General features: G+C 71.5%; 48 protein-coding genes (1 of these 48 cut by a window edge). 15 read left to right on the plus strand and 33 right to left on the minus strand.

Annotation, left to right across the window (positions count from 1 at the left end; translation table 11 throughout):
- Positions 1-173 precede the first annotated feature (173 nt).
- Both glpK and AB0F52_RS46880 read left to right on the plus strand, forming a co-directional pair.
- A complete protein-coding gene (gene glpK, locus AB0F52_RS46875) occupies positions 174-2,123 on the plus strand; it encodes a glycerol kinase GlpK (protein ID WP_360185534.1) in 1,950 nt (649 codons plus the stop codon).
- A gap of 96 nt (positions 2,124-2,219) precedes the next feature.
- The gene (locus AB0F52_RS46880; protein ID WP_360185537.1) at positions 2,220-3,443 is read left to right on the plus strand and encodes a cytochrome P450; all 1,224 of its coding nucleotides are present in this window, start codon (positions 2,220-2,222) and stop codon (positions 3,441-3,443) included.
- A gap of 202 nt (positions 3,444-3,645) precedes the next feature.
- On the opposite strand, the gene AB0F52_RS46885 is transcribed toward AB0F52_RS46880, so the two are convergent.
- Together AB0F52_RS46885 and AB0F52_RS46890 are read right to left on the minus strand one after the other, a co-directional pair.
- The gene (locus tag AB0F52_RS46885) at positions 3,646-4,056 is read right to left on the minus strand and encodes a VOC family protein (RefSeq protein ID WP_360185540.1); all 411 of its coding nucleotides are present in this window, start codon (positions 4,054-4,056) and stop codon (positions 3,646-3,648) included.
- A gap of 247 nt (positions 4,057-4,303) precedes the next feature.
- Complete coding sequence (locus AB0F52_RS46890; RefSeq protein ID WP_360185543.1) at positions 4,304-5,137, minus strand: substrate-binding domain-containing protein; 834 nt, start codon at positions 5,135-5,137, stop codon at positions 4,304-4,306.
- Between the two features lie 243 nt (positions 5,138-5,380).
- Here AB0F52_RS46890 and AB0F52_RS46895 point away from each other — a divergent pair, with 243 nt between their 5' ends.
- Positions 5,381-6,826 (plus strand): DUF1996 domain-containing protein, encoded by a 1,446-nt coding sequence (locus AB0F52_RS46895; protein WP_360185546.1) that lies wholly within the window; start codon positions 5,381-5,383, stop codon positions 6,824-6,826.
- A gap of 4 nt (positions 6,827-6,830) precedes the next feature.
- Here the strand turns inward: AB0F52_RS46895 and AB0F52_RS46900 are convergent, their stop codons facing one another.
- The 16 genes from AB0F52_RS46900 to AB0F52_RS46975 all read right to left on the minus strand — a co-directional run bounded on the left by AB0F52_RS46900 (position 6,831) and on the right by AB0F52_RS46975 (position 29,109).
- Positions 6,831-8,876, minus strand: coding sequence for a glycoside hydrolase family 2 TIM barrel-domain containing protein (locus AB0F52_RS46900; RefSeq protein ID WP_360185549.1), 2,046 nt, complete (start codon positions 8,874-8,876; stop codon positions 6,831-6,833).
- Positions 8,877-9,017: 141 nt separating this feature from the next.
- Complete coding sequence (gene mmsB / locus AB0F52_RS46905) at positions 9,018-10,238, minus strand: multiple monosaccharide ABC transporter permease (protein WP_360185552.1); 1,221 nt, start codon at positions 10,236-10,238, stop codon at positions 9,018-9,020.
- Positions 10,235-11,755: a multiple monosaccharide ABC transporter ATP-binding protein gene (gene mmsA / locus AB0F52_RS46910; protein WP_103339094.1), complete on the minus strand. Its 1,521-nt coding sequence runs from the start codon at positions 11,753-11,755 to the stop codon at positions 10,235-10,237. The genes mmsB and mmsA overlap by 4 nt, the downstream gene beginning before the upstream one ends.
- Positions 11,752-12,855: a multiple monosaccharide ABC transporter substrate-binding protein gene (chvE, locus tag AB0F52_RS46915; protein WP_360185555.1), complete on the minus strand. Its 1,104-nt coding sequence runs from the start codon at positions 12,853-12,855 to the stop codon at positions 11,752-11,754. The genes mmsA and chvE overlap by 4 nt, the downstream gene beginning before the upstream one ends.
- Positions 12,856-12,887: 32 nt before the next feature.
- A complete protein-coding gene (araA, locus tag AB0F52_RS46920; protein WP_360185557.1) occupies positions 12,888-14,387 on the minus strand; it encodes an L-arabinose isomerase in 1,500 nt (499 codons plus the stop codon).
- A 17-nt stretch (positions 14,388-14,404) separates the two neighbouring features.
- Positions 14,405-15,082: an L-ribulose-5-phosphate 4-epimerase gene (locus AB0F52_RS46925; RefSeq protein ID WP_360185560.1), complete on the minus strand. Its 678-nt coding sequence runs from the start codon at positions 15,080-15,082 to the stop codon at positions 14,405-14,407.
- Positions 15,082-16,731: a ribulokinase gene (araB, locus tag AB0F52_RS46930; protein ID WP_360185562.1), complete on the minus strand. Its 1,650-nt coding sequence runs from the start codon at positions 16,729-16,731 to the stop codon at positions 15,082-15,084. Before araB ends, AB0F52_RS46925 begins: the two co-directional genes overlap by 1 nt.
- A gap of 70 nt (positions 16,732-16,801) precedes the next feature.
- Entirely contained in the window at positions 16,802-20,626 is a 3,825-nt protein-coding gene (locus AB0F52_RS46935; RefSeq protein ID WP_360185565.1) for a LamG-like jellyroll fold domain-containing protein, read from the minus strand.
- Between the two features lie 55 nt (positions 20,627-20,681).
- Positions 20,682-21,665 (minus strand): galactofuranose ABC transporter, permease protein YjfF, encoded by a 984-nt coding sequence (gene yjfF / locus AB0F52_RS46940; RefSeq protein ID WP_360185568.1) that lies wholly within the window; start codon positions 21,663-21,665, stop codon positions 20,682-20,684.
- Complete coding sequence (locus AB0F52_RS46945; protein WP_360185571.1) at positions 21,662-22,708, minus strand: ABC transporter permease; 1,047 nt, start codon at positions 22,706-22,708, stop codon at positions 21,662-21,664. The genes yjfF and AB0F52_RS46945 overlap by 4 nt, the downstream gene beginning before the upstream one ends.
- On the minus strand, positions 22,705-24,207 hold the full coding sequence (locus tag AB0F52_RS46950) for a sugar ABC transporter ATP-binding protein (RefSeq protein WP_360185686.1): 1,503 nt from the start codon (positions 24,205-24,207) through the stop codon (positions 22,705-22,707). Before AB0F52_RS46950 ends, AB0F52_RS46945 begins: the two co-directional genes overlap by 4 nt.
- 104 nt (positions 24,208-24,311) lie before the next feature.
- Positions 24,312-25,292: an ABC transporter substrate-binding protein gene (locus tag AB0F52_RS46955; protein WP_360185574.1), complete on the minus strand. Its 981-nt coding sequence runs from the start codon at positions 25,290-25,292 to the stop codon at positions 24,312-24,314.
- A 120-nt stretch (positions 25,293-25,412) separates the two neighbouring features.
- On the minus strand, positions 25,413-26,456 hold the full coding sequence (locus AB0F52_RS46960) for a LacI family DNA-binding transcriptional regulator (RefSeq protein WP_285991459.1): 1,044 nt from the start codon (positions 26,454-26,456) through the stop codon (positions 25,413-25,415).
- A gap of 289 nt (positions 26,457-26,745) precedes the next feature.
- The gene (locus AB0F52_RS46965; RefSeq protein ID WP_360185578.1) at positions 26,746-27,717 is read right to left on the minus strand and encodes an endonuclease/exonuclease/phosphatase family protein; all 972 of its coding nucleotides are present in this window, start codon (positions 27,715-27,717) and stop codon (positions 26,746-26,748) included.
- Entirely contained in the window at positions 27,714-28,637 is a 924-nt protein-coding gene (locus tag AB0F52_RS46970; protein WP_360185581.1) for a serine hydrolase, read from the minus strand. Before AB0F52_RS46970 ends, AB0F52_RS46965 begins: the two co-directional genes overlap by 4 nt.
- Positions 28,638-28,854: 217 nt before the next feature.
- Positions 28,855-29,109 carry a hypothetical protein gene (locus AB0F52_RS46975; protein ID WP_360185584.1) on the minus strand — a complete coding sequence of 85 codons (255 nt, stop codon included), beginning with the start codon at positions 29,107-29,109 and terminating at the stop codon, positions 28,855-28,857.
- A gap of 220 nt (positions 29,110-29,329) precedes the next feature.
- Here AB0F52_RS46975 and AB0F52_RS46980 point away from each other — a divergent pair, with 220 nt between their 5' ends.
- The gene (locus AB0F52_RS46980; protein ID WP_360185587.1) at positions 29,330-30,802 is read left to right on the plus strand and encodes a cellulose binding domain-containing protein; all 1,473 of its coding nucleotides are present in this window, start codon (positions 29,330-29,332) and stop codon (positions 30,800-30,802) included.
- A gap of 31 nt (positions 30,803-30,833) precedes the next feature.
- Here AB0F52_RS46980 and AB0F52_RS46985 read toward each other — a convergent pair whose 3' ends face one another.
- The gene (locus AB0F52_RS46985; RefSeq protein WP_360185590.1) at positions 30,834-31,628 is read right to left on the minus strand and encodes an SDR family oxidoreductase; all 795 of its coding nucleotides are present in this window, start codon (positions 31,626-31,628) and stop codon (positions 30,834-30,836) included.
- 217 nt (positions 31,629-31,845) lie between these two features.
- On the opposite strand from AB0F52_RS46985, the gene AB0F52_RS46990 reads away from it, so the two are divergent.
- Together AB0F52_RS46990 and AB0F52_RS46995 are read left to right on the plus strand one after the other, a co-directional pair.
- Positions 31,846-32,463, plus strand: coding sequence for a LysE family transporter (locus AB0F52_RS46990; RefSeq protein WP_360185593.1), 618 nt, complete (start codon positions 31,846-31,848; stop codon positions 32,461-32,463).
- 110 nt (positions 32,464-32,573) lie between these two features.
- On the plus strand, positions 32,574-33,278 hold the full coding sequence (locus AB0F52_RS46995; protein ID WP_360185596.1) for a DUF6008 family protein: 705 nt from the start codon (positions 32,574-32,576) through the stop codon (positions 33,276-33,278).
- On the opposite strand, the gene AB0F52_RS47000 is transcribed toward AB0F52_RS46995, so the two are convergent.
- The 3 genes from AB0F52_RS47000 to AB0F52_RS47010 all read right to left on the minus strand — a co-directional run bounded on the left by AB0F52_RS47000 (position 33,259) and on the right by AB0F52_RS47010 (position 39,587).
- Positions 33,259-37,362, minus strand: a complete 4,104-nt coding sequence (locus AB0F52_RS47000; protein WP_360185599.1) for a beta-galactosidase — start codon at positions 37,360-37,362, stop codon at positions 33,259-33,261. The genes AB0F52_RS46995 and AB0F52_RS47000 overlap by 20 nt on opposite strands.
- 222 nt (positions 37,363-37,584) lie before the next feature.
- Entirely contained in the window at positions 37,585-38,628 is a 1,044-nt protein-coding gene (locus AB0F52_RS47005) for a LacI family DNA-binding transcriptional regulator (RefSeq protein ID WP_103339076.1), read from the minus strand.
- A gap of 83 nt (positions 38,629-38,711) precedes the next feature.
- Entirely contained in the window at positions 38,712-39,587 is an 876-nt protein-coding gene (locus AB0F52_RS47010; RefSeq protein WP_360185601.1) for a hypothetical protein, read from the minus strand.
- 105 nt (positions 39,588-39,692) lie between these two features.
- Between AB0F52_RS47010 and AB0F52_RS47015 the strand changes: the two genes are divergently transcribed.
- Both AB0F52_RS47015 and AB0F52_RS47020 read left to right on the plus strand, forming a co-directional pair.
- Positions 39,693-40,262 (plus strand): RNA polymerase sigma factor, encoded by a 570-nt coding sequence (locus tag AB0F52_RS47015; RefSeq protein WP_360185604.1) that lies wholly within the window; start codon positions 39,693-39,695, stop codon positions 40,260-40,262.
- On the plus strand, positions 40,259-41,383 hold the full coding sequence (locus AB0F52_RS47020) for a CU044_5270 family protein (protein ID WP_360185606.1): 1,125 nt from the start codon (positions 40,259-40,261) through the stop codon (positions 41,381-41,383). Before AB0F52_RS47015 ends, AB0F52_RS47020 begins: the two co-directional genes overlap by 4 nt.
- A 101-nt stretch (positions 41,384-41,484) precedes the next feature.
- Here AB0F52_RS47020 and AB0F52_RS47025 read toward each other — a convergent pair whose 3' ends face one another.
- The gene (locus AB0F52_RS47025; protein ID WP_360185608.1) at positions 41,485-42,135 is read right to left on the minus strand and encodes a helix-turn-helix domain-containing protein; all 651 of its coding nucleotides are present in this window, start codon (positions 42,133-42,135) and stop codon (positions 41,485-41,487) included.
- A gap of 121 nt (positions 42,136-42,256) precedes the next feature.
- On the opposite strand from AB0F52_RS47025, the gene folE reads away from it, so the two are divergent.
- Both folE and AB0F52_RS47035 read left to right on the plus strand, forming a co-directional pair.
- Positions 42,257-42,844 (plus strand): GTP cyclohydrolase I FolE, encoded by a 588-nt coding sequence (folE, locus tag AB0F52_RS47030; RefSeq protein ID WP_360185689.1) that lies wholly within the window; start codon positions 42,257-42,259, stop codon positions 42,842-42,844.
- Positions 42,844-44,049, plus strand: a complete 1,206-nt coding sequence (locus tag AB0F52_RS47035) for an FAD-dependent oxidoreductase (protein WP_360185611.1) — start codon at positions 42,844-42,846, stop codon at positions 44,047-44,049. The genes folE and AB0F52_RS47035 overlap by 1 nt, the downstream gene beginning before the upstream one ends.
- A gap of 7 nt (positions 44,050-44,056) precedes the next feature.
- Here AB0F52_RS47035 and AB0F52_RS47040 read toward each other — a convergent pair whose 3' ends face one another.
- The 5 genes from AB0F52_RS47040 to AB0F52_RS47060 all read right to left on the minus strand — a co-directional run bounded on the left by AB0F52_RS47040 (position 44,057) and on the right by AB0F52_RS47060 (position 47,830).
- Complete coding sequence (locus AB0F52_RS47040) at positions 44,057-44,305, minus strand: hypothetical protein (protein WP_360185614.1); 249 nt, start codon at positions 44,303-44,305, stop codon at positions 44,057-44,059.
- A 235-nt stretch (positions 44,306-44,540) separates the two neighbouring features.
- Positions 44,541-44,987, minus strand: coding sequence for a hypothetical protein (locus AB0F52_RS47045; protein WP_360185617.1), 447 nt, complete (start codon positions 44,985-44,987; stop codon positions 44,541-44,543).
- A 110-nt stretch (positions 44,988-45,097) separates the two neighbouring features.
- Complete coding sequence (locus tag AB0F52_RS47050) at positions 45,098-45,757, minus strand: response regulator transcription factor (protein WP_360185620.1); 660 nt, start codon at positions 45,755-45,757, stop codon at positions 45,098-45,100.
- Positions 45,754-47,256: a GAF domain-containing protein gene (locus AB0F52_RS47055; protein ID WP_360185691.1), complete on the minus strand. Its 1,503-nt coding sequence runs from the start codon at positions 47,254-47,256 to the stop codon at positions 45,754-45,756. The genes AB0F52_RS47050 and AB0F52_RS47055 overlap by 4 nt, the downstream gene beginning before the upstream one ends.
- A 166-nt stretch (positions 47,257-47,422) precedes the next feature.
- Positions 47,423-47,830: a pyridoxamine 5'-phosphate oxidase family protein gene (locus AB0F52_RS47060; protein ID WP_360185623.1), complete on the minus strand. Its 408-nt coding sequence runs from the start codon at positions 47,828-47,830 to the stop codon at positions 47,423-47,425.
- A gap of 241 nt (positions 47,831-48,071) precedes the next feature.
- Here AB0F52_RS47060 and AB0F52_RS47065 point away from each other — a divergent pair, with 241 nt between their 5' ends.
- From AB0F52_RS47065 to AB0F52_RS47085, 5 genes are all read left to right on the plus strand, one after another.
- The gene (locus AB0F52_RS47065; protein WP_360185626.1) at positions 48,072-48,689 is read left to right on the plus strand and encodes a sigma-70 family RNA polymerase sigma factor; all 618 of its coding nucleotides are present in this window, start codon (positions 48,072-48,074) and stop codon (positions 48,687-48,689) included.
- Between the two features lie 21 nt (positions 48,690-48,710).
- Positions 48,711-49,229: an AAA family ATPase gene (locus AB0F52_RS47070; protein ID WP_360185628.1), complete on the plus strand. Its 519-nt coding sequence runs from the start codon at positions 48,711-48,713 to the stop codon at positions 49,227-49,229.
- A gap of 458 nt (positions 49,230-49,687) precedes the next feature.
- Entirely contained in the window at positions 49,688-51,118 is a 1,431-nt protein-coding gene (locus AB0F52_RS47075; protein ID WP_360185632.1) for a DUF1996 domain-containing protein, read from the plus strand.
- Between the two features lie 63 nt (positions 51,119-51,181).
- Complete coding sequence (locus AB0F52_RS47080) at positions 51,182-51,532, plus strand: MmcQ/YjbR family DNA-binding protein (RefSeq protein WP_360185635.1); 351 nt, start codon at positions 51,182-51,184, stop codon at positions 51,530-51,532.
- Positions 51,533-51,701: 169 nt separating this feature from the next.
- Complete coding sequence (locus AB0F52_RS47085; protein WP_360185638.1) at positions 51,702-52,751, plus strand: DUF2235 domain-containing protein; 1,050 nt, start codon at positions 51,702-51,704, stop codon at positions 52,749-52,751.
- 82 nt (positions 52,752-52,833) lie between these two features.
- On the opposite strand, the gene AB0F52_RS47090 is transcribed toward AB0F52_RS47085, so the two are convergent.
- The 5 genes from AB0F52_RS47090 to AB0F52_RS47110 all read right to left on the minus strand — a co-directional run.
- Entirely contained in the window at positions 52,834-53,592 is a 759-nt protein-coding gene (locus AB0F52_RS47090) for a hypothetical protein (protein WP_360185641.1), read from the minus strand.
- 111 nt (positions 53,593-53,703) lie between these two features.
- On the minus strand, positions 53,704-55,167 hold the full coding sequence (locus AB0F52_RS47095; protein WP_360185644.1) for a glycoside hydrolase family 3 N-terminal domain-containing protein: 1,464 nt from the start codon (positions 55,165-55,167) through the stop codon (positions 53,704-53,706).
- 5 nt (positions 55,168-55,172) lie between these two features.
- Positions 55,173-56,003 (minus strand): carbohydrate ABC transporter permease, encoded by an 831-nt coding sequence (locus AB0F52_RS47100; RefSeq protein ID WP_360185647.1) that lies wholly within the window; start codon positions 56,001-56,003, stop codon positions 55,173-55,175.
- On the minus strand, positions 56,000-56,986 hold the full coding sequence (locus tag AB0F52_RS47105; RefSeq protein WP_360185649.1) for a sugar ABC transporter permease: 987 nt from the start codon (positions 56,984-56,986) through the stop codon (positions 56,000-56,002). Before AB0F52_RS47105 ends, AB0F52_RS47100 begins: the two co-directional genes overlap by 4 nt.
- Positions 56,983-57,061, minus strand: partial view of a sugar ABC transporter substrate-binding protein gene (locus AB0F52_RS47110; RefSeq protein ID WP_360185652.1) — the 3' portion only. Its footprint extends 1,223 nt past the window's final position; 79 of the gene's 1,302 nt are visible here — the last part of the coding sequence; its start codon lies off the right edge, out of view; its stop codon occupies positions 56,983-56,985. The genes AB0F52_RS47105 and AB0F52_RS47110 overlap by 4 nt, the downstream gene beginning before the upstream one ends.

Consider the following 57,061-nt stretch of genomic DNA (forward strand, 5'->3'; position numbering starts at 1 on the left):
CGCCGCACAACTTCCCTCGCCGGCGCCGGGACCCGCCGTCGTCCCCCACCTCCCGCCACCCACGCCCCGCCCGGCCACCACCGGCCCGGTTTCCGCCCGCGCCGCCCAGCCCGGCTCCCCCGCGCACCGCCGCGGCCGGTACCGGGCGTCCCCGATCCGATGGAGGTGAGCACGTGGTCCAGCGGTACGTGATGTCCATCGACCAGGGCACCACCTCCACCCGGTGCATCCTGTTCGACGCCCGCGGCCGGCTCGTCTCGGTCGTCCAGCGCGAACACCAGCAGCACTTCCCCCGGCCCGGCTGGGTCGAGCACGACGCCACCGAGATCTGGCGGAACCTCTCCCGGATCGTCCCCCAGGCGCTCGCGGACGCCGGGGCGACCGCCGGGCAGGTCGTCGGGCTCGGCATCGCCAACCAGCGCGAGACCACCGTTCTCTGGGACCGGCGCACCGGCAACCCCGTCGGGCGGGCGATCGTCTGGCAGGACACCCGCACCGACGCCATGCTCGAACAGCTCGCCCGCGAACCGGGCGCCGACCGCGTGCGGCAGCTGTGCGGCCTGCCCCTGGCCACGTACTTCTCCGCGCCGCGGATCCGCTGGCTGCTCGAACGCACCCCGGGGCTGCGCGAGCGCGCCGAACGCGGGGACGTCCTCTTCGGCACCATCGAGAGCTGGCTGATCTGGAACCTCACCGGCGGCGCCGAGGGCGGCGTGCACGTCACCGACGTCACCAACGCCTCGCGCACCATGCTGATGAACCTGCGCACGCTCAACTGGGACGACGAGCTCCTCGAGTTCTTCGACGTCCCGCGCGCGATGCTGCCGGAGATCCGGTCCTCGACCGAGGTCTACGGCACCACTTCGCGGGTCGTCCCCGGCATCCGGATCGCCGCCGCGCTCGGCGACCAGCAGGCGGCGCTGTTCGGCCAGACCTGCTTCGCGCCCGGCGAGGCCAAGTGCACCTACGGCACCGGCAGCTTCCTGCTGCTCAACACCGGCCCGACGCCGGTGCTGTCCACCCACGGCATGCTCACCACCGTCGGGTTCAAGATCGGCGACGAGCCCGCGGTGTACGCCCTCGAGGGGTCGATCGCCGTCACCGGGTCGCTGGTGCAGTGGTTCCGGGACGGCCTGGAGCTGATCGGCAGCGCGCCCGAGATCGAGACGCTGGCCAGGACGGTCGAGGACAACGGCGGCTGCTACATCGTGCCCGCGTTCTCCGGCCTGTTCGCGCCGCACTGGCACAGCGAGGCGCGCGGGGTGATCGCCGGGCTGACGTCGTACATCACGAAGGGCCACCTGGCGCGGGCGGTGCTGGAGGCGACCGGCTGGCAGACCCGCGAAGTCGTCGACGCCATGAACGCCGACTCCGGGCTCGCGCTTTCGACGTTGAAGGTCGACGGCGGGATGACCGCGGACAACCTGCTGATGCAGTGCATCGCCGACGTCCTCGACGTGCCGGTGGTGCGTCCGATGGTGGCGGAAACGGTCTCACTCGGCGCGGCTTACGCGGCGGGGCTGTCCGTCGGGTACTGGCCGGACCTGGAAGGGTTGCGGCGCAACTGGCACCGGGCCGGCCAGTGGCTGCCGGCGATGGACCCGGCCCGCCGCGACTCCGAATACGCGCACTGGCGCCAGGCGGTGGAGCTGACGTTCGGCTGGATGCGCCCGGCCCCGGCCGCGGCGGCGCCCGGTTCGGACCTGGTCGAGGTGCTGCTGGCCGACCACCGCCGGTTCGAGCAGCTGCTGCGCGACCTGCGCAACTCCGAAGCCGACCGGCCCGCGCTGGTGGCGGAGCTGGCGGCGTTGCTGGTCGCCCACACGACGGCGACCGAGCGGATCGTCCGCCCGGCCGCGCCGGGCGAACCCTTCGCCGACGACCTGCTCGCCGTCCTGGAGGGCGACGACTTCGAAAAAGCGTTGCTGCGCCTGGAGAACGCCGTGGATGCGCACGTCCGCGGCGAGGAACGCGGGCTGCTGAACGAGCTGCGCCGGAGTATGTCCACTTCGGACCGGACGGGGCTGGGCCGGGCGTTCGTCGCCGAACGCCGCCGCCAGCTCGACCTGGACTGCGGTGCGGCGGAGCACATCCGCGGCCTCGGCGACCGGCTGAAGCTCTGACACTGCCATCCGGGTGAAGCCGGGCCCGAACCCTCCTCCGGCACGGGCGCCCGGGAGAAGACTGCGGGCACCGATTCGCCACTGGAGGGAGCACTCGTGTCCGCAGCCGCCGACCAGGCCTTGCTGTCCCTGTCCACCCCGGCCGGGCTCGCCGATCCGTACCCGGTCTACGCGCGGCTCCGCGCGGAGACACCGGTCTTCCGCAGCGAAGTCTTCGGCGGCTGGGTGCTCAGCCAGTTCGCGGACTGCCAGCAGGTGCTCGCCGACGGCGAGAGCTTCCGGGTCCTCGACGCCCAGTGGCGCGACCGGCACCGGCCGGGCTGGCGCGACAATCCCGCGATGACGTTGCTGGCCGCGCTCCTGCCGTGGAAGAACCCGCCGGAACACACGCGCGAGCGCCGCCTGCTCGTCCGCGACTTCACCGTCCGGCGCGTCCAGGAGCTGGAGCCCGCCGTCCGCCGGGCCACCGACCGGCTGCTGGACGGCTTCGCCGACGCCACGGCGGACGGAACGGCGGCGGAGTTCGTCGGCACGGTCCTCTACCCGCTCGGGATGGCCGTGATCGGTGACCTGGTCGGCGTCCCCGAAGCCGACCACGACCGGCTTCGCCGCCTCACCGACCTGATCGGCAGGCAGGTCAACCCCGCGATGCCGGCCGAGCTCCGCGCCGAGGTCGACGCGGCCGCCGTCGAATTCCGGGCCTACTTCACGGAGCTGATCGCCCTGCGGCGGAAGGAACCGCGTGCCGACCTGACGTCCGCGCTGCTGGCCCGGCCCACCGCCGAGGCGGAGCTGATGTCGGAGGAGGAGGTGCTCAACTCCCTCCTCGTGTTGTTCGGCGGCGGCTACGAGACCACCGCCGGCGCGCTGGGCAACGGCATCCACGCGCTGCTGACCCACCCGGAGCAGTTCGCCCTGCTCGCCGGCGATCCGGGGCTGGCGGCCGGCGCGGCCGAGGAGATGCTGCGGTGGGACGGCGCCGCCCAGATGAGCCAGCGCGCGGCCACCCGCCCGGCGGTGCTCGACGGCCGGGAGATCCCGGCCGACGACATGGTCGTGCTCCTCACCGGCGCGGCGAACCGGGATCCCGCGCGCTTCGCGGACCCGGACCGCTTCGACATCACTCGCGACGGCGGCCGCGGCCTGTTCTTCGGGCACGGCCTGCACCTGTGCCTCGGCGCGGCCTTGGCGCGCCTCGAGATGACCGTGCTGCTCGAACAGCTGGGAAAGCGGTTTCCGGCGCTGCGGATCCAAGGCGAGGTGCAGCGCCGCCCCAACCCGGCGCTCCGCGGGCTGGCCGCCCTGCCGCTGACCCGGTGACCCCGGGCCGGCGACGAGTGGGAGTTCATCGAGCCGTCTGCCGATCGGCGAGTACGGCCCGTACCTCGAGCATCTCCGCCGGCAGTTCGAGGGCGTGATCCGGCGGTTCAAGACCGGCGCGGACAGGCGGCCGACAGCCACAGTTCACCCCAATGCTGAAGCAGATCCGGGTCCGTGGGCCCGTCGGCCGCCGTGTCGTGCGCTACGGACGGACGTAAGGCCGGGTCATGACCTCCATGTTGTGACCGTCCGGGTCGTCGAAGTAGGCGCCGCGACCGCCGAACAGATCGTTCACCCGGCCGGGGTCGGTGTGGCGAGGGTCCGCGTAGTAGGTGACCCCGACCGCCTCCAGACGGGCGATCACGGCGTCGAACTGCTCGTCGGGCACGAGGAAGGCGTAGTGCTGCGCCTGGATCGGCTCGTCCCTCTTCTCGTAGTAGTCGAGCGTCACGCCGTTGCCGAGGTCGACCGGCAGGAACGGCCCGAACGGTGCGCCGACTTCCAGGCCCAGGATCGCGGCGATGAACTCGGCGGACAGGGAGCGGTCGCTCGCGTAGACAGCCGTGTGGTTCAGCTGGACGCCGGCAGGTGGGTATGGCTGGTGGTAGGACATCAGTGGGGTGTCTCCGGTCTCGGGATCCGTTCGAAAGACGCCGTACGTGGGCGCCGGAAGCTGAAGACGCGGAGAAGGCGGCGGGCCTCTGGCCCGCCTCGGGTTCACGCCGAGGCCGGGAAACTCACTCGTGCATGGCTCAAGGCCGACCCGGCAGTCACGCGACCGACCTTAGTGATCACCGCAGCCGAGGGCAACATCGTTCCCCGGCCGCAGATCGAACGGCTGTCTCTGGTGATCACGCGCGCTAAACGCCCTTGAGGCAGCGGCTGCTCTCCCGCACCACCAGCTCGGCCTCGACCGTTCCCCACGCCGGCACCGCCACGCCGTCGATGCGCGCCGCCAGGGTGGCCAGCGTGTGGCGGCCCGCCGCCAGGTAGTCCTGGCGGACCGTCGTCAACGGCGGGGCGAAGTACGCCGCCTCGGGGACGTCGTCGAAGCCGACCACGTGGGCGTCGCGCGGCACTCGCATGCCCGCCTCCGCGAACGCCGCCACCAGTCCCAGTGCCATGTGGTCGTTCGCCGAAAACACCGCGCCCACCCCGGATTCGACCGCCAGGGACTGGCCGGCGCGGAAACCCGAGCGGGCGGACCAGTCGCCGCGGACCACCGGGGGGACCTCCGCTCCGTGGCGTTCGAGCGTCTCGCGCCAGCCGCGTTCGCGGGCGCGGGCCACCGGTCCTTCCTCCGGGCCGCCGAGGTGCCAGACCGTCGGGTGGCCGAGTTGCAGGAGGTGCTCGGTGGCCTGGCGCGCCCCCGCGTACTGGTCGGTGGACGCCGCGGGCACCAGCGGGATGCCGGCGACCGGTGCCAGCTCGGCGAGGAGGTGCCCGTCGAGCACCACGATCCCGGCCACCCCCTGCAGCTGCAGGCCGGCCACCGCGGCCAGCACCGCCGCGCCGCTGTTGACCGAGACGCTGAAGACGCTCAGCACGGAGCCCTGCTCGCGGGCGGCCGCGCGCAGGCCGTGCAACACCGGGCCCGACGCCGACGCCCCGGTCGCGATCACCCCGAGCGTGCCCCGCCGCTGGAGGGCCCGCGCGCGGAGCGGGCCGTCGGGACTTTCGTCGTCCACGGGCATGCGTAGATGTTAGCGATCACACCGGTAGACGTGAACTTCGTTCACCTTCCATAAATAACGAAACGATAACGGCGGAATCGCGGCTTGAACCGACCCCGGTCCGCGGCCGTTCCCCCCAATGCCGGAACCAGTGACACCGGGCGGGTCCCCCGCGACCCGGTGCTCACTCCCCGGGTTCCGCGCGTCTCCAGCCCGGACACGCAGGCTCCCTTCAGCGTGCCCGGAAAACCGAACGAGGTGAACATGGCCCGGAATACTTCCCGCACCCCCGCCACGGGCAGACATCGCATCACCCGCCGCACGAAGATCGCGACCGGTGGCCTGGCGCTCGCGCTGGCCGTCGGCGGCATCGTCGTCGCGACCACCGCCGGCCGCACCGGCGAGGCCAGCGCCGACGAGGCCGACCCGTCGTTCTTCCTCGACATCGCGAAGGTCCCATCGGGGGTCAACGTGAACAAGGCGCTGCAGCAGAAGGGCGCCCGCGGCACGTTCACCGTGGACTGTGGCCGCAACGAGAACCAGCACTTCAACCCCGACAACTTCATCGCCCAGCCCGGCATCAAGAACGGTGCCCAGCACCTGCACGACTACGTCGGCAACCTCTCCACCAACGCCGACTCGAACAACAAGAGCCTGGTGAAGGCGGGCACCACCTGCAAGAACGGTGACAAGTCGGCCTACTTCTGGCCCGTCGTCCGCATCGACACCGGCGACGCCGAGAAGAACCCGCCCGCCACGCAGCCCGACCGGGCCGGCAGCGCCAAGGACAAGGCGAGCGCCCAGGTCGACTGCCCCGACGTCGCGAGCAAGCTGCCCGACGTCCCGGACCAGGCGATGGACGAGGTCAACCGCAACCTCGACCTGCTCGACACGCAGATCGACGAGGCCAACAAGCGCATCGCGAACGGCGATCTCAAGACACCGCAGGACATCCAGAACGCCGTGGTCGGGCCGCTCAAGGACAAGCGCGCGGCCACCATCGACCGGATCGCCATCGCGATCGGCCGCCGGGCCGCGAAGCCGACCAACCTGGGCGGGCTCGCGCAGTGCGCACTCAAGCAGAACGGCAAGGGCGGGATCGACAACGGCGGCCAGAACAGCAACGGCCAGCCGGCGGAACTGCCCGGCGTCAACGACAAGAACGAGGTCGGCGACAACGACGGCGAGATCCAGCGCGTCCAGTCGGCGACGATCACGTTCACCAGCGGTGGCGCGAGCAAGGTCGTCGCGATGCCGCAGTTCCTCCGCATCCTCTACGGCGACGCCAAGCAGAGCACCAACGGCCCGGCCAACGCCCGGCCGAGCTGGACCTGCACCGGCTTCGAGGACCGGCTCACCGACCACTACCCGATCTGCCCGCAGAACAGCAAGGTCGAGCGCATCCACGCCTTCCCGAACTGCTGGGACGGCAAGAACATCGACAGCGCCAACCACCGCACGCACATCGTGTTCGCCGACCAGCAGGGCAAGTGCCCCAAGGGTTTCCAGAACGTGCCGCAGCTGGTGATCAAGCTGGTCTACAACATCCCGCACGACATCCAGGTCAAGGGCCAGTACAAAGTGGACGCCTTCGCGCAGGAGAAGCACAACCCCCGCTCGGACCACGACGACTTCGCCAACGTCATGGGCCAGCGCCTGATGAACCAGGTCGTCAACTGCATCAACACCGGCAAACGCTGCAACCAGTGACAGGTCAGGACGGCCGGGTCCAGGTGACGGTGTCCGTCAGCACCCGGCCGTCCTGCACGCTGGTGGCCCGGACGACGTTGGGGCCCGGCTGCAGGGCGACGCCCGGCCAGACGGCGATGTGGTCGTCCGGCACCCGGGTGCCGAGCGGGACGCCGTTGACCGACAGGCTCACCGGCGCGGTGCCGGCGTAGACCTTGACGTCGGTCGCCGCGGTCGTCCGGACGGTGTCCCGGGCCGAAGTGATGTGCAAGACGGGCCGGTCCGACCAGTTGGCCTGGTACCAGAAGTAGGCGTCCTTCCGGGTCACCCGGTCGTCGGTGACCAGCCCCTTGTCGTTGATCCCGGGGCGATCACCCTCGTTGCGGCCGTCCGAGGCGAAGTCGAACATCACCCAGACGAAGCTCCCCCAGAGGTAGGGCCGGGCCTCGATCGCCCGCCACGACGCCTCGGCGACCTCCGCCTGGTACTCCTCGGGGTGCCAGTGCCCGCCGGGCGCCGGCGGGACGGGGTGCTGCTCGTGCTGCCGGACGCTCGCACCGGCCCCGTACTCGGAGACCGAGATCCGGCGCCCCGGATCGGCCCGGTGCAGGTCGTCCGCCCACTTCCCCAGGTTGTCCGCGCCCGGCAGGTACCAGCCGTAGTAGCGGTTGTAGCCGGTGAGGTCCGCGTGCCCGGCGAGGGCGTCGGTGTCGGACAGGCAGCAGTGCGCGTACGTCGTGAGCCGGTCCGGGTCGTCGGCGCGGAAGACGTCCTGGACCGCGGCGAGCACGGCGTTGGCGGCCGGGCTGGAGACGTATTGCTCGTTGCCCAAGCCCCACATCGCCACCGACGGGTGGTTCGCGTTCTGCCGGACCAGCTCGTGCGCCTGGGCCGAAGCGTTGGCCGTGAACGCCGGGGAATCGGTGACGAAGCCGACCAGCGGCACCTCCGTCCAGACGACCAGGCCCAGCCGGTCGGCGAGCTCGTACTCGCGGGGCGAGTGCTGGTAGTGGGCCATCCGGACGGCGTTCGCGCCCAGCTCGGCGATCAGCCGGTAGTCGGCGTCGATGTCGGCGTCCGACACCGCGGCGCCGCGGTCCGGGCGGCTGGGCAGCTGGGTGTTCACCCCGTGCAGCGGGTACGGGACGCCGTTGAGGAAGAAGCCGCCGTCCGGATCGGCGGCGAACGTGCGCAGTCCCAGCGGGACGGTCACCGCGTCCCCGCCCGCCTCCGCGGTGACCGAGTACAGGTAGGGGTCCCGCACGCCGTTCCACCGGTGCGGCCGGATGACGCGCAGGGCAGTGGTCACCGGGACCGTCCGGCCGGGCTCCACGGTCACCGCACCCGCCGAGACCGCCACCACGCGGCGCGCGGCGTCCCGGACCAGGGTCCGGACGGGAATCCGCCGGGGCACCGCGGTGTCGTTGGTGACCCGGGTGGTCACCGAGAGGTCGGCCGCCGCCGCGGTGAGCGCTTTCTGCCGCACGGTGACACCCGGCCCGCCGTAGTCGAGCGCGTCGACGTGCACCGGATCGGTGACGACGAGCCGGACGTCGCGGTAGAGGCCGCCGAACAGGGTGAAGTCGCCGTCGAGCGGGGCCACGTCCGCGGTCTTGCGGTTGTCGACCGCCACCGCCACGGGGACGGTTTCCCCGGGGCGGGCGAGCCCGGTGATGTCGAACCGGAAGCCGGAGTAGCCGCCTTCGTGGCGGCCGGCGCGGCGGCCGCCGACGTAGACGTCGGTGACCAGGTTCGCGCCGTCGAACTGCAGGAACACCCGCCGGTCCCCGGCCGGGACGGCCACCCGGGTCCGGTACCACCCGACGTCGCGGCGGTAGTTGCCGCCGCCGTCGGAGCCGTCGGCCGCGTTCCAGGTGTGGGGCAGGGAAACCGGGGTCCAGGACGAGTCGTCGAATTCGGGAGCCGCGGCGCCCGGGACGTCGCCGAGGTGGAACCGCCAGCCGGTGGCCAGCACGGTGTCGGTGCGGGCGCGGCCGGGTGCCGCCACCGCGGCCGGAACGCAGAAGCCGCACAGCAGCAGGGTGATCAGGGCGAAGACGAGCCGACGCATGCCCGGGACTGTCACAGCCCGCCCGGCCGCGGGTCAATGCGGTTCGAGGACTTCGAAAACGCCTTCCGACGAAGGTATTCACCCACACGAAGAGGGGGCCTCTCCCGCACCCGGGAAAGGCCCCCTCGAACGACACCCGGCTCAGGAAGCCGCGCGCCGCTTCGTCCAGATGTCGTAGGCCACCGCGGCCAGCAGCACGACACCCTTGACCAGCATCACCCGCTCGCTCGGGGCGCCGATCAGGGACATGCCGTTGTTGATCACCGCCATGATCAGGCCACCGGTGATCGCGCCGACCACCTTGCCGACGCCGCCCTGGACGGCCGCGCCGCCGATGAACGCCGCCGCGATCGCGTCGAGCTCGAAGTTGACGCCCGCCGTCGGGCCCGCCTGGTTGAGCCGGCCGGCGAAGATGATGCCGGCCAGCGCGGCCAGCACGCCCATGTTGACGAAGATCCAGAACGTCACCTGCTTGACCTTGACGCCCGAGAGCGTCGCGGCCTGCAGGTTGCCGCCCACGGCGTAGATGTGCCGGCCGAACACCGACTTCCCGGCCACCAGCGAGTAGCCGAGCACCAGCACCGCCAGCAGGATGAGCACCCACGGCAGGTTCTTGAACCGCGCCAGCTGCACGACCAGCGCAAGCACCAGCACCGCGATCCCGGCGATCTTGAGCACGAAGACTCCGAACGGGTCGACGTCCTGGCCGTAGCCCATCCGCCCGGCCCGCTTCCGCCACTGCGTGAACACGATCCCGGCCACCGCGGCGACGCCGGCGAGCACCGACACCAGGTCGGCGCCGCCGAGCGGACCGAGGGCGATGTTGCCCAGGTAGCCCGAGGTGAAGCCGTTCGACAGCGTGCGGATCGCGTCCGGGAACGGCCCGATGCCCTGGTTGCCCAGCACTGTCAGGGTCAGCGCCCGGAACGCCAGCATGCCGGCGAGGGTCACGATGAACGCCGGGATGCCGAAGTAGGCGACCCAGTAGCCCTGCCACGCGCCGATCGCCGCGCCGACGACGAGGGTGATCAGCACGGCCAGGAACCACGGCACGTGCGAGTTCACCATCAGCACCGCCGACACCGCGCCGGTCATCGCGACGACCGACCCGGCGGACAGGTCGATGTGCCCGGAGATGATCACCAGGATCATCCCGATCGCGAGGATCAGCACGTAGCTGTTCTGCACGATGATGTTGGAGATGTTCTGCGGCTCCAGCAGCGCGCCACCGGTGAGCACCTCGAACAGCACCACGATCAGCGCGAACGCGACGTAGATGCCGCTCTGGCGCGGGTTGATCGAGATCCTCCGCTTGGAGCGCTCAACCGGGGGCACGGCGGGCCGCGCTTCGGTCGTGGTCATTCCCGTTCCTTAGTCATGTACTGCATCAGCAGTTCCTGAGTGGCTTCTTCGCGCCGGGCCTCGCCGGTGATCCGGCCCGCCGAGAGCGCGTAGATCCGGTCGCAGAGCCCGAGCAGCTCCGGCAGCTCGGAGGAGATGACCAGGACGGCCTTCCCCTGGGCGGCCAGCTCGTTGATGATCGTGTAGATCTCGAACTTCGCGCCCACGTCGATGCCGCGGGTCGGCTCGTCCAGGATCAGCACGTCCGGATCGGTGAAGATCCACTTCGCCAGCACGACCTTCTGCTGGTTGCCGCCGGAGAGCTTCCCGGTCACGCTCTGCACGCTCGGCGCCTTGATCCGCAGGTCCCGGCGGTATCGGTTGGCGGTGTCGTGCTCGGCGTGCTCGTTGACCCAGCCGCGCTTGGCCAGCTTGCCCAGCCCGGCCGCGGACACGTTGCGCTGGATGTCCTCGATCAGGTTGAGCCCGTACCGCTTCCGGTCCTCGGTGGCGTAGGCGATGCCGTGCCGGACGGCCTCCTGCACCGACCGGACCTCGATCTCCTGGCCGTGCTTGAGGATCCGGCCGGAGATGTCCTTGCCCCACGACCGGCCGAACACGCTCATCGCGAGTTCGGTGCGGCCGGCGCCCATCAGCCCGGCGAGGCCGACGATCTCCCCGCGCCGCAGCGAAAGCGACGCGTGGTCGACGACGACCCGCCCGGCCTGGGTGGGGCTGTGCACGGTCCAGTCCTCGATCCGCAGCACCTCTTCGCCGATCTCCGGCTCCCGCGGCGGGAACCGGTGCTCGAGGTCGCGGCCGACCATGCCGGTGATGATGCGCTCTTCCGTCAGCCCCGCCGCGTCGAGCGTTTCGATCGTCTTGCCGTCACGCAGGATCGTGACGGTGTCGGCGATCGCCGTCACCTCGCCGAGCTTGTGCGAAATGATCACGCACGTGACGCCCTCGTCCCGCAGCCCGCGCAGCAGCTCGAGCAGGTGGGCCGAGTCGTCGTCGTTGAGCGCCGCGGTGGGCTCGTCGAGGATCAGCAGCTTGACCTCTTTGGACAGTGCCTTGGCGATCTCGACGAGCTGCTGCTTGCCGACACCGAGTTCCTGCACCGCCCGCGTGGCGTTTTCGGCGAGGCCGACGCGCTTGAGCAGCGCGCCGGCCTCGTGGTTGGTGCGGTTCCAGTCGATCCAGCCGCGCTTCTGCTGTTCGTTGCCGAGGAAGATGTTCTCCGCGATCGACAACTGGCCGCACAGCGCGAGTTCCTGGTGGATGATCACGATCCCGCGCCGTTCGCTGTCGCGCACCGACCCGAACTCGCACCGCTGCCCGTCGAAGGTGATCTCGCCGTCGTACGTCCCGTGGGGGTAGACGCCCGAGAGCACCTTCATCAGGGTGGACTTCCCGGCGCCGTTCTCCCCGCAGATCGCGTGGATTTCCCCGCGGCGCACGGAAAGAGTGACGTCCGACAGCGCCTTGACCCCGGGGAAGGTCTTGGTGATCCCGCGCATGCCGAGCAGTTCGGTCATTTCAGCTGACCTGCCGTGTAGTAGCCCGACTCGACGAGTTCCTTCTCGTAGTTGGCCTTGTCCACGGTGACCGGCTGCAGCAGGTAGGACGGGACGACCTTCTTGCCGTTGTCGTAGTCCTTGGTGTTGTTGACCTCGGGCTTGCCGCCCTTGAGCACCGCGTCGGCCATCTTGACGGTGGTGTCGGCGAGCTTGCGGGTGTCCTTGAAGATCGTCGAGTACTGCTCACCGGCGATGATGGACTTGACCGAGGCGACCTCGGCGTCCTGCCCGGTCACGATCGGGTACGCCTGGCCGCCGGTGCCGTAGCCGTTGCTCTTCAGCGCCGACAGGATGCCGATCGACAGGCCGTCGTACGGCGAGAGCACGCCCTGGACCTTCGCGCCACCGGTGTAGGTCTTGGTGAGCAGGTCCTCCATGCGCCGCTGCGCGGTGGCCGGGTCCCAGCGCAGGATGGCCGCGCGGGCGAAGTCGGTCTGGCCGCTCTTGACGACGAGCTTGCCGCTGTCCATCAGGGGCTTGAGGACGGACATCGCGCCGTTGAAGAAGAAGGTCGCGTTGTTGTCGTCCGGCGAACCGGCGAACAGCTCGATGTTGAACGGGCCCGCACCGTCACCCAGGCCCTTGACCAGCGAGTTCGCCTGCTCGACGCCGACCTTGAAGTTGTCGAAGGTGGCGTAGTAGTCGACGTTCGGTGAATTGCGGATCAGCCGGTCGTAGGCGATGACCGGGATCTTCTTGTCGGCCGCTTCCTGCAGCTGCGTGGTGATGGCGGTGCCGTCGATCGAGGCGATGACCAGGAGCTTGGCGCCCTTGGTGATCTGGTTCTCGATCTGGTTCACCTGGGTGGGGATGTCGTTCTCGGCGTACTGCAGGTCGACCTTGTAGCCGAGCTTCTCCAGCGCCGACTTGATGTTGTCGCCGTCGTGGATCCAGCGCTCCGACGACTTCGTCGGCATGGTGACGCCGACCAGGCTGCCCTCGGCGCTGGCGCCGGGCGCGGCCGTCTGGTCCGCGGTCTTCTGGCTCGAACCGCACGCCGACAGCGTGAGCGTGAGCCCCGCGACAGCGATCGCCGCGATTCCTCTGGTGAACTTCATCGTTCTTTCTTCCTTTCTCAGAAGCTTGTGCCTCAGAAACCCTGGGCGAGCCGGTGGTAGGCCTGGTTCCACCGGATGCGGTCGGCGAAGTCGTGCGGGGTCGTGTCCTTGTCGATGACCAGGAGCTCGACGCCGAGCAGGTTCGCGAAGTCGCGCAGGGTCTCGGTGCCCACGGCCTGGGTGAGCACGGTGTGGTGCGGGCCGCCCGCGGTGATCCACGACTCCGCCGACGTCGCCAGCGACGGCGCCGGCTCCCAGACCGCCCGGGCGACCGGCAGGTTGGGCAGCGGCTCGTCCGGCGCGACGACGTCGATCTCGTTGGCCACCAGCCGGAACCGGTCGCCGAGGTCGACCAGGCCGAGCACGACACCGGGGCCGGGCGCGGCGTCGAACACCAGCCGGACCGGGTCCTCGCGGCCACCGATGCCCAGCGCGTGGATCTCGCAGGACGGCTTGGCGGAAGCGATGGTCGGGCAGACCTCCAGCATGTGGGCGCCGAGGATCTTCGGCTTGCCGGGCCCGAAGTGGTAGGTGTAGTCCTCCATGAACGACGTGCCGAGGGTCTTGCCCACACCCATCGCCTTGACCGCGGCCAGCAGCGCCGAAGTCTTCCAGTCGCCCTCCCCGCCGAAGCCGTAGCCGTCGGCCATCAGGCGCTGCACCGCGAGGCCGGGCAGCTGCCGCAGCCCGCCGAGGTCCTCGAAGTTCGTGGTGAACGCGCCGAACCCGCCGTCGGTGAGGAACTTCCGCATCCCGGCTTCGATCCGGGCCGCGTAGCGCAGCGACTCGTGCCGCGCTCCCCCGGCGGCCAGGTCCGGAACCACGTCGTAGTCCGCGGCGTAGGCGGCCACCAGCTCGTCCACGTTCGACACCGCGTCCACGAGCTCGACCAGGTCGTTCACGCCGTAGGTGTTGACCGAGACGCCGAACCGCAGTTCGGCCTCGACCTTGTCGCCTTCGGTGACGGCGACGTCGCGCATGTTGTCGCCGAACCGGGCCAGCCGCAGGTTACGCAGGTGGTCGGCGCCGATCGCGGCCCGCGCCCACGCGTCGATCCGCGCGACGACGGCCGGGTCGGACACGTGCCCGGCGACGGTCTTGCGCGGCACGCCGAGGCGGGTCTGGATGAACCCGAACTCCCGGTCGCCGTGCGCGGCCTGGTTGAGGTTCATGAAGTCCATGTCGATGGTGGACCACGGGAGCGCCTCGTTGAGCTGCGTGTGCAGGTGCAGCAGCGGCTTGCGCAGCGCGTCGAGCCCGGTGATCCACATCTTCGCGGGCGAGAAGGTGTGCATCCAGGCGATCACGCCGACGCAGGCGGCGTCGGCGTTGGCCTCCTGCAGCACGCGGCGGATCGAGGAGGCCTCGGTCAGCACCGGCTTGCCGACGATCTCGGCCGGGAGCGCGCCGGAGGAGGCGAGCAGCTGCTGGATGCGCAGCGACTGGCCGGCGACCTGCTCGAGGGTCTCCTCGCCGTAGAGGGCCTGGCTGCCGGTGAGGAACCAGAGCTGGGGTTTCGATGCCGAAGTCATCGTTCTCCTTGGGAAGATCAGTGCTGGCCGTAGACGTTCTGGTACCGGGCGTAGAGCCGGTCGACGTCCTCGGGCGGGAGGGGTTCGGGCGTGCCGAGCTCGAAGGCCTTGTGGACGGTGCGGGCCACCTCTTCGACGAGCACCGCGGCCTTGACCGCGGCGCGGGCGGTGCGGCCGACGGTGAACGGGCCGTGGTTGCGCATCAGCACCGCGCGCGAGCGGCTCGAGCGAAGCGTTTCGACGATGCCGCGGCCGATGGAGTCGTCGCCGATCAGGGCGAACGGCCCGACCGGGATCTCCCCGCCGAACTCGTCGGCGATCATCGTCAGCACGCACGGGATCGGCTCGCCGCGGGCCGCCCACGCCGTGGCGTAGGTCGAGTGGGTGTGCACGACGCCGCCGATCTCCGGCATGTGCCGGTAGACGTAGGCGTGCGCGGCGGTGTCCGACGAGGGCGCGAGCTCGCCTTCGACGAGCTCGCCGTGCAGGTCGGTGACGACCATGGTGTCGGCGGACAGGTCGTCGTAGGACACCCCCGAGGGCTTGATGACCAGCAGGTCCCGCCCCGGGACGCGCGCCGAGACGTTGCCCGCGGTCCAGACGACCAGCTCGTTGCGGGTCAGCTCGCCGTGCAGCTTCGCGACCGTCTCCCGGAGTTCGGTGACGGTGTCGAGCACTTCACCGGTCAGCGACATCAGGACTGTCCTTTCGCGACGGCCTTCGAAACGGCCCGGCGGCGGGCGGCCAGGCGGTGCATGACATCGTTGCCGCCCCGGCCGAAGTAGTCGTGCAGCTGCGTGTATTCGGCGTACAGCTCGTCGTAGGCGACGACGTGCGCGGGCACCGGCCGGTACACCGCGCGCTCGACCGAGCCCATCGCGGCGGCGGCCTCGCGGATGTCCGCGTGGGCGCCGGCGGCGACGGCCGCGTGGATGGCCGACCCGAGCGCGGGTCCCTGGGCCGAGCCGATGACCGACAGCGGGAGGTTGGTGACGTCGGCGTAGATCTGCATCAGCAGCGCGTTCTTCGTCAGCCCGCCCGCGATGATCAGCTCGGTGACCGGGACGCCGGCGGCGTTGAACGTCTCGATGATCTTCCGGGTGCCGAAGGCGGTGGCCTCCAGCAGGGCGCGGTAGGTGTCCTGGGGACGAGTGGCGAGGGTCTGCCCGACGACCACGCCGGAGAGCTCGTGGTCGACCAGCACCGACCGGTTGCCGCTGTGCCAGTCCAGCGCGATCAGGCCGTGTTCGCCGATCTCCTGCTGGGCGGCGAGGCGGGTCAGGTGCTCGTGCCCTTCGTAGGACGCCGGGACGCCGTGCTCGACGAACCAGCCGAAGATGTCGCCGACGCCGCTCTGGCCGGCCTCGTATCCCCAGAGCCCGGCCACGATGCCGCCTTCGACGACCCCGCACATGCCGGGGACCTCGCGCAGCTCGGCGCCGTTCATCACGTGGCAGGTCGAGGTGCCCATGATCGCCACCATCTGCCCGGGCTCGACGGCCTGGGCGGCGGGCGCGGTGACGTGCGCGTCGACGTTGCCGACGGCGACCGCGATGCCCTCGGGCAGCCCGGTCCAGGCCGCGGCTTCCGCGGTCAGCGACCCGGCGCGGGAGCCCAGCTGGCCCAGCGGGTGCTCCAGCTTGTCGGCCACGAAGGACTCGAAGCCGGGGGCGAGCTCGTGGAGGAAGTCGCGGCTGGGGTACTGGCCGTCCTGCAGGATGCCCTTGTAGCCGGCCGTGCAGGCGTTGCGGACGTAGGTGCCGGCGAGCTGCCAGACGATCCAGTCGGCCGCCTCCACCCAGTGCCGCATCGCGGCGTAGACCTCGGGCGCCTCTTCGAACAGCTCCAGGGCCTTGGCGAACTCCCACTCCGAGGAGATCAGCCCGCCGTAGCGCGGGAGCCACTTCTCGCCGCGGGCGCGGGCCAGGTCGTTGATCCGCACGGCCTGCGGCTGCGCCGAGTGGTGCTTCCAGAGCTTCACGTACGCGTGCGGGTTGCCTTCGAACTCGGGCAGTTCGCACAGCGGCGTCCCGTCCGCGGTCGTCGGCACCATCGTGCACGCGGTGAAGTCGGTGGCGATGCCGACGACGTCGGCCGCGTCGACGCCGGCGTCCCGCAGCGCCGCCGGGACGGCGTTGCGCAGCACCCCGACGTAGTCCGCCGGCACCTGCAGCGCCCATTCCGGCGGCAACGCGCGGCCCGTGGCGGGCAGCGTCTCGTCGAGCACCCCGTGCGGGTACTCGAAGACGCCGGAGCCGAGTTCGGCCCCGTCAGCCACGCGCACGACCACCGCGCGGCCCGACAGCGTGCCGAAGTCGACGCCGACGGTGAGTGGTTCTCCCACGGTGTCTTCCCTCCTGGTTGGTGACCGGGACGCGGCGCGGGCGGCGGTGAACGCGCCGCGTCCCGGGGTCTTAGCGGCCGGTGAGGACCAGCGTCGTCACGGAGTTGGCCGGCAACGTCAGCTTCGACGTCGCGGCCAGGCCGGTGATCTCCCTGGTCTGCGGCACGATGGCGGTCGGCGCGGCGAGGCTGTTGCGCCCCGCCGGGTCGCCGGTGAGCGTGGTGAGCGTGCCGGTGCCGTCGACGGCGGTGACGCCGGTGAGCGCCAGCCGTGCGGTCTGCACCTGCCCGGTCGGGTTCACGAGTTTGACCGTGAAGGTCTTCCTTCCGCTCTTCGTGGTCACGTTGACCACCTGCCGCAGGGGGCTGCCCTGGTTGAGGCGGCTGGTGACGATCTGCTTGCCGAGGGTGCTGGAGAACATCTGCTGCACCCAGTACGACGGCGAACCGTAGCTGCTCCCGGCGTCGAGCCCGATCAGGTTGACCGGCCAGTTGGCCTGGTTCTCGTGCACCAGCACCGGCGCGTACATCGAGCCGATGACGACGTCGCTGTTGCGTTCCAGCCCGGTGAGGAAGGCGGCCTCGCCGATGGCGGCGGCCAGGGTGCCGGTGGGCCGGCCGTCCTGGGCGCCGTACTCGCCGACGAGGATGTCCGGGCCGCTGCGGTCGGCGGTGTCGTAGCGGGTCGAGTTGTCGGTGAACCACTGCGGCGACTGGTAGTAGTGGTCGTCCGCGGCGTCCGGGCGCACCCCGGTCGACGTGCTCGACGCGGCCCCGCCCTGCAGGCCGCCGGTGGTGGCGATGACGGTCAGCTGCGGGTACTTCGCCTTGATGGCGTTGTTGAGGTCGGTGAAGCGCCAGGCGTAGCTGCCGGAGGTGTCGAACCAGTCCTCGTTGCCGACCTCGACGTAGTGCAGGTCGAACGGCGCCGCGTGCCCGTCGGCGATCCGCTTGGCGCCCCACGTCGTCGAGCTGTCGCCGATGGCGTACTCGATCTCGTCGAGGGCTTCCTGGACGTACTGCGGGTAGTCGGCCTGGCTGACGTGCTGGCCGTTGAGGGTGTAGCCGGCGAACAGCGCGAGCAGCGGCTGGGCGCCGATGTCCTCGGCGAGCTTGAGGTAGTCGAGGATGCCGAAGCCGTCGGTGGACCAGTAGCCCCACGCGGTGTTCTGGTGGCCGGGCCGCTGCTCGAGCGGGCCGATGGTGTTCTTCCACGCGAACCGGGTGTCGAGCGTGTTGCCCTCGAGGTAGTTGCCGCCGGGGACGCGGAACAGGCCGAGCTTCATCGCCGCGAGCTTCTGCCCGAGGTCGGCGCGGACGCCGTTCGGCCGGTTCTTGAAGGTCGGCGGGAACACCGACACCTGCTGGAACCAGGCGTCCCCGCCCAGCACCTTCTTGCCCTTGTTGACCAGGGACACGACGATCCGGTTGTCGGTGGACGCGGTGATCGTCGACGGCGTCGTGAAGCTGAAGGTCTGCTGCGCCCAGGCGGTGCCGACCGGCTGGAGGTCCTTGCTCGCCAGCACCGTGCCGTCCGGCTTCTCCAGGCTGACCCGGACACCGCCGGTCCACGTCCCCTTGGCGAAGAGGCTGCCGGTGTACTTCGTGGACGGCTTCGCGGCGACACCGTAGAAGCCGACGTTCGCGGCGGCCACCCGGCCCGCGGCCGGGACCGCGTCGGCGTGCAGCTTGAGCGAGCGGTCGAGCGCGGTGTTCAGCGGGTTCGCGGTGTCGGCCGAGTAGGCACCGGCCGCGCCCGCCGAGGTGACCAGCGACCAGTACGGCACCGGCGTGTCGCCCGCACCGCTGCCGGGCTGGTAGCCCTCCTTGAAGGTGCGGTTGCGGACGAGCTCGGCGTAGAGCCCGCCCTCGACCGAGTGGCTGATGTCTTCGAGGATCGAGCCGTAGGTGGTCGGGCGGGTGTTGGCGCGGACGACGTTGGCGTCGACGGCCAGCTGGTTCGCCCCGGCCAGGGTGCCGATCTGCGCCGCGGTGAGCGGGAAGCGGCGCAGTTCGACCTCGTCGACGGCGCCGGTGAAGCCGGAGCCGACGGTGAACGGCGCCGCCGCGGTGCCCGAAGCCGGGCAGGCGGAGACGTCGAGGGTCGTGCCGGTGGGCGTACCGCACGTGCTGGTGACCGCGGCCGCGTCGCCGTCGGCGTAGACGGTGAGCCGCTGGGCGGCGCGGTCGAGGACGAGGGCCGCGTGGTGCCAGTTCCCGTCGGCGAGCCCGCCGCCGTTCGTGGTCACCTGGATCGTGCCGACGCGGGCGGTGAGCTTGCCGCCGGTGACGCCGAGCGCGTAACCGTCGCCGTGGTCGACCAGGGTGCCCGCCGCGGTGGTGCGGAACCAGGCGGCCAGCGACAGCGAGCCGGTGCCGGTGTCGAACGCCGGCGAGGTACCCATGTCCACAGTGGACTTGCCGTCGAGCTGGACGGCCTTGCCGGCCGCCCCGGCGGTCCAGGTGGCGCCCTTGAGCGTGCCGTCGGCGGCGTTCGCCGAGGCGTCGCGGGCGACCGTGCCGGTGCCCTCGTCGAAGTGCCACGAGCCGCTCGCGGCCAGCGCGGCGACGGCGGACGCGGTCAGCGGCGTCGGGTACGCGCGCACGTCGTCGACACCGCCGGCGAACCAGTCGACCGGGTTCCCGGCCCACTTGCCGCGGCCGATCTCCAGGTGCCCGGACGCGGTCCACGGCGTCGTGAACGGGACGCTCTGCTGGAGGGTTCCGTTGACGTAGAGGGAAAGCGTGCCGGCCGCCCGGTTGTAGACACCCACGAGGTGCTGCCACTGGTCGGCCTGCGCGGGCAGCGTGGACACCGCCGAGGACGCGGCGGAGTCACCGTCGGCCGCGCGGCGGGCGAAGGCGAACCGGCCGTCCGCGGCGCGCTGGAGGTAGAAGCCGCTGATCGTCGAGCCGTCGACGCTCACGGCGGTCCGGAAGCCGGCGGCCGCGGTGGGCTTGACCCACGCCGACACCGAGAAGCTCTGCGCGGTGTCCACGACCGGGGCCGGGACGTCGACCGCGGCGTCGGTGCCGTTCAAGGCCACGCCGTGCGGGCCGACGACGCCGTCACCCCAGGCCGCGCCGCCGGTGAGGGTGGCGGTGCGCGCGTCGAGGGAGTCGTCCGCCGTGGTCGTGCCGGTGCCCTCGTCGAGGCCCCAGTGCCCGGCGATGGCCAGGCGGGCCGCGGCGGCCGCGGTCAGGGTGCCGGAGTAGGCGCGGACGTCGTCGATCGTGCCGTCGACGAAGTCCACCGGGTTGCCGCCGTACTTGCCGCGGCCGATGACCAGGTGCCCGGTGCCCGCCCAGGCCGTGGGCGCGGCGACGGTGGCCTGGCGAGTGCCGTCCACGTACAGCGACAGCGTCGACGCGCTCGCGTCGAACACGCCGGTCAGCTGGTACCACTGGCCCGCGACGGGGTCGAAGTTCCCCGAGGCGACGACGCCGTCGGCCGGGGCGTCCCCGGCCAGGCGGGTGAAGGCGAACCGGCGGGAGTCGTCGCGGAACTGCAGGAAGAAGTTGCTCACCTGCGAGCCGTCGACGCTGACGAACGTCTGGAAGCCGGACGTCTTGTCGAGCTTCACCCAGCTGCTCACCGAGAAGCTCTTGGTCGTGTCGAGCACCGGCGCCCCGGCGTCGGCGAAACCATTCGCGCCATCGGTCGTCAGGGCGCCGCCGCGGACGCCCGGGCCCCAGCCCGCTCCCCCGGTCAGCGTCGCCGGGTGGCTGCCCGCCGTGTCGGCCGCGGTCGTGCCGCTGCCGTCGTCGAACGCCCAGTGCCCGGCCAGTGCCGGGTCGGCGTCCGCCGAGGCGGCCGGAGCCACCGCCACCGGAACGCCGGCGCACAGCGCCAAGGCGGCGAGCACGGCCATGGGCCGCCGCAGTCTGCGGAGCATGACTCTCCCTTGAGTGTGAGCGCTCACATGGTCCACCCGGCCGGCGGACCGGCTGTCAGCGGGTCCGTCTGGTGACGAGGCGTTGCAGGACGATGAAGACGAACAGCAGGGCCCCGGTGATGATCGAGGTCCACCACGAGTTGAGGGTGCCGTCGAAGGTGATCAGCGTCTGGATGATGCCGAGCACCATGATCCCCAGCACGGTCCCGAGCACGTACCCGGAACCACCGGTGAGGATGGTGCCGCCGATGACGACCGCGGCGATCGCCGTCAGCTCCAGGCCGACACCGTTGAGCGGGTCGCCCGAAGACTTGTAGAGCACCAGCAGCAGCCCGCCGAGCGCCGAGCAGACCCCGCTGATCGTGTACACCGCGATCTTGGTGCGGCCGGTCTTGAGCCCCATCAGCATCGCGGACTGCGCGTTGCCGCCGATCGAGTAGACCGTCCGCCCGAACCGGGTGAAGGCCAGGACGTAGGCCGCGGCGGCGACGACCAGCAGGGAGACCACCACGCTGATCGAGATGTGCAGCTCGCCGCCGAGCGGGATCTGCGTCTGGGCCAGGGTGGCGATCGTCGCGTTGTCGATCGAGTAGGCCTCGGTGGTGATCGTGTAGCAGAGGCCACGGGCGAAGAACATCCCGATCAGCGTCGCGATGAACGGCTGGATCTCGAAGAAGTGGATCAGCGCGCCCATCCCGGCGCCCAGCACCGCGCCGACCACCAGCACCACGGCGATCGCCGCGTACGCCGACCAGCCGTGCTTCTGCATCAGGTCGCCGGAGATCACCGTGGACAGCGCGACCACCGACCCGACGGACAGGTCGATGCCGCCGGTGAGGATCACGAACGTCATGCCGACGGCGACCACGAGCAGGAAGGCATTGTTGATGAACAGGTCGAGGATGACCTGGCCGGAGCCGAACGCCTCGTAGCTCGACGCGCCGAAGATGTACGCCCCGATGAGCAGCGCCATCGTCGCGAGGATCGGCAGGTGCCGCTGCTGCGGCCGGTAGCCCTTGACGCGGGCGAGCGTGGTCATGCCGTGACCTCCACCTTCTCGGGAGCGGGCGTGGCGGCCGGCTGCCCCGGCCGGTGTGTCCGGCGGCGCCGGAGCTTCCGGCGGAAGGCCGGCGACTGCAGGAGGCACACCGCCAGCACGACCAGGGCCTTGAACAGCATGATCGCCTCGGGCGGGATGCCGAGGGCGTAGACGGTGGTGGTGAGCGTCTGGATGAGCAGCGCGCCGATCACCGAGCCGCCGAGGGAGAACCGGCCGCCGGTCAGCTGGGTCCCGCCGACGACGACGGCGAGGATCGCGTCGAGCTCGATGAACAGGCCGGCGTGGTTGCCGTCGGCGCTGTGCACGTTCGCGCTGATCATCAGCCCGGCGATGCCCGCGCACAGCGCGCAGAAGACGTAGACGAGCCAGGTCAGCCGCGCCGAGCGGAGACCGGCCAGGCGGCTGGCTTCGGGGTTGCCGCCGACGGCCTCGACCAGCAGGCCGAGCGCCGACCGGCGGACGAGCACCGACGCCAGCAGGAACACCGCCAGCGCGATGAGGATGGCGCCGGGCAGCGTGAACAGGAACCCGCTGCCGATCCACTCGAAGGAGTGGGAGTTGACGGTGATGATCTGCCCGTCGGTGATCAGCTGCGCGATGCCCCGGCCGGCGACCATGAGGATCAGCGTGGCGATGATCGGCTGGATGCCCAGTGCCGCGACGAGCCAGCCGTTCCACACCCCGAGCACCAGGGACAGGCCCAGCGCCAGGCCGAACGCGATCAGCGTGGTGCCGACGCCGTCCGGGTTGCCGCTGACCCAGAGGCAGGCGAGCGCGCCGCTGATCGCCACGACCGAGCCGACCGAGAGGTCGATGCCGCGGGTGGCGATCACCAGCGTCATGCCGATCGCGATGAGGATCAGCGGGGCGCCGTTCTTGAGGATGTCGACGAGGTTGCCGTAGAGGTGCCCGTCGCGCAGCTCGATCTTGAAGAACGACGGGCTCGCGATCAGGTCGCCCACCAGCAGCACCAGCAGGGCCACCACGGGCCAGAAGAGCCGGTGTTTCGTCAAGGTTTTCACGCCTGCACCCCCTCGGCCATCGTGGCCATGATGTCGTCCGCGGTGAGCGCCTGGTTGTCCCGGACCGCCACGACCTTCCGGTCGCGCAGCACGACGACCCGGTGGCTCAGCCGCAGGACCTCTTCCAGTTCGGCGGAGATGTACACGACGGCCATCCCCTCGCCCGAGAGCTGGGTGACCAGTCTCTGGATCTCCGTTTTGGCGCCGATGTCGATGCCGCGTGTGGGCTCGTCGAGGATCAGCAGCCGCGGCTCGGTGATGAGCCAGCGGGCCAGCAGCACCTTCTGCTGGTTGCCGCCGGAGAGGTTGCCCACCAGCGCTTCGGGGTTGGTGGGCCGGATGTCGAGCGCCTTGATGTACTTCTCGGCGATTTCGTCCTGGCGGCGGCGGGACAGCGGCCGCGCCCAGCCGCGGGAGGCCTGCAGTGCGAGCACGATGTTCTCGCGCACGGTGAGCTCTTCGACGAGCCCTTCGGCCTTGCGGTTCTCCGAGAGGAAGGCGATCTTGTGGTCCAGCCCGGCGCGCGGGGTGCGCAGCGAGGTGGAGGTGCCGTCGACCGTCACCGATCCGCTGTCGGAGTGGTCGGCGCCGAAGAGCAGCCGGGCCAGTTCGGTGCGGCCGGAGCCCAGGAGGCCGGCCAGGCCGACGACCTCGCCGGCGTGGATGGCGAGGCTGAACGGCGCGACACCGCCCTTGCGGCCGAGGTCTTCGGCGGCCAGCAGCACCGGCGCGCCGGCGACCTCGGCCCGGCTGGGGCCGGAGTCCTCCAGGTCCTCGAGGACCTGGAGCTCCTTGCCGATCATCTTGGTGACCAGCTCGACCGGCGTGATGTCCGCGGTGGGGAACTCGCCGATCAGCTTTCCGTTGCGCAGCACGGTCATCCGGTCGGCGATGGCGAAGACCTGGTCGATGAAGTGGGACACGAACAGGATCGCCATGCCGCTTTCGCGCAGGGACCGGACGACCTTCAGCAGCTGCTCGACCTCGCCGGCGTCCAAACTGGACGTCGGCTCGTCGAGGACGAGCACCCGCGCGTCGACGTCGAGCGCGCGGGCGATCGCGACCAGCTGCTGCACCGCGATGGAACAGGTGGACAACTCGGCCGAGACGTCCACGTGGACGTCGAGCCGGGCCAGGAGTTCCTCGGCCCGCCGCCGCATCGGGCCCCACTGGATGCGGCCGAAGCGGCGGGGTTCCCGGCCGAGGCAGACGTTCTCCGCCACGGACAGGTTCGGGCAGAGGTTGACTTCCTGGTAGACCGTGCTGATGCCGGCCTGCTGGGCCTCGCCGGGCCCGCTGAAGGCGACGGCGTCGCCGTTGAGTTCGATCGAGCCCGCGTCCACCCCGTACACCCCGGTCAGCACCTTGATGAGGGTGGACTTGCCGGCGCCGTTCTCGCCCATCAGGGCGTGGACTTCGCCGGGGTACATCCGGAAGTCGACCCCGTCGAGGGCGAGGACGCCGGGGAACTCCTTGCGGATACCGCTCATCCGCACCATGGGTTGCGGTTCAGGCATTTGGTCTGCTCCGGGGTGGACGCGGGGGTCGTGAGCGGTGAGGCGGGTCAGCACCCGCCTCACCACTCACGACCCGCAAGCGGTTGTCAGTACTGGCGCTGCGGCAGCGCGGTCTTGGCCGCCGCCTGGTCGAACTCGGTTTCCTTGGTCTCGATGCGGGCGGGCACCTGCTCGCCGGCGGCGACCTTCTTCACCAGGTCCATCAGCTGCGGGCCGAGCAGCGGGTTGCATTCGACGATGTGGTTGATCTTGCCGTCGGCCAGCGCCTGCATGCCGTCCTTGACGGCGTCCACGGAGACGATCTTGATGTCCTTGCCCGGGACCTTGCCCGCGGCTTCGATGGCCTCGATGGCGCCGAGGGCCATGTCGTCGTTGTGGGCGTAGAGGACGTCGATCTTGGGCTGGGACTTCAGGAAGGCCTCCATGACCTCCTTGCCCTTGGCGCGGGTGAACTCACCGGTCTGCGAGGCGACGATCTTGTACTTCGGGTCCGCCGCGATGACGTCCCCGAAGCCCTTCTTGCGGTCGTTCGCCGGCGCCGAGCCGGTGGTGCCCTGCAGCTCGACGATGTTCACGTCGCCGGTGGCGCTGCCGTACTCCTTGGTCAGCCACTCCCCCGCCTTCTTGCCCTCGGCGACGAAGTCGGAGCCGAGGAAGGTCTTGTAGAGGGACTTGTCCGGCGAGTCGATCGCCCGGTCGGTGAGGATGACCGGGATGTTGGCCGTCTTGGCCTCCTTGAGGACGGTGTCCCAGCCGGACTCGACGACCGGCGAGAAGGCGATGACCTTGACCTTCTGCTGGATGTACGAGCGGATCGCGGAGATCTGGTTCTCCTGCTTCTGCTGCGCGTCGGAGAACTTGAGTTCGATCCCGGCGGTCTTCGCCGATTCCTGGATCGACTTCGTGTTCGCCGTCCGCCAGCCGCTCTCGGCGCCCACCTGGGCGAACCCGAGCGTGGTCGCCCCGCCCGAGTTGCCGGACGAACCGCCACTCCCGCAGGCGGTGAGCAGCACGAGTCCGGCCGCCGCGGCCGCCGCGGCGGCCCATCGCTTATTCAGCACGTTCACTCCTCGATCGACGATGATCAGTGGGAAAACCTTTGTGGGGACTATTCGGGGGTGAAAACTGGTGTTGCGTGTTAGCGCTAACAATCCCTCGGGAACCACCGGTCCCCGCCGGCCGCCGCGCTAGCGCGGTCCGGTGCTCTCGCGCACGATCAACTCGGGGACGACCAGGGCGCGCGCGTGCCGGTCGCCTCCGTCCATCCGCCCGGCCAGCAGGCCGAACGTACGCCGTCCGACTTCGATGAAGTCCTGGCGCACCGTCGTCAGCGGCGGCGTGAAGTACGCCGCCTCGGGGACATCGTCGAAGCCCGCCACGCGCACGTCCCGCGGCACCGAGATGCCCGCTTCGGCGAACGCGCGCAGCAGGCCCAGTGCCATCTGGTCGTTGCCGGCGAAGACGGCGTCCAGATCCTTTTCCTTGGCGAGGGATCGCCCCGCCTCGTAGCCGGACCGCGAGCTCCAGTCGCCGCGGATCACCTGCGGGGCCCCGACGCCGTGGCGTTCCAGGGTTTCCCGCCAGCCGAGCTCGCGGTCGCGGGCCTCCAGCCAGTCCTCCGGCCCGGCGATGTGCCACACCGTGCGATGACCCAGCGCCAGGAGGTGTTCGGTGGCGCGGCGGGCGCCGTCGCGCTGGTCGACCGAGATGACCGGCACCGGTGCCGTCTCCCCGCCGCCGACCGCGACGACCGGGAAGTCCGCGGGTGCCGCTTCCAGTGCCCGGCCCGCACTGACGTGCGGGGCGATCACGATGACGCCCTCGACCGCCTGGCGGCGCAGGTTCTCCACCGCGTCGGCGATCGACGACCGGCCAGGACGGCTGACACTGGAGATCGTGATCGCGTACCCGGCTTCCCGGGCGGCGTTCTCGATGCCGTACAGCGTGCTGGCCGGACCGTACAAATTGGATTCGAGCGCGACCACGCCGAGCGTGCCGGTCCGCCCGGTGACCAGCGCGCGGGCGGCGGAATTGGGCCGGTAGCCCAGTTCCTCGATCGCCGCGAGCACCCGGGCCCGGGTTTCGGGGCGCACCGGACCGGTTCCGTTGATCACCCGGGACACGGTCATGTGGGACACGCCCGCCACCCCCGCGACGTCGGTCAGGCTCGGCTGGCGCGTCCCGGCGTTGGTCGCCTTCACGGGGCCGCCGGAGCGGGGTCGTTCGGCCACCGGCGTCCCCTTCCGTCCGCTCCGACATGGTCTGCGTCACTGTTCCGGTGACGACGAGGAGTTAGTGTTAGCGATAACACCCACGGGGTCAAGACCGGGCCGCGTAACGGTCTAGTCACATGCCCTTCACATGGCCCCGACGACGAATTCGACGGCGCGACCTGCGCGGAGCGTCGTTTGAAATTCACCGCCCGTCAGCACCGCCCGGTGTTCAAGCCCATGTTCGCCGGTCTCGCCGACCGTTTACCACACGCCTCCAGCGGGCGATTCGAGGGCTCCGGGCCGCGAGTCAGAAGACCACGGTGGCGGCGACGGGCAGGTGATCGCTGCCGGTGGCGGGCAACGTCCAAGCCGCCACCGGCCGCACGCCGTCGACGAAGATCTGGTCGATCCGGGCCAGGGGCAGCCCCGCCGGCCAGCTGAAGCCGAAACCGTCCCCGGCCTCGTCCTGCGCCGAGTGCATCCGCCCGGTGATCGGCGCGAGCGCGCGGTCGTCGGCGGTGCCGTTGAAATCGCCGACGAGCACGGTCCGCGGCGCGGATTCCGCGGCGACGGCGTCGGCGAGCAGGCCCATCGCGGCGTCGCGGCCGTTCGCGGTGAACCCCGCGTCGAGGCGCACGCGCACCGAAGGCAGGTGGGCCACGAAGACCGCCACCGGCCCCTTCGGAGTGTCCACAGTGGTCTGCAACGCGCGGGTCCATGGCATGATCGCCACCGGCCGCGTGGCACGCAGCGGGAAGGTGCTCCACACCCCGACGGTGCCCTGGACGGAGTGGTACGGGTAGCCCGCGGCGAGGGCGTCCTCGTACTTCGGCACCTCGGACTTCTTCAGCTCCTCGAGCGCGATCACCTGGGCACCGGCGGCGGCGAGGGCGCGCGCGGTCCCCACCGGGTCCGGGTTCTCGTCGTTCACGTTGTGCGAGACGATCGTGAGGTCCCCGCCCCGCTCGCGCTTGTCGAAGAGCCTGCCGCCGAAGAAGCCGCCCCAGACCAGCGCCGGCAGCAGGAGGGCCACGAGGGCGAGTGCCGAGCGCCGGAGGAGCGCCGCGGCCAGCAGCGGCACGACGAACAGGCCGGTCCAGGGCAGGAACGTCTCCAGCAGGCTGCCGGCGTTGCCCGCCCAGTTGGGCACCAGCGGGTGCGCGAGCAGCAGCAGCGCCGTCAGGACGGCGAAGGCGGCGATGACGCGGCCGCGGCGCCACGCCCCGGCCCGGCGCGCGGGGACGGCCGGCAGCCGGATCGGCTCGGTCGTCGCGGTCATCGGGCGGCCGCCGGCAGCTCCCGCTGGATCGCGGCGATGAGCTTCTCGCTGTTCTCGAGCGCGGCCCGCAGCCCGGCCGCCGGGCTCCCGCCGGGGTTCTGGTGGAGGACGACGCCGAGGATCAGGGCACCGTCGCGGGCCCGCGCGGCCCACATCAGCGCCCCGCCGGCGGCGGTCGACGAGCCGGTCTTGAGCCCGATGACGCCGTCCCGGCCGAGAAGGGTGTTCGTGTTGACGACCGCGCCCGGCACGCCGTCGATCCGCAGGCTCGGGGTGCCGGCGATGGCCCGGATAACGGGGTTCTTCATCGCTTCGCGGGCCAGCCGGAGCTGGTCGGTGGCGGTGCTCGTGGTCGAGTCTTCGACACCGCTGGCGCCGGTGTAGCTGGTGCTCGTCATGCCGAGGGCGGCGGCCTCGCGGTTCATCTTCGCGACGAAGGCGTCCTGGCTGCCGGCGTCCCACCGGGCGAGCAGGCGGGCGACGTTGTTGCCGGAGGGCACGAGCATCAGGGCGAGCAGGTCGCGTTCGCTGAAGAGGCGCCCCGCCCGGACCGGCGCACTCGATTCCTCGGCCGAGGTGGACTCGGCTTCCGCCTGCTCGTCGACGGTGATCTCGGGGCCGGCCTCGTCCGGGCCGAGGGGGTGGTCCTTGAGCACGACGTAGGCGGTCATGACCTTGGTGACGCTGGCGATCGGCACGGGCCCCCGCTCACCGCGGCTGCCGAGCGAGCCGAGGTTCTGCACTTCGGCACTCGACTGCCCCTCGGCGGGCCACGGCAGCGAAAGGTCGACATCGGGCCGGGCGGCAAGAGCGCGCCCGGCGGTCTCGGGCGGGAAGACAACCCAGAGGGCGGCGGCCAGCCCCACGGCCACAGCGGCGGCCACTCCCGCGGCGACGGGTGGGATGCGGGGACGGGCCATCGGTTTCCTCCGGGTGCCGGGTGCGCTCGGTGATGCGCACTCCGGTCACTTTGGCCGGGGAAGATCGCCGGCCGGTCGGGATCGTTCGACAGGTGTGAACCAGAAGTGTCCCGATCCTGTACCAACGGCGTCCGGCGCGCCGAAGGGGACCTTCCTCGCCTCTGACGAGAGGAAAGTCCCCTTCAGCCCACGCCGGCCGGCCGGTGCGCCCGCGGGATCACGCCGCGGAGCGCTGGATGCAGTCGAGGCCCACGCCGAGCGCTGTCGCCAGGTACTGGCAGATGTGCGACGAGTGCGCCTGGTCCGTCTGCGTGCAGGCGACCGGCACGCCGAGCAGGTCCACCGAGCAGTACGCGTAGAACTGGGTCGAGCTGCCCGGCACCATGTCCGCCGAGGCCGGAGTGGCCGTGGCGACCGCCGCGGAAACCGTGAGCGCAGCGGCCGTCGCCCAAGAAGCGATCCGGGTGTTCATCGTGCTCTCCTTCCGCCAAGCTTTCCCCTGCGTGCCAAGGGGTTCACCGGGCAGAATTCCCCGTCGAACACCTCTTCAGCGGTGCGTCACCGTAAAGTGTCACGTTCACGTACGTGATCATTGTTCATTCTGTTGACCGATGTCGGGGCGGTGACCTATAAAGGGAAAGTCCGGGTGTCCGCCGCAACACCTCCGCGGTTCCGCTTTCCGGAGGCCATCGGTGTCCTCACGCTCCTCGTCCCGCCGCGCCGTTTTCCTCGGCGCCGTCAGCATTTCCGCCGCCGTCGCGGTCACCGCCGCCCTCGGCGGCCCGGCGCCCGCCCGCGCGGCCGGGGTGAACCTCTCCGCCGCCTTCGCGCGGACATCGGTCTGGACCAGTGGTTACGGCGGCGGCTACACCGTCACCAACCGCGGGGACACCGCCGCCACCGGCTGGACCGTCGAGTTCGACCTGCCCGCCGGTTCGGCCGTGAGCAGCTCCTGGAGCTCCGTGCGCACGCAGTCCGGCCGGCACTACCGGTTCACCAACGCCGGCTTCAACGCCACCATCCCGCCCGGCGGCACCGAGAACTTCGGCTTCAACGTCGCCGGTACCGGCCTCCCCACCGGCTGCACCGTCGACGGCCTCCCGTGCGACGGCGGCAGCCAGGTGACCACGACCCCGACGACCACCCCGGCCACCGCCACGACCACCCCGGCCACGACGACCCCGCCCACCGGCGACGTCGTCGACGTCTCGACCGCCGCCCAGCTGCAGGCCGCCCTGGCGAACGCCGCTCCCGGGCAGGCGATCCGGCTCGCGGCCGGCACCTACCGCGGCTCGTTCGTCACCACCAAGGCCGGCACCGCGGCCAGGCCGATCACCCTCTCCGGCCCGGCGAACGCCGTCCTGATCAACGACGGCCCCGCCGGTGACGCCCCCGACTGCCCGGTACCGACCGCCGGCTGGGACTCCGGCTACGGCCTCTGGCTCGCGAGCGCGCCCTACTGGACCCTGCGCGGGTTCACCGTGCAGGACTCGAAGAAGGGCATCGTCGCGGACAACTCGCCGCACACGACCATCGACGGCGTCACCGTCCACCACATCGACGAAGAGGGCGTGCACTTCCGCCGCTCGTCGGCCGACAGCGTGCTGAAGAACTCCACGATCACCTACACCGGCCTGGTGCAGCCCGGCTACGGCGAAGGCGTGTACCTCGGCTCGGCCAACTCGAACTGGGGCTGCCACGGCAACTCCGGCGGCGTCGACCGCGGCGACCGGATCCAGGTGCTGGACAACCACATCGGCCCGTTCATCGCCGCCGAGCCGATCGACGTCAAGGAAGGAACGTTCGACGGCGTGATCCGGGGCAACACCTTCGACGGCCGCGGGATCTCCGGCCAGAACTCGGCGGACTCCTGGATCGACGTCAAGGGCATCGGCTACACGATCGAAGGCAACACCGGCACGTTCGCCCCGCCCGGCACGTTCGCCAACGGCTACGAGAACCACAACACGAGCACCAGCCCGTCGTTCGACAACGGCTGCGGCAACGTGTGGCGCAACAACAAGTCCGACCTCGGCGGGGTGGGCGACTACGCGATCAAGATCAGTTCGGTGGCCAAGTGCGCGGCGAACCCCAACGTGGTGTACGCGTCGAACACGGTCACGAACGCCCGCTCGGGGCTGACGAACATCCCCGTCACCCCCTGAGCGACTCCGCGTGCCGTGCGGCCCGGCGGCCTCACGGCACGATCGCGTCGACGTACCCGCCGTCCACCCGCACCGCCGCGCCGGTGGTCGCCGACGCGAACGGTGAGCTCAGGTACACCACCAGGTGGGCGATCTCCTCGGGCTCGATCAGCCGCTGCAGCAGCGATTGCGGGCGGTGCTGCTTCATGAACTCGCGCTGGGCCGCCTCCCACGGCAGGTCCTTGTCGACGAGCTCGTACACGAAGTCCTCGACGCCGCCGGTGTGCGTCGGGCCCGCGATCACCGCGTTGACCGTGACGCCGGTGCCGGCCGCGTGCTTGGCGAACCCGCGGGACACCCCCAGCAACGCCGTCTTCGACACTCCATAGTGGATCATCTCGGCCGGGATGACGATCGCGGAATCACTGGCGATGTACTGGATGCGACCCCAGCCGCGGTCGGTCATGCCCGGCAGGTAGGCGCGGGTGAGCCGGACCGCGGCCAGGACGTTGACCTCGAAGTAGTGCCGCCAGTCGGCGTCGGTGATTTCGAGGGGCTCCTGGGCGCCGAAGATGCCGAGGTTGTTGACCAGGATGTCGGCGTCCGGCACCTCTTCGACCACCTGGGCCGCGCCGGCCTCCTCGGAGACGTCGCCCGGGGCCGGCAGGAAGGCCGCGTCCGGCACCTCCTCGCGCAGCCGCGCGATGGCCTTGTGGACACCCGTCTCGCTCCGGCCGTTGATCGCGACGCGCGCGCCCGCCGCCGCGAGGCCCGTCGCGATCGCCGCCCCGATGCCCTGGGTGGATCCGGTGACCAGTGCCGTCTTCCCGCTCAGGTCGACCCGCATCGTGAAAGCCCTCTCTCGCTCGAGTGCCTCCCCCCGGGCGATTCAAGCACAGCTCGCCGGAGCGCACCGGCTGGAAAATCCGGTTGCCTCCCCGGCGGGCGGCGGCCACGATCTGCGCCATGACCACGCCTCGCACCCCGCTCCTGCCGACCGCCGCCACCACCGCGCCGGTCCGGCAGCAGCCGTGCCGTCCGCGGAGGTCGATCACGCCGGTGCCGTGAGCGCCGCGCTGCTCGCCGGCCTGGTCGCCGGCTACGGCATCGCGATCCCGGTCGGGGCCGTCGGGACGTACCTGGTGGCCCTCACCGCCCGCACGTCGCTCCGGACCGGCCTGGCCGCGGCCCTCGGCGTCGCGACGGCGGACGGGGTGTACGCGCTGGTCGCCGTGCTCGGCGGTGCCGCGATCGCGGGCGTCATCGCCCCGTTCGCCGGGCCGCTGCGGCTGCTCTCGGCGGCGATCCTGATCGTCCTCGCGGCGCACGGCGCTCTGCGCGCACTGCGGTCCCACCGCACCCCCGCCACCCGGCCGGTGTCCCCGCTCGGCCCCGGCCGCGCCTACGTCAGCCTGCTGGGCGTCACGCTCGTCAACCCGGCCACGGTCGTCTACTTCACCGCGCTGGTGGTCGGCGGCCGCGCCGGCACCGCCGTCCCGCTGCTCGACCAGGCGGTGTTCGTGCTCGCCGCGTTCGCCGCGTCGGCGAGCTGGCAAGCCGCGCTCGCCGGCGGCGGGGCACTGCTCGGGCGCGTCCTCACCGGTCGGCGCGGCCGGCTGGTGACGGCGCTCGTCTCGAGCGCCGTGATCACCGCGCTCGCCGTCCGGCTTGTCCTCACCTGAGGGGAAACCGTGAACCTGCACCGGTTTGCCCGGTTTCCGGGCGCACTCCGGAAGACGTCCCGCGGCCCGGCACCCGGTTAGCGTCCAGGGGACGGACACGGGAGGTGGCCATGACGATGCCGATGTCGATGTCGGGATGGGACACCGCGGGTGCGGTGCTGCTGGTGCTCTGGGCACTGGCGATGTGGACGGCGGTCGGCGTCCTCGCCTACGCCAACCGCAGGCCGGTGCGGCCCTGGGTGTACCGCGGTGCGGTCGGCGTGATCGGCTTCGGCGTCCTCGGTCAGCTCGGCCACGTCCAGGAGCACGTCGCCCAGGTCGGGTACTGGCTCGGCCACCCGAACGCCCCGGCCTGGATGACGCCGTGGGGCACCGGCCTGGCGAACGGCCTGCAGCAGGTGCTCCCGGACCGGCCGACGTTCGGGATGGAACTGCTGCACCTGACCGGCAACTTCCTCTTCCTCGCCGGCCTGGCCGGGGTCATGGTGATCACGCGGCGGGCACTGGCCACCCGCGCCCGCCGCTGGGCGAAGATGGGCGTCTGGATGCAGGGCCTGCACGGCCTCGAGCACCTGGTCCTGACGCTGTCGATCGGGTTCGGCGCGCCCCGGGCGATCGGGCTGTCGACGTTCTTCGGGCTCATCGACCCGGGCCCGGGGCTGGCCACCTACCGCGTCTGGTGGCACTTCATCGCGAACGTCGTCGGCTCGATCATCTTCGGGCTCGCGCTGTACCACCTGTGGCGCGAACGCCGCGAGGTCCGCGCCACCTTCTTCCTGCGGCCGGTCCCCACGGTCACCGAGCGGGCGGCGTAGCGCAGGTCAGCGTCGGCACCGCCCAGTCCGCGTGGTCCTGCCCGTTGCCGTCACCGCCGTCGTCGACCAGCAGGTCGAGCACCTGGGCCCCGGTGACGTCGACGTCGACCGGGACCGCGGCCTGCCCACCGCGGACCACCGGCGTCGTCACCTTGGTGACGCCGTCGGCCGAGACGCTGAAGCGCACGCTGCCGCCGGTGCCGGTTTCGCCGTCGACGCCCACCGAAGCCGTCAGCCGGGTGCACGCGCCCGCCAGGTAGAGCTGGACGTCGCTCGCCGCGTGGACGCCGAGCCCCTTGGCGTAGGCCACCCCGCCGATGGTCATCGGCTTGCCGTCGCCCGCGCTCGCTTCGCCGTTGCTGGTGTCGCGCTCGACCGGGCCCCAGCCGTTCGTGGCGGTGAGGAACGGCAGGGAGCCGACCGGCACCTGCCCGGCGGGCGGCGCCGCGGGCACCGCGCCCACGATCCGTTCGCCGGACACCGAGCCCGGACGACCCGCCTGCCGGTAGGCCACCGCGACCTTCAGCGCGGCGGTGTCCACCGTGGCGGGTGGGGTCACGGTCCAGGTGAACGTGGCCGGCTTGCCGCCGTCGATCCGCGCCACCGAGGGCGGTGAGGCGGCGCCGACGGTCCACCCGGCCGGCGCGGTCAGCGCCGGCTTGACGTCGAACGCCGGCGGCGCGCCCACCGGCACCCGCACGGTCGCCGACGCGGTGAACGGCTGCCCGCCCGACGCCGTGTCCGGCGCGGTCAGCGTCACCCCGGCCGTGGGCGCCGGCGGCATGGCGTACCGCACGGGGTCGTAGCCGGGCGAGGCGTTCTGCCGGACGGTCAGCGGCGAGCGGTAGCTGCCGTAGTTCGTCCAGGCGATCGAGCCGAGGCCGCCGGTGCTGCCGTCGAGGTTCCACACCGCGACGGCGATGGTGTTGCGGCCGTTCGGGTTCAGGATCCCGTTCGGGATCGGGAAGCTGTGCTGCGGCCCCAGGTAGTTGACGTATTGGCCGAGCTGCCAGCCGTTGACGAAGATCAGCGCGCGGTACTGCCGCGCCGGGCCGTCGGTGATGGTCAGGCCGAGCGAAGTGTCCTGGCCGCGCGGGAGGTCGAGATCCGCGGTGGTCCGGTACCACGAGACGCCGGGGGTCGTGTCCTTCGCCGGGAGCGAGGCCGGTGCCCAGCCGCGGTCCGGGAACCCGGGCAGCGACCAGCCCGCGCGCTCGCCGTAGAGGCCGCCGGTGTTGAGCGGGCCGCGCACCGGGTCGAGCCCGGTTTCACCGCCGCGGACGCCCTGCAGGCGCCAGGTCACCGACGTCAGCGCGGCGCCGGTCAGCCGCGCCGCGGTGAGCCCGCGGGCGGCCTTGTTGCCGTTGCTGGCGCCGTAGTCCTCTTCGTGCCCCATGTTCACGGTCAGCACGGAGATCTCGTTGTCGCCCTGGTGCAGCGACCCGGCGGGGAAGGTGAACGTGTGCTGCGGGCTGGTCGAGCTGCCGAGGAAGACCCCGTTGAGCCACGCCGAGAACGCCCCGGCCGGGCCGCCGCTCTGGCTGGCCAGGGTGATGCCGGTCTGTTTGCCGTCGCCGGTGAAGTGCCCGCGGTACCAGGTGTTGCCGGTGTGGAAGCCGTAGTCGTCGGCGAAGAGAACGGGTTTCGTGCCGAGCGCCGTCGAGCTGTTGGTGGTTTCCTTGTCCGCCACCGGCCACGCCGAGTCGTCGAAGCCGGGCTGGCTCTCCGGGGACTCCTGCTGGTGCTTCCAGCCGGTCAGCGCGGGCAGGCTCACGGCGTTGGCAGCCGGGGCGGTTCCGGTGAGGCTGCCACTGGAGGTCGGCTTCGCCGGGACCCAGGCACCGTTCCACAGCACCGCCTTCGCCGCGCTGAAGACCTCGAACGCGCCGTCGGTGCCGGTATCGCCGGTCAGCGACAGCAGCCCGTACTGCTCGGCCGCGGTCCGGACCAGGTGGGTGCCGCGGACCAGGACCGGGCCGGTCGCGGTGTCCTGGCGCCAGAACGTCGCCGCCGTCGCCTTGTCGGCGAGCAGCAGGAGCAGCGGCCGCGCGCCGGGTGCGGTGACGAGCACGCGGGTCAGGCCGTCGTGGGTGTAGTTGAGCCGCAGGTCGCCGCGGGCAGCGTCCCAAGTGGACGTCGCCGCACCGCCCAGAACCTGCACAGCCGGCTGCTTCGCGAACCGCAGAACGGTCTCGCCGGGTCCGCCGTGGTCGCCGTAGAGCACCGCGACGTCGCGGTTGCCGATGGCGGCGCTCGTCATGATCTCCGACGTCGAGTACTGCATCCGCGTGGCGCCGAGGTCGTAGCCGGCGACGAGGATCTTCGACTGCCGCCCGTTCAGCGTGACGCCGGTGCCGGGCTGCTGCGGCACGACCGGGTAGTAGTCGGTGCTGCCGGACAGCAGGTCGACGGCGTCCACCACGACGAACGGCGAGGTGGCCTGCGCGTTCTTCTGCCCGGTGACGACGATCTTCAGCGTGTGCGGCCCGGCGGCCAGGTCACGGACCTCGTAGCCGGTGATCTGGTTCTGTTTGCCGGCCGCGTAGAGGTCGACCGAGGAGACCTTGGCGTCGTCGAGGTAGACGTCGGCGATGCCGTGGCTCGGGTCCTTCGACGTCACCCAGCGGATTCCGGTGCCGGTGAAGGGAATGCTGACGCTGTCCCCGGTCACGTTGGAGAACGACTCGGTGTGCTGGTAGTCGCCGCCGGTGTAGTTGACCTCCGGGCCGACGTGGCTCCAGGTGCCGGTGTAGCCGACCTCGGCCGCGCGGTCGTCGTAGGTGTAGCCGGCGTGCGCGGCGAGGTCGAGCGCGACGCTGGTGGTGTTCGTGGCGGTCGACGTCGAGTCGCTGTGCCGCAGGGTGTGGAACTGCGTGCGGGTGTCCGGGTTGATCCGGGCGGTGTCGGTGAGCGCCGGATCGCTCAGCGGCGCGCCCGCGAGCCCGTCGGTCTTGGTCAGCGGGGCGACGGACTGGGTGAAGTAGCCGATCAGCTTGTCCTCGGCGTACTTCGGGTCGAACTGGCGCGCCTCGGTGATCGCCGCGCCGTAGTCGTAGGAGGTGTAGTTCTGCGGGATCGCGCTCCAGCCCCAGGACGTGCCGCCGTGCAGCATGTAGAAGCTCTGGCCGGTGGCGCCGACGGCGATGTTCTGCTTGTAGAAGACGTTCGCGAACTGGTCGTTGATCAGCTGGGCGCACTTCTCGTAGCCCGGCCCGCCCCACGGGTCGAACGCACCGCCCTGGAATTCCGCGGTGATCAGCGGCTTGCCGGGGACGTGGTCGTAGCTGATGTCCGGCACGCCGTTCCAGCGGGTGGGGTTCGAGCAGTCGAAGCCCTGCGGGTAGGAGTCGGCGGCGTCGACGTCGAGCGCGGCGGCACCGGCGTTGAAGGTGCCGTTGTTGTTCCCGACCAGCGGGACGGTGATGCCGTCGGCGCGGGCCTTGTCCTCCAGGTGCTGCATGTAGGCGCGGCCGTCGGCGTTGCCGTTGTAGTACTCGTTTTCGACCTGGTAGGCGAGCACGCTGCCGGTGCCGTTCGTGAGCTGGTGGCGCGCGATGATGCGGTCGATCTGCGTCTGCCACTCGTCGGAGTACTTCAGGTAGACCGGGTCGGCGCTGCGGGTGTGCCCGGGCGTGGTGGACAGCCAGGTCGGGAACCCGCCGCCATCGACCTCGGCGTTGATGTACGGCCCCGGCCGCGCGATGACGTAGAGCCCGGCCTGCTGCGCCATGTCGAGCAGCTTGTCGAGGTCCCGGATCCCGCTGAAGTCGTAGACCCCCTGCTTCGGCGAGTGGTAGCCCCAGTCGAAGTAGAGCGACGTGGCGTTGAAGCCGGCCGCCTTCATCTTCTGGAAGATGTCGAGCCACAGGTCGGGGCTGGGGAGCCGGTAGGAGTGGAACTCGCCGGACCACAGGTAGGTGCGGGTCCCGTCGACCAGGAAGGAGTACCCGTCGTAGGTGACGGTGTGGGCGGGCCGAGCGGCGGGAGCGGCCGCGGCGGCCTGCGGGACGACGATCCCGGCGAAGGCGAAGAGGACGGAGAGAAGGACGGTGAACAGCGTCCGGCAACGTTGGGCGGCGCGCATGCGGGGGCCTCCAGGGCGGCGGCGGGGACCACAATCGAACACGAACCTTTGCCGACCACACAGAAGTCGTCAAGATACAACACCAAGATGGATCAGTGCCGAGGTATTGTTAGCGCTAACACGCTGCCTTGAATGTCGTGAATGACTCATTCACTGCGTCGGACGTCAGGAATGAGTCATTCACTGCACTCGGGGCCGGGCGCGGTGGCCACGGCTGTCGCGTCAGCGGGGCCGTGTGCTCTCCCGAACGACCAGCTCCGCGGGCACCAGATGCCGAGCCCCGGCATCCCCGCCCGCCATCCGCTCCTCGAGCAGCCCGAAAGTCCTCCGACCGACCTCGATGAAGTCCTGGCGCACCGTCGTCAGCGGCGGCGTGAAGTACTCGGCCTCGGGAACATCGTCGAACCCGGCGACGTGGACGTCCTCCGGTACCCGGATCCCCGCCTCGGTGAACGCCCGCAGCAGGCCCAGCGCCATCTGGTCGTTGGCCGAAAACACGGCTTTGAGCCCCCGCTTGCCGACCAGCGCCCGGCCGGCCTCGTACCCCGACCGCGGGCTCCAGTCGCCGCGCACCACCGCCGGCACGCGCAGGCCGCGACCCTCGAGGGTCTCGCGCCAGCCGCGTTCGCGGTCGCGGGCCTCCAGCCAGTCCTCCGGCCCGGCCAGGTGCCAGACCGTCCGGTGCCCGAGGGACAGCAGGTGCTCGGTGACGCGGCGGGCCCCGTCGTACTGGTCGACCGAGAGCACCGGCACCGGTGCCGAATCGCCGCCGCCGACCGCGACCAGCGGGATGTCCGCCGGCGCCGCGTCGAGCGCCCGCCCGGCCGTGACGTGCGGGGCGATCACGACGATCCCCTCCACCGCCTGGCGCCGCAGGCTCTCCACGGCGTCGCCGATCGAGGTCCGGCCCGGCCGCGTCACGCTGCAGATCGCGACGCCGTACCCGGCCTCGCGGGCCGCGTTTTCGATGCCGTAGAGCGTGCTCGCCGGTCCGTAGAGATTGGACTCGAGCGCGACCACGCCGAGGGTGCCGGACCGGCCGGTGACCAGCGCCCGCGCCGCGGTGTTGGGGCGGTACCCGAGCTTCTGCACGGCGGCCAGCACCCGCTCGCGGGTCTCCGGGCGCACCGGCCCGCTCTCGTTGACCACGCGCGAAACGGTCATGTGCGAGACGCCGGCCATGCCGGCGACGTCGGCCAGGCTCGGCTGCCGCGGCCCCGGCGGAGAGGTTCTCGTCTGCTCCCCCGGCTTCGCCCGGTCCACCACCCTGGCCCCCTGAATCTCGTACCGTGTCCCCACCCACGAGACGGTACCGCCGAATCGGCGCGTTCCGGACGTCCCGCGCCGGGTCAGGACCACCCGAGCGGACCAGCAAGCGCTTTCACGACCGCGGTGACGCGCTGGGTGGCGATCGCCCAGCTCGTGGCGGCCGGCTGGGCGGTCAGCACGACCACGACGTACCGCCGGTCGCCGACCACCCCGCTGGTGTGCAGCTCGCGGCCGGGGTCGCAGCAGGACCAGCCCTGGTCCACGGCCCAGTCGGTGGCGGTGACCGCGGCCGGGACGCCGAAGAGCTGCTCGAAGCCGTCCGAGCCGCGGCGGGCCGCGCTTTCGAGGGCCCGCAGGACGATCTGCCGGGTCGCGGCGGGTGCCTCGTCGAGGAGGTACCGGTAGCACCGCACGACGTCGGCGGCGGTGACGAGCGTGCCGCCCCAGTGACCGGGCTCGGCGGGCGGGCGGGTCGAGGTCAGGCCGATCCGCGCGGCCCAGCCGGTGACGATCGCGGGGCCGCCCAGCCGCGCCCACAGCCGGCCGGCGACCTCGTCGTCGCTGCGCGAAAGCAGCTCCGCGACCACGCCCGCCGGCTCCCCCTGCCGCAGCGCTTCGAGCGCGATGAGCAGCTTGACCAGCGACGCGGCCGGGTAGGGGGCATCCGGCTGGTGGGCGACGAGATCGCGGCCGGTCCGGCGGTCGTGGACGAGCACGCTGAGCTTCCCGGGCACCAGGTCCGCGAGCGCCGCGCCGTCGGGCAGGCCGTTCACCGGTGTCTCGGGAGGCGCCGCGGTCGCCGTGGTGGCCGCGCTCGTCGTCAGGGCGGGCGGCGGCGCGGGCCACGGCCGCGCCGCGGCGGGGCCCGGTGGCCGCACCGCGGCGGCCACCACGAGGACCGCCGCCACCGCGCCGGCGCACGTCCCGGCGAGCAGCGTCGCGTTCCGTCGGTGCATACCGGCTGTTGTCCGCAGCGGGCCCGGCTGTTCCCCGGTTGTGGCGTGCGTCTCATCCGGAGGGGCGAGCGGGGACGCGGGCGGCGGGCCGGGACAACCAGTACCGTGACCAGAATCGTCGAACGGCTGGACCGGCCCGACCTCGCCGCACGGGATCCGAAAGAGATCTTCGCGCGGCTCTTCGACGAGTACGCCCCTCCCCTGCGCGGCTACCTCGCGGGCCGGGTGGGCGTGCACGTCGCCGACGACCTCGTGGCGGAGACGTTCGTCGTCGCGCTGCGAAGATGGGCGAGCTACGACCCGAAGAAGGCGCCGATCCGCGGCTGGCTCTACGGCATCGCCACCAACCTGCTGCGCAACCACCTGCGCCAGGAGGTCCGCGGGTTCCAGCTGACCGCGAAGGCCGGTGCCGGGGACCGCCCGGCCGAAAACCACGACACCGCGGTCGCCGGCCGGGTCGACGCGGCGGCCCGGCTGCGCGTGCTCGCCGCCGAACTCGCCGGACTGTCCGAACAGGACCGTGACGTCCTGTTGCTCACCTCCTGGGCCGGTCTCGAACCGGCCGAAGTCGCCGAGGCGCTCGGCGTGCCCGCGAGCACGGTGCGCTCGCGCCTGCACCGCGTGCGTCACCGGCTCCAGGCCCTGCTCGTCCCCACCGAGGAGAACCAGTCATGAACGAGCTCGACGAAACCCTCGAGCTGCTCCACCGCGACGCCCGCACCGCACCGGCCGACCTGTCCGCGGCCCGCGCCCGGCTGCTGGCCGAGCTCGACGCCACTTCCGTCGCCGACGTCGTCCCGCTGCGCCCGAAGCGCCTTCGCCGGTTCGCGCTGCCGGCCGCGGCCGCGGTGGCCGGCGTGGTGGCGGTGACCGCCGTCGTCGTCGCGCAGCAGCGCCCGGCGGCTCCGGCACCCGGCCCGGTCGCCGCGCCGCCGGTCCGGACCACGACCGCGGTCCCGACGTCGGCCGCCCCGGACGTCCGGCTGATGTCGGCGGTCCAGGTGCTGACCCGGGCCGCGGACCTGACCGTCGGCGCGGCCGACCAGCCCGTCGGCCCGGGACAGTTCCGCTACGTCGGCGAGCACACGTGGGTGCAGCGCGGCGTCCACACCGGCGAAACCGCCGGCTACACCTACCTGTGGGAGCAGGAGGTGGACCTGTGGATCCCGGCCGACGAGCACGACGTCTGGCAGCAGACCCGCAAGATCCTCGCCACCGGGAAGTTCCTCGGCGGCTCGGTACCGCAGTCGCAGGCCCCGGAGCCGGAGATCACGGACACCGACCAGGGCCAGTGGCAGGGCCGCTGCGGCGACTTCTTCCCGAAGTCCAAGCCGCCGAAGAAGTGCGGCGACCCGTCCGATTGGGACAGCCCGGCGTTCTACGCGGCCTTGCCGCACGACCCGGCGGCGCTGTACGCGAAGCTGCAGCAGCTGACGAAGGCCCGCGGCTCGACGCCGTCGGTGATGTTCCACTTCGGCATCGAGATCCTCCGCGCGGGCCAGATGCCGGCGCAGCTGCGGGCGCAGTGGTACCGGGCGCTGGCGAAGATCCCGGGCATCACGGTGCAGGCGGCGGAGGCGAACCTCGACGGCCGCACGGGCATCGCGCTCGGGCTGGACGACCGGCACGAAATCCGGCAGCTGATCATCGACCCGGCGACCGGCGGGTTCATCGGCGAGCGCACGATCGCGGGAGCGGAGCCCGACGAGCCGTGGATCAAGCCGGGCACCCAGCTCGGGGCCAGCGCGATCCGGACGGCGGTGACCGGGCGGCTCGGCGAGGTGCCGCCGAAGTGACGAACCCGGAGTGACGACCCGGCTCCCAGCGCCCCCGGATGGCCTTGCGTTCAACGCAACCAAGGTCACTTGTGGGGCGCTGGGGTTTGGGCGGCGGGGCGTCAGTCGTGGGCCAGTCGCACGCAGCACGAGCCCGGTTGCGGGTCCAGCCGGGCCCGCAACCCGCTCTCCCCCGCGCCCGCCAGCATTCCCTCGACCAGCCCCAGGTTCATCTCGCACACCAGGCGCGTGTGGACCTGCGCCAGCCGGTGGAACGGGCAGTTGACGAGCGTCACGTCGCCGTCCTCGAGGCGCGGCTCGAAGCCGTTCTCCTCCAGCGTGCCCAGGATGTCGCGGCCGCCGGCGGCCAGCTCCGTCCCGCGCTCGCGCGCGCAGCGGGTCAGGATCTCCCGCGGTGAACCGCCGGTCTCGTCGGCCTCCTCCAGCGCGGTCGCCAGCAGCCCGCCCGCCAGCTCGTACTGGCGTTCGGGCAGGGAAATGCTCACCTGGCGGTCCGACCGCCGGTACAGCTTCGCCGGGCGGCCCGCCCCCGGGCCGCTGCGGCCGGTCCGGCGCTCGTGGCCCACCGCCAGCAGCCGCTCCTCCACCAGCCGGTCGAGGTGGAACGCGACCGTCGCCCGGGGCACGCCGAGGGCGGCGGCGACGTCGTCGCGGCTCACCGGCTCCGGGCGGCGGACGACGTACTCGTACAACCGGCGCCGGGTCGGCTCGTCGAGCGCCGCGGCCGCGGCCAGCGCCTGGGTCTCCTGCATCGCCGGATTCTAAAACAAAGACGTGTTGACGAAAACCCCCGGGAGCTTCTAACGTCGGTCCGACTTGTTTTTAGAAGGAGGCACCCTCGTGAGCATCGATCCCGTCAGCGCCCCGGTCCCGCTGCGGCACCTCGGTGTCGTCCACGACCGCGACAGCGTCGACCTGCACGCGGCCGAACGCGCGGTCGCCGACCTGTTGCGGGCCCTCGGGAAGGACCCGTCGTCGGAGCACCTCGGCGACACGCCGCGGCGGGTGGCCCACGCCTACGCGGAAATGCTGCAGCCGCGCGACTTCCAGCTGACGACCTTCCCCAACAGCGAGGGCTACGACGAGCTCGTGCTGGCGAAGAGCATCCCGGTGCAGTCGCTGTGCGAGCACCACCTGCTGCCCTTCCGCGGCGTCGCCCACGTCGGCTACCTGCCCGGCGAGCGGATCCTCGGGCTGTCGAAGCTCGCCCGCGTCGTCGAGATGTTCGCGCGCGACCTGCAGGTGCAGGAGCGGCTGACCAAGCAGGTCGCGGACTGGCTGCAGGAGCACCTGGCACCCAAGGGCGTCGGCGTCGTGATCGAGGCCGAGCACCTGTGCATGTCCCTGCGCGGGGTGCGGGCGAGCGGCGCGCTGACCGTGACGTCGTCGCTGCACGGCCTGCTGCGCGAAGAACCCAAGACGCGGCAGGAGTTCTTCGCCCTGAGCGGGGTGAGCGCGTGATGGCCACCTTCGTCATCGCCGGCGGCGGCCTGACCGGCGCGAAGGCCGCGGAAACCCTGCGGGCCGAGGGGTTCGACGGGCGCGTCGTCATCGTCGGCGCCGAACCGGACCTGCCCTACGAGCGGCCGCCGCTGTCGAAGGGGTACCTGCTCGGGCAGGACGACCGCGCCTCGGTGTTCGTCCACGACGAGAAGTGGTACGTCGACCAGCGCATCGAGGTGCTGACCGGCCGGCGCGTGACCGCGCTGGACCGGGCGGCGCACGAGGTGGAACTGGCCGGCGGCGAACGCCTCGGGTACACGAAGCTGCTGCTGGCCACCGGGGCGTCGCCGCGGCGGCTGCGGGTGCCCGGCAACGACCTCGACGGCGTCCACTACCTGCGCCGGCTCGCGCACGCCGACCGGTTGCGCGACGCGCTGGCCGCGGGTGGCCGGGTCGTCGTGGCGGGCGCCGGCTGGGTCGGCCTGGAGACGGCCGCCGCCGCACGCCACCACGGCTGCCCGGTCACGATCGTCGAGCCCGGGCCGGCCCCGCTGCACGCCACGCTCGGGCCGGAGGTGGGCGGGTTCTTCGCCGACCTGCACCGCCGCCACGGCGTCGAACTGCGGTTCGGGACCGGCGTGACGGGCTTCGCGGGAGACACCGCGGTCTCGGCGGTGCTGACGGACGACGGCGAGATCCCCGCCGACGTGGTCGTCGTCGGCATCGGCGCCCGGCCCGAGACGCAGCTGGCCGCCGAGGCGGGCTTGGCCGTCGACGACGGTGTCCTCGTGGACGCGGGCCTGCGCACGGACGACCCGGACGTCTTCGCGGCGGGCGACGTCGCCAGCGTGTGGCAGGAGCGCTACGGACGTCGCGTCCGCGTCGAGCACTGGGCCGCGGCGGCGAACGGCGGCCCCGCGGCGGCACTGGCGATGCTCGGCCGCGACGTGGTCCACGACGACCTGCCGTACTTCTTCTCGGACCAGTACGACGCGGGCATGGAGTTCACCGGCTGGTTCCCGCCGGGTGGTTACGAGCGCGTCGTCACCCGCGGCGACGCCGAGGCGTTCCACGCGTTCTGGCTCACCGGTGGCCGGGTGGTCGCGGGACTGCACGTGAACCAGTGGGACGAAGGCCTGGACGCGGTGCGCGAGCTGATCCTCAGTGGACGGACCGTGGACGCGGACCGGCTCGCGGACCCGGCCCGGCCGCTGACGGACTGAGGTCCGCTCAGCGCGATCCGGCGGCGAACTCCGCCAAGCCGGTGTCGATGAGCCGGGCCGCGCCGCGCATGTCGGCAGCGACCAGCCGGCGGACCTGGCCGGGACTGCGTTCGCCGTCGAGACTCCGGCGCAGCGCCGTGGACTGGACGCGCCAGAGCCCGAGCAGGGCGGTCGCCGCGATCCGGCACCGCGGATCGTCGGCGGCGCGGCCGGGGGTGCGGCCGGTTCCGGCCAGCCCGTCGCGCAGCGCGGCCATCGTGGCTCCGGGCCGGTCGAGGATCAGGGCTTCCTTGCTGGGGAAGTGGTTGAAGAGTCCTCGCCGGCGAAGAGCTGATCGTCCGGTACGGCCCGCACCCGGCACTGTCCCGGTTGGACGATCACGCGCACCTGCCGGCTCGCCAGGCCCTGATACGCCGCCTGCGGGTGGTGGTGCCGATCGTGATGCTCCCCGCGGCCGCCCTCGCCGCGGCGGTCCTCGTGGTGGCGACCGGCTATCGACCGTCCTGGTTGTCCCGCCGGTGCCGGCCGCGCCTCGGCGCCGCGATCGCGGCGAGGCGGGTCGCCAGGTCGCCGCGGCGTTCCCGGCGGGCGTACTCCAGCAGCGCCTGCGCTTGATCCCGCGGCAGCCAGCCGCGGTCCGCGCCCGCCTCCAGGCGGAGCAGGTGGGTCACCAGCTCGCGCGACTCCTCGTCGTGCTCGCCCGCGCGCTCCGCGAACCGGCCGGCCGCCTCCGCCTCGCCGTCGCACCACGCCGTCATCGCCAGCAGCGTCGCCGTGGCCGTCATGATGTCGCCGCGGTGGACACCACCCTCCGCCGCCAAGTGCTCCGCCAGCTGGAAGCTGCGCGTGCCGACGCCCCCGGCCCCCTCGCGGCGCACCGCGTCCGCGAGTGCCCGGATCTGCCGCGTGACATAGTCCCCGCCCGACAACCCCGCCATGTCGTCCCCTCTGCCGCGCACGCCAATTCGTGCGTCACCCCGACAGGTGTACTCCATCCGGGGCTGGATACGTCGAACGCCCCACCGGTTTCGACCGAACGGTCGGGAATTCAGCCCGATCGTCCCGGGTCCGCCCGCCGATGGGACATGTAGACCGCCGCCGAGGTGCGCCGCTCGACGCCCAGCTTGTGCAGCACCGATGACACGTAGTTCTTCACCGTCTTCTCGGCCAGGAACAGCCGCTCGGCGATCTGCCGGTTGGTCAGGCCCTCCGCCACCAGGTCCAGGACCCGCCGCTCCTGCGGGCTCAGCTGCTCGTACCGCGGGTCCGGCGCCGCGACGTTCTCGCCGCGCAGCTTGTTCATCACCGACGCGGTGAGCGTGGCGTCCAGCAGCGAGCCGCCGGCGGCGACCGTGCGGACCGCCTCGATCAGCGACCGGCCGGACACCTGCTTGAGCATGTACCCGGCCGCGCCCGCCATGATCGCGCCGAACAGCGCTTCGTCGTCCGAATAGGACGTCAGCATCAGGCAGGCCGGCGGCGGGTCCACGGTGGACCGGATCTCGCGGCACACCGCCACGCCCTCGCCGTCGGGCAGCCGGACGTCGAGGACGGCGACGTCCGGGCGCGCCTGCGGGATCCGCACCAGCGCCTCGGCCGCCGTCCCCGCCTCCCCGACCACCTCGATGTCGGCTTCGGGCTCGAAGACGGTCTTCAGCCCGGTCCGGACCAGCTCGTGGTCGTCCAGCAGGAACACCGCGATCGTCATCGTGCTCTCCCCCGCTCGCCGGTCATCACCGGCAGCTCCGCCGTCCATTCCAGCCGCGACCCGCTGTCCTCGCCCGCCGCGAGCACGCAGTGGCCGCCCCACCGGGCCGCCCGGGAAGCGAGGTTGGCCAGGCCGCTGAGCCGGCCCGCCTCCGGCGGTGGGCCGGCCCCGTCGTCGCGCACCACCAGCGTCAGGCGCCGGCCGAGCCGGTCCACGGTGACCTCGACCGACGACGATTTCGCCTCGGCGTGCCGGGCGACGTTCGTCAGCGCTTCGCGCAGCGACGCGATCAGGTCGGAGCGGACCGCGTCCGGCACCGCGGCGTCCAGCGGTCCGTCGAAGCCGACGCGCGGCTCGAAGCCGAGCGTGTCCCGGGCGTCCACGGCCACCCGCAGCAGTTCCGCGCGGAGGCTGCCCTGGGCCTGGGCGGGCGCCTGCAGCGAAAAGATGCTGTTGCGGATTTCCCGGATCGTGCCGTCGAGGTCCTGGGCGAACCCGGCCACGCGCGCGGCGACCCCGGCGTCGGCGATCAGCCTGCTCACGCCCTCCAGCCCGAGGCCGGTCGCGAACAGCCGCTGGATCACCAGGTCGTGCAGGTCGCGGGCGATCCGGTCGCGGTCGGAGAACACCGCCAGCTGCTGGCGCGCCTCCTGCGCGCGGGAGAACTCGACGGCGAGCGCGGCGTGCCCGGCGAAGGTCTCGGCCAGCTGGACGTCGGAGTCGGTGAACGGCGAGCGATCGCGGAACTTCGCGACCACCAGCACGCCGAGGGTCTCTTCGCCGACGATCAGCGGCACCGAGATCGCCGAGTCCAGGTCCTTGATCATCGCCGGCATCGGGCCGTCGTGGTCGCGCTGCTGCTCCTGCACGCGTTCGCCGTAGTCGCGCACCACCACCGGGTGCCGGGTGGTGAACGCCATCCCGGTGGCGGTGCCCTCGGTCGGCACGGTCAGGCCGGTCAGGCGGTCGGCGTCCTCACCCGGCGGCTCGACGACGTCGAACACGAGCCGGCCGGGCCCGTCGGGCCGCGCGATCGCCCCGGCCGTCCCGCCGGCGACGACGCGGGCGCGTTCCGCGACCAGCCGCAGCGTGTCCCGCAGGTCCTGGGCCGCGAGCAGGGCACGGGTGACGTCGTAGGACGCCTCGAGCCAGCGTTCGCGGCGGCGCATCTGGTCGACGAGCAGGGCTTTCTCGACGGCCATCCCGGTGGCCGCGGTGAGCGCGCCGAGCACCTCACGCTCGCGCCGGCCGAATTCGCCGCCATTGCCGGGCTCGACGGTCAAGGTCCCGAACGTCTGCGTTCCGGCGCGGACCGGCAGCTCGACCGCGCCGGCGCCGAGCGCGCCCCGGCCGTACTCGGCGATCCCGCCGTCGGTCAGGACCAAGCGAGCGCGCCGGGCGCCCAGCAGCTCGCCCGCCGCCGTCACCGCGCGGTCCAGCAACGCGGGCAGCTCCAGCTCGCGGGCGATGCCGCCCACCGCGGCCAGGATCGCCGGCATGCTGATTTCGTCCGCCACTTCCCGTCGACCCCGCTGGTTCCGCTGGTATCCCGGGCTTGCCCCGGGCGGTCAAGGGTCCCACAGGCCACTGCCCGTGTCGGCCCAATCCGGTTCGTCCATCCGGTGGGTCGGTGCCGGGAGCCGGTCCGTTACGGCGTTCGCGGGATCACTCCGCGTGGCAGGCGATGCGGTGACCGCTGATGGTCTCCGCGGGGACGCGCAGGAACCGGTGGCTCGTGCGGGCGGGTGCCGGGCACGGGCAGGTGCGCTCGCCGAGGTCGACGGCACCGGACTCGGTGGCGCGGCCCAGCAGGCTGACGTACCAGCCGGCGCCGAGGTCGGCGGCGAACTCGTCGGCTTCGAACGCGACGACGGCGTCACGCGCGCCCGCGTACAAGGGACTGCCGGGCGGGACGGCGAACACCACGGCGTCGTCGACGACCGTGAAGCGCACCGGACGCACCGCCGGCATGGCCCGGTGGGTGTAGATCACCCGTCCGAGGCTCGCCGTCCGGAGCAAGGCGAGGCACTGCTGCCGGTCGAGCAGCAGCCCGAAGCCCACGTCGTCCACCATCGCGTCCCTGTGTTTCTCCGGTGAAATTCCCGGCCACCAGCGTGATCGGTTCACCCGTCCGCCGATAGGGCCGTTCGGCCCGGCTCCCCGGCGGCGGCGGCCACGCACATCGCGCCGCTTCCGGCCAGGGCCGGAAGACCCGGTTCGGGACGGCCGGGCGGCCGGTGTGGCGGCCACGCGGAGTGACCTAGCGTCGTGACCGTCCGTTGCCGGGAAACGCAGGAAAAGGGGGTGAGAGCCGATGCCGCCGCACTCCGCCGAGGGTGGTCCCACGCCCGCGGCGACGTTCTCCCTCGACCCGGCGCTCGTCCGGTCGGCGGTGCAGGGCGACCGCGCCGCGGTGGCCGGGCTGCTGCGCGCGCTGCGGCCGATCGTCTTCCGCTACTGCCTGGGCCGGCTGCGCACGTGGCAGGACGGTTCGTCGGACGCCGAAGACTGCGCCCAGGACGTGCTGCTCGCGATCGTGCGCGCGCTGCCGGGGTACCGGCACCCGCCCGACGGCTTCGTGCCGTTCGTCTTCGGCATCGCCGCGCACAAGGTGTCCGACTTCCACCGCCGCCGGGCACGCGACCGCACCAGCCCGGTCGCCGAACTCCCGGCCGGCCGATCGGGCGGCGTGGACCCGACGGGCGAGGAGGTCGAGCGCTCCGCGGCGCTCGACTGGTCCTCCGGGCTGCTCGACACGCTCCCGCCGCGCCAGCGCGAAATCCTGGTCCTGCGCATCATCCTCGGCATGACGGCGGAGGAGACAGCCGCCGCGGTCGGCCTCGGCAGCGCCGGCGCGGTCCGCGTCGCCCAGCACCGCGCCCTGGCGACCCTGCGGCGCAGCCTGGTCGACCACCGGGAAGCCGCTTCCTGACGCGCGTGCGATCATGCTCCGGTGTCCCCGCTGCTGATCGTCGTCGGTGGTCTGCCCGCGACCGGGAAGACGACCGTCGCCGCGGAACTGGCGCGCCGCACCGGTTTCGCCTTCCTGCGCGTCGACACCATCGAGCAGGCGATCCTGCGCAGCACGGCGCTCGGCCGGCCGCTGGGCGCGGTCGGCTACGTCGTCGCCCGGGAGGTGGCCGCCGACCTGCTCCGCACCGGGGTGAGCGTGATCGCCGAGTGCGTCAACCCGCTCGCCGTCACCCGGGACGCCTGGCGGGCGACGGGTACCGGGGCCGGGGCGCGGGTGCTGGAAACCGAAATCGTCTGCTCGGACCCGGCCGAACACCGGCGGCGGGCGGAGACCCGCGATACCGGCATCCCGGGGCTCGTCCCGCCCACCTGGGCCGAGATCGTGGCCCGCGAGTACGAACCGTGGAGCCGCGACCGGCTCGTCGTCGACACCGCCGGGCGGACGATCGGCGAAGCGGTCTCGGTCATCGCCGCAGCTTTCGCCGATCCGGCGTCGTGAACCGGTTATTCACGGCGTCATTCAGCCATTTCACGGCAATTCCCGGCCATCAGCCCTGCCGCGCACATTCCCCAGGCCTCACCGAGGGATACGGACGCCGGTTCACTTCGGTTCAAAGTTTTTTCCGCGAGGCCCGCAGGTCGCGAACATCCCCAGGTCAGCCCCCTCTTCCGCTACGGAAACACGACCCCGGCCTGACGGTTCGTAACGGCGAAAAGAACTTCTTGCCCGGTGTCAAACGCCCGTGTAGGTTCCATAACGGAACGATAACCAGCCGGTTGACGGCGCGGCCACGGGCAGGTGGCCGCACACCCACTGATGTCGGGTCAGTGGACCAGCCGGGCTTCGTTCCTGCCGACACATCCCGCAAGAACCCCGCCTGATCGGGTCGAGCCTGGGCTCGTCCCGGCTCAGTGTCGCGCGTTCCCGCCAGCCCGACACCCCGGAGGATTTTTCCCATGTCCCGCACCCAAGGACGGCATCGCCTTTCCCGCCGGACGAAGATCGCGACCGGCGGCCTCGCCCTCGCGATCGCGGTCGGCGGCATCGTCGTAGCGACGACCACCGGCAACACCGGTGAAGCCAGCGCCGACGAAGCGAATCCCGCGTTCTTCGTCGACATCCTGAAGGTGAAGCCGAACCAGTTCGACCCGCGCCCGGTCAGCGGCGCCGCGACCGGCACGTTCACCGTCGACTGTGGCCGCAACGAAAACCAGCACTTCAACCCGGACAACTTCATCGCCCAGCCCGGCGTCCGCAACGGCGCCCAGCACCTGCACGACTACGTCGGCAACCTGTCGACGAACGCCGACTCGAACAACAAGAGCCTGGTCAAGGCCGGAACCACCTGCCGCAACGGCGACAAGTCCGCCTACTTCTGGCCCGTGGTCCGCATCGACACCGGCGAAGAGGAGAAGAACGAGCCCGCCAAGGTGCCCGACGGCGACCGGGCGCAGGCCGACCGCGAGGCGAAGACCGTCCAGGTCGCGTGCCCGGACGTCGCCAGCAAGCTGACCGACATCCCGGACCAGGCCATGGCCGAAGTGGACAGCAACCTCGACCAGCTCGACGCGCAGGCCGACGAGGCCAACCAGCGCATCGCCGCGACGCAGGGCCAGGGCGGCCAGGACTTCGTGCGCAACGCGATCCTGAACCCGCTCAAGGACCGGCGCAACGCCATCATCGACCGGATCGCCACCGCGATCGGCCGGTTCACGCAGAAGCCGGGCGACCTCGGCGATCTCGCGCCGTGCGCGACGAAGCCGGGCAAGGACACCGGAACGCCGACGCCGCCGCCGAGCACCACGGCCGGCGGGGCGCTGCCCGGGCAGGACGAGAACAACGAGCTGCCCGGCAACGACGGCAAGATCCTGCGGCCGCAGCGCGTGCAGATCACCTTCCGCGGCAGCCCGGTCGGCAAGGTGGTGGCGATGCCGCGCTTCCTGCGCGTGCTCTACGGCGACGCGAAGGTCTCGACCAACGGGCCCGCCAACGCCAAGGCGAGCTGGACGTGCACCGGGTTCGAGAACCGCGTCACCGACAAGTACCCGATCTGCCCCGACGGCAGCAAGGTCAAGCGGATCCACACGTTCCCGAGCTGCTGGGACGGCAAGAACACCGACAGCACCAACCACCGCACCCACATCGTGTTCCCGGACCGCTTCGGCCGGTGCGGCAACGGGTTCAAGGCGGTGCCGCAGCTGCAGATCTCGCTGACCTACGACATCCCGCACGACATCCAGGTCAAGAAGCAGTACAAAGTGGACGCTTTCCCGCAGGAGAAGCACAACCCGGGTTCCGACCACGACGACTTCGCCAACGTGATGTCGCAGCGGATCATGAACGGCCTGGTGAACTGCGTGAACCGCGGCCGGAACTGCCGGGCGTGACCCGGGACCGGCGGCGCACCCGGGGATGGTGCGCCGCCGGTTCCGCGCGCGACAATGGCCGGCATGGTCACCGGCGACGAAGTCCGCGCGTTCGCTTCCACCCTCCCCCGCGCCTACGAGGCACTCGTGCGCGACCGGGTCAAGTTCCGGGTGGGGCAGATCGTGTTCGTGGCGCTGTCGGCGGACGAGACCTTGCTGGGCTTCGCCTTTCCGCGTGAGCAGCGGGACGCGCTGATCGCGGCGGAACCCGCCAAGTTCCTGCTGCCCGAGCCGGCGGACCTGCGCTTCCGATGGGTCCGTTGCCGCCTGGCGGCGATCGATGCCGGCGAGATGCGGGAGCTGGTCGTGGAAGCTTGGCGGATGTGCGTGCCGAAGAAGGTCTGGACCGCTTATCTGGAGACCCACCCGCTCTGACGACGACCCGACCGATCGACCGTGAAGGCCTCTTCGCCGGCACCGCCGGTGCGGAGGCCTTCGTCGTCGCCGATCCCGAAACGGGAAGCATCACCGTCCCGGGTGATCGACCAGGCGTAACGCCGTACCGGGTGCCGGCGACTCACGAGGGTCGGACCGGGGAGGAAGCATGGCGAAACGTCTGGTGATCTGCTGTGACGGGACCTGGAACACCCTCCGCCAGCCGGCTCCGACCAACGTGGGCCAGCTCCAGAAGGCCGTCGCGCCCGCCGACCCGGCCGGTACGCCGCAGCGGGTGTACTACCGCGAAGGCGTCGGCACCGGGAAGCTGTGGGACCACCTCATCGGCGGCGCTTTCGGCATGGGACTTTCGGCGCACGTCCAGGACGCTTACCGCTTCGTCGCCGAAAACTACGAACCCGGCGACGAACTGTTCTTCTTCGGCTTCAGCCGCGGTGCCTACACCGCGCGCAGCACCGTGGGCTTCATCCGCAACTGCGGCGTCCTGCTCCCCGGCGAACTCGGCCGGCTCGACGAGGCCTACCGGCTCTACCGCGACCGCGATCGGGACACCTCCGGCCCGGACAGCCCGCGGGCCCGCGAGTTCCGCGCGAAGTACGCCCGCGAAGACCGGACGCCCATCCGGTTCGTCGGCGTCTGGGACACCGTCGGCGCGCTGGGCATCCCCCTCAGCGGCGGCCGGCTGATCCACCTGCTGAACAAGCGCTGGCAGTTCCACGACATGGAGCTGACGTCGATCGTGCAGGCGGCGTTCCAGGCGCTGGCGGTCGACGAGCACCGCAAGTCGTTCAGCCCGGCCGTCTGGGCGCCGGCGAAAGCGGCGGACGGCCGGATCCGTGAACAGGTCTGGTTCGCCGGGGCTCATTCCGATGTCGGAGGCGGCTATCGGCCGTCGGCCCTGTCGGATCTGACCCTGCGGTGGATGACCGATCGCGCCGAGCAGTGCGGCCTCGCGTTCAAGGAAAACGCGTTCGGGTATCTGGCCGAGCGCGACGAACTGGGCGAGCTGCACAATTCGCTCAACGCGTTCTTCCGCTGGTTCGGCTCGGCCGACCGCGCCATCGGCGGGGTGGATCCGGCGACGGAGTTCGCGGGGTCGTGCGCGCTGCACCGCAGTGAGCAGATGCGGCCGCCGTACCGGCCCGGGAACCTGCTGGCCTACCTCGCGGGTCCGGAGCACCGCATCATGAAGATCTGACTGTCCGAACCGGACTGTGCACCGCACGCGGACGAGCCCCTGTCCGGGAGAGGTGGACAGGGGCTCGAGCACGTTCAGCGGGTCAGTGGTTGACCTGGAACCACGGCTGCGACCAGCCGAGGTAGGTCTGGCCCCACTTGCTCTTGATCTGCGCGATCGTCGTCTCGGTGTAGCTGCCGTAGCCGTTGATGTCGTTCGACAGGAACTTGCCGTCGCCGATGGAGATCATCGTGTGCCCGGCACCGCTGCTCTTGAAGAAGGCCAGCCCGCCGGCCGGGACCTGGTAGTCACCCGGGTGCTTGAACGAGGACGGGATCTGGGTCCAGTGGATGTAGGCCGTGTTCGAGCCGCTGGCGCTGAACCCGTAGTTCTGCGCGTTGATCCGGTCGCACATGCCCTCGTAGGAGTCGATGTCGCTGGTGTGGATGCGAGACTTCGCCTTGGTGACCGCCTCGGCGCAGGTGTTCGGGTCGCCGGTGCCCGCGGTCGAGCAGGCCAGCGTCGAGCCCGCGCAGTCCGGCGCGACCCGGCCGTCGGAGCCGGTGTAGACGTAGGCGTCACTGAGGTAGCCGTTGCCCACCTTGTCCCAGATGTCCGAGGTGCCGTACTTGCCGTCGACGGTCGACCCGTTGGTCTGGCAGGTGATGGTCACCGCGGTGCCGTCGGCGACGCTGCCGACGGAGCTCGCACTGGCACTAGGGGTGGCCCGCAGGGTCAGCGCCGCACCCGAGTCGGTGTGCACGGTGCCCGATGCCGCGAACGCCGGGCCCGCCCCGACGACCACGATCGCCGCGGCGATACCGGCGACCCCCGCCATCCGCTTCACGATGCCCATGTTCATTCTTCCGTCCTCCTGTTTTCGGTGTGAGGACAGAATGAAGACCGCCGGTACAAGCCTCGTACAAATCGCGGGCGCCGTTCTGGAGTTGCGGCAAACCGGACGAATCCCTGTTCAGGCCAGATATTCCGCCGCGGCACGCAGGCTGACGTACGAACCGCTGAACGTGTCGATCCGCGGCCCGTGGTCGTCACCGCCGCCGGGTCCGGGCACGCCCGTTTCCACCCGGATGAAATCCAGTCCGGACAGGGCGGTGAGCAGCGCGCGCACCCGCGGGTGCCGGTGCGCTTCCCGCGTCACCACGACGACGCTGCGGAACCCCGGCGCCGCCTCAAGGACCACGTCGGCGTCGTCGGGGGTCACGGTGAGCGCCCGGGTGCCCGGCACGAGCTCGGCCAGGTGCGCGCCGAGGCCCCACGGCATCGGCCCGGCCGCGATCGTCGGGTCGGTCTGGACGTCGACGACCAGCGGCGGGCCGGCCAGCCGGGGCTCGCCGTGCACCCGCAGCGCCTTGCGCGCCGCTTCCAGGCCCAGCCGCCGGTCGACCGGGCCCACCTGCGCCGGCGCCGGGTCGGTGCCCAGCCCGGCCGTCCGCGAAGCCGCCTCCGCCAGCCGCTCCAGCGGCAGCTCGCCCGCCGCGACCGCGGCCACGATCGCCGTGACGCAGGCGTCCAGGTGCTCGGCCTCGAACGCCGCGCCGCCGAGGCACAGCGCGTCCGCGCCGGCGGCCAGGGCGCGCACGGCCGAGCGGCCCAGGCCGTCGTGCCGTCCGTACGCGCCGGACACCGCGCCCATCTCGAGGGCGTCGGTGATCACCGCGCCGGTGAAGCCGAGCTCGCCGCGCAGGACGTCGGTGAGCGCGGTCCGGTTGAGCGTGGCCGGCTCGTCGCCCCAGGCCGCCACGACCAGGTGGCCCGACATCACCGAGCGGACACCGGCCCGGATCGCCGCGGCGAACGGGACCAGCTCGATCGCGTGCAGCTCCTCTACCGTGCGCGGCAGCACCGGCAGCGCCACGTGTGAGTCCTCGGTCGCCGCGCCGTGGCCCGGGAAGTGCTTCGCGCACGCCGCGACGCCGTACTTCTGCAAGCCGGTCACGTACGCCGCGACGTGCGGCGACGCTTTCGCCGGGTCGGACCCGAACGCCCGGACGCCGATGATCGGGTCCTCGGCGGCCAGGGTCAGGTCCGCGCAGGGCGCCAGGTTGAGCGTGACCCCGCAGGCCGCGAGCCGTTCGCCGAGGGCGGCCGCGACGGCCGTGGTCAGCTCCGGGTCGTCGGCCGCGCCGAGGGCGAGCGGGCCCGGCACGAACGACCCGGTGTTCACGTCGAGGCGGGTGACGTCGCCACCCTCTTCGTCGATCCCGACAACCACCCCGTCGCGCTCTCCGCGCAGTTGCGCGGTCAACGCGGCGACCTGCTCGTCGTCGACGACGTTGCGGCCGAACAGCACCACCCCGCCCAGGCCGCCGGCGATCCGGCGGCGCAGCCAGTCCGGCGCGGTCGTCCCGGCGAACCCGGGCAGGAGGACGGCTTCGGCGAGCTTCTCGGGCGAGGACTGCGTCTCTGGCGTGGACAACGGGGCTACCCCTTCACAGCGCCGGCGGTCGCGCCGGACACCAGCTTGCGTTGCACGAGCAGGAAGAAGATCAGCGCCGGGACCGCGTAGATGACCGACGCGGCCATGACGCCGCCCCAGTCGGTGGCGAACGCGGTGCGGAACGACGCGAGCCACACCGGCAGCGTCTCCTTCGGCTTGTCCCGGATGAAGACCAGCGCGAACAGGTACTCGTTCCAGGCGGTGATGAAGCTGAACACCGACGTGGTGACCAGGCCCGGGCCGAGCAACGGCAGCGTGACGCGCCGGAAGGCGCCGGTCTGGCTGCAGCCGTCGATCATCGCGGCCTCTTCCAGCTCGTACGGGATCCCGTTGACGAAGCCGTAGAGCATCCACACCGTGAACGGCAGCGTGGTGGCGAAGTAGATCAGCAGCAGCGACGGCAGCGTGTTGAGCAGCCCGGCGTCCTTCATCAGCAGGAACAGCGGGATGAACAGCGCCGACACCGGCGCCAGCTGCGCCACCATGACCAGGACCAGGAACCCCTTGCGGCCGGTGAACCGCAGCCGCGAGAGCGGGATCGCCGCCAGCGTTCCGGCGACCAGCGCGCACAGCACCGAACCGACCGTGACGATCAGGCTGTTCATCAGGTAGGTCGGGAAGTTGTCCTTGCCCAGCGCGGTGGCGAAGTTGCCGAACGAGAACGACGTCGGGATCAGGTCGTACTTCGGCGACAGGATCTCGCCGGGCGTCCGCAGGGAGGTGACGAACATCCAGTACGTCGGGAAGAGGATCAGCAGCGCCACGACCACGCCGACGACCGAGAGCGCGATCCGCTGCGGGAGCGACTTCCTCACTTGAGATCACCTTCCGGGGTCCGGACCAGCAGCTGGATGTACCGCCCGGTGATGAGCGCGAGCACGATCAGCATCAGGGTCGCGATCGCCCCCGCCGCGCCGAAGTGGTTGCCCGCGATGCCCTTGAGGTACAGCACGACGGCCAGCGTGGTGCTCCCGCCGTCCGGGCCGCCTTCCCGGATCGCCCAGATCTGCGCGAAGGCGTTGAAGTCCCACAGCACCGACAGGAACGTGACCATGGTGGTGATCGGCCGGATGGCGGGCCAGGTGACCGCGCGGAACGTCTGCCACGCGCTGGCGCCGTCGATGCCCGCGGCCTCGTACTGCTCGCGCGGGACACCGATGATGCCGGCGTACAGCGAGAACGTCACGAACGGCACGGCCTGCCACACGATGAGCAGCCCGATCACGGTCAGCGTGCTGGCGCCGCTGGAAAACCACGAGAACCCGATGAAGCCGGGAAAGCCGAGCCGGTCCAGCGTCTTGTTGAGGATGCCGTACTGCTCGTCGAAGATCCACTGGAACACCGTGGTCGTGGCGATGACCGGGGTGGCCCACGCCAGCACCAGCGTCACCTGGACCATGATCCGCACGACCGGGCCGAGGTGGCGCATCAGGATCGCCAGCAGCAGGCCGCCGAGGATGGTGGCGGCCACGATGGCGGCGGTGAAGACCAGGGTCCGGACGGTGATCGTCCAGAACTCGGAGTCGGCCAGGGTGTTCGTGTAGTTGTCGAACCCGATCCAGACGGTCTTGCCGGAGACGAGCTGGCCGATGTCGAGCTTGCGGAAGCTGATCGCGAGCACCTGGACCAGTGGCCAGGCGAGCAGGACCAAGATGGCCGCTAACGCGGGGAGCAGGAGCAAGTACGGGAGCACCCGGTCGCCGAACCGGCCCCGCCTGCGCCTCTTGACCCGCGTGTCGCGCGGCGATGCCGGCGGGGTCGCCCCCGCCGGCATCGTCACATTGGCGGTCGCTGTCATCCGCCGATGAGCTTGTTCAGCGCTGCGTTGGCGTCGGCGGTCGCCTGGTCGAGCGTCTTCTTGCCGGTCAGGTAC

It is taken from the genome of Amycolatopsis sp. NPDC024027 (assembly GCF_040638975.1).
Taxonomy (GTDB): domain Bacteria; phylum Actinomycetota; class Actinomycetes; order Mycobacteriales; family Pseudonocardiaceae; genus Amycolatopsis.

What these genes read in the sequence shown, in the direction of transcription:
- AB0F52_RS46885 (WP_360185540.1), bottom strand. Translation starts at nt 4,056, where the DNA reads ATGTCCTACCACCAGCCATACCCACCTGCCGGCGTCCAGCTGAACCAC.
- AB0F52_RS46890 (WP_360185543.1), bottom strand. Translation starts at nt 5,137, where the DNA reads ATGCCCGTGGACGACGAAAGTCCCGACGGCCCGCTCCGCGCGCGGGCC.
- AB0F52_RS46895 (WP_360185546.1), top strand. Translation starts at nt 5,381, where the DNA reads ATGGCCCGGAATACTTCCCGCACCCCCGCCACGGGCAGACATCGCATC.
- AB0F52_RS46900 (WP_360185549.1), bottom strand. Translation starts at nt 8,876, where the DNA reads ATGCGTCGGCTCGTCTTCGCCCTGATCACCCTGCTGCTGTGCGGCTTC.
- mmsB (WP_360185552.1), bottom strand. Translation starts at nt 10,238, where the DNA reads ATGACCACGACCGAAGCGCGGCCCGCCGTGCCCCCGGTTGAGCGCTCC.
- mmsA (WP_103339094.1), bottom strand. Translation starts at nt 11,755, where the DNA reads ATGACCGAACTGCTCGGCATGCGCGGGATCACCAAGACCTTCCCCGGG.
- chvE (WP_360185555.1), bottom strand. Translation starts at nt 12,855, where the DNA reads ATGAAGTTCACCAGAGGAATCGCGGCGATCGCTGTCGCGGGGCTCACG.
- araA (WP_360185557.1), bottom strand. Translation starts at nt 14,387, where the DNA reads ATGACTTCGGCATCGAAACCCCAGCTCTGGTTCCTCACCGGCAGCCAG.
- AB0F52_RS46925 (WP_360185560.1), bottom strand. Translation starts at nt 15,082, where the DNA reads ATGTCGCTGACCGGTGAAGTGCTCGACACCGTCACCGAACTCCGGGAG.
- AB0F52_RS46935 (WP_360185565.1), bottom strand. Translation starts at nt 20,626, where the DNA reads ATGCTCCGCAGACTGCGGCGGCCCATGGCCGTGCTCGCCGCCTTGGCG.
- yjfF (WP_360185568.1), bottom strand. Translation starts at nt 21,665, where the DNA reads ATGACCACGCTCGCCCGCGTCAAGGGCTACCGGCCGCAGCAGCGGCAC.
- AB0F52_RS46950 (WP_360185686.1), bottom strand. Translation starts at nt 24,207, where the DNA reads ATGGTGCGGATGAGCGGTATCCGCAAGGAGTTCCCCGGCGTCCTCGCC.
- AB0F52_RS46965 (WP_360185578.1), bottom strand. Translation starts at nt 27,717, where the DNA reads ATGACCGCGACGACCGAGCCGATCCGGCTGCCGGCCGTCCCCGCGCGC.
- AB0F52_RS46970 (WP_360185581.1), bottom strand. Translation starts at nt 28,637, where the DNA reads ATGGCCCGTCCCCGCATCCCACCCGTCGCCGCGGGAGTGGCCGCCGCT.
- AB0F52_RS46975 (WP_360185584.1), bottom strand. Translation starts at nt 29,109, where the DNA reads ATGAACACCCGGATCGCTTCTTGGGCGACGGCCGCTGCGCTCACGGTT.
- AB0F52_RS46985 (WP_360185590.1), bottom strand. Translation starts at nt 31,628, where the DNA reads ATGCGGGTCGACCTGAGCGGGAAGACGGCACTGGTCACCGGATCCACC.
- AB0F52_RS46995 (WP_360185596.1), top strand. Translation starts at nt 32,574, where the DNA reads ATGACGATGCCGATGTCGATGTCGGGATGGGACACCGCGGGTGCGGTG.
- AB0F52_RS47000 (WP_360185599.1), bottom strand. Translation starts at nt 37,362, where the DNA reads ATGCGCGCCGCCCAACGTTGCCGGACGCTGTTCACCGTCCTTCTCTCC.
- AB0F52_RS47010 (WP_360185601.1), bottom strand. Translation starts at nt 39,587, where the DNA reads ATGCACCGACGGAACGCGACGCTGCTCGCCGGGACGTGCGCCGGCGCG.
- AB0F52_RS47020 (WP_360185606.1), top strand. Translation starts at nt 40,259, where the DNA reads ATGAACGAGCTCGACGAAACCCTCGAGCTGCTCCACCGCGACGCCCGC.
- AB0F52_RS47025 (WP_360185608.1), bottom strand. Translation starts at nt 42,135, where the DNA reads ATGCAGGAGACCCAGGCGCTGGCCGCGGCCGCGGCGCTCGACGAGCCG.
- AB0F52_RS47035 (WP_360185611.1), top strand. Translation starts at nt 42,844, where the DNA reads ATGGCCACCTTCGTCATCGCCGGCGGCGGCCTGACCGGCGCGAAGGCC.
- AB0F52_RS47040 (WP_360185614.1), bottom strand. Translation starts at nt 44,305, where the DNA reads ATGGCCGCGCTGCGCGACGGGCTGGCCGGAACCGGCCGCACCCCCGGC.
- AB0F52_RS47045 (WP_360185617.1), bottom strand. Translation starts at nt 44,987, where the DNA reads ATGGCGGGGTTGTCGGGCGGGGACTATGTCACGCGGCAGATCCGGGCA.
- AB0F52_RS47050 (WP_360185620.1), bottom strand. Translation starts at nt 45,757, where the DNA reads ATGACGATCGCGGTGTTCCTGCTGGACGACCACGAGCTGGTCCGGACC.
- AB0F52_RS47055 (WP_360185691.1), bottom strand. Translation starts at nt 47,256, where the DNA reads ATGCCGGCGATCCTGGCCGCGGTGGGCGGCATCGCCCGCGAGCTGGAG.
- AB0F52_RS47060 (WP_360185623.1), bottom strand. Translation starts at nt 47,830, where the DNA reads ATGGTGGACGACGTGGGCTTCGGGCTGCTGCTCGACCGGCAGCAGTGC.
- AB0F52_RS47065 (WP_360185626.1), top strand. Translation starts at nt 48,072, where the DNA reads ATGCCGCCGCACTCCGCCGAGGGTGGTCCCACGCCCGCGGCGACGTTC.
- AB0F52_RS47075 (WP_360185632.1), top strand. Translation starts at nt 49,688, where the DNA reads ATGTCCCGCACCCAAGGACGGCATCGCCTTTCCCGCCGGACGAAGATC.
- AB0F52_RS47080 (WP_360185635.1), top strand. Translation starts at nt 51,182, where the DNA reads ATGGTCACCGGCGACGAAGTCCGCGCGTTCGCTTCCACCCTCCCCCGC.
- AB0F52_RS47085 (WP_360185638.1), top strand. Translation starts at nt 51,702, where the DNA reads ATGGCGAAACGTCTGGTGATCTGCTGTGACGGGACCTGGAACACCCTC.
- AB0F52_RS47090 (WP_360185641.1), bottom strand. Translation starts at nt 53,592, where the DNA reads ATGAACATGGGCATCGTGAAGCGGATGGCGGGGGTCGCCGGTATCGCC.
- AB0F52_RS47105 (WP_360185649.1), bottom strand. Translation starts at nt 56,986, where the DNA reads ATGACAGCGACCGCCAATGTGACGATGCCGGCGGGGGCGACCCCGCCG.